Below are 57671 nucleotides of genomic sequence, written 5' to 3'. Positions count from 1 at the left end.
TGGGGTCCTTCACGCGCTGTTTTGCAGCGAGGAGAATGTCTTTTGAGGCCGACTCCGCCGATTTCCAGCCATCTTTCATATCTGCAAGTGCTTCGGCGATACCAACCTGATATCGATAAGTTCCGGTTGTCGTCCCGCGAACCAGTTGGGCAACCAGCGTGCCGTCGTCATCCTGAAGCACCTTCGCAAGCGCAATGCGAGCGTCGCGCCGGGTCTTGGTATCTTCCGATTGAAGATCGAGGACGATCTTGTGCACTTTGTCGGCGATGTCTGCCTGTATCGGAACAGGCGTAGCGGCAACAGAGAGCTGATTGGGATCGATCGAAATGACCTGATTATTGGTAGCACTCACGACCGTAACCTCATCGGCCCTTTCGTCCTTGATGGCAACCGTCGCCCTCAGCCTCCACAGCGCCGAATCTTCATTGGTCCGGAACCGCACGCTGCCTGATCGCTTGTCGGCAGAAAGGCCTGGTCCGTCGATGAGGTCTGGATATTGCTTGCACCCATCAACACAAGTGAGTTCAAGATCATCGAAGACAGCTCCCGCAGGTAATTCCTTGGGAACCGAAATGGAAATTACATACTCGTTGCCGTTGCTGCAATTTTCGTTGCAGACACCCTTTTTCGTGCTGACGAGCTGCTCTACCTGATAAAGCTGAGCTTTTTTTCCATTTCCATTGGCGCTTACAAAGATAGGGGAAAACGTCGTCGCCGCAGTTTCGGTCCTGGCTGGCACGGTCAGCGGCTTTGTCTTGGTGGGGAGCTTGAACAAAAACTTGCCGCTCTTGAAGTCCGGATCGTCCAGCGTGCCGGACGACGGTGTTTGAGTTTCCGATGCGTTGTTTCCGAGAAATACATTCAACTCGTCGGCGGTCACGTATCCATCGTGATTGGAATCAGCTTCATCGCTCTGGCCCAGAATTGCACTCATCAGAAGCCTCAGGAACCGGCTCTGACTGGGAACTTCCTGATTTTCGCTACCGGCTGTTAGAAAGGCCCGCACTGGCGACTGAGCGGAATCGGAATAGATGAAGTCGGGCGCAACATTGCTGTCATCGTTCGCACCCTTACTCTCGAAGATTGCACCGCCGAAGCAGGCGTCGAAGACGAATAGTGCGTGCTTGACCTCCAGCCATTTTGCCCATTCCAAGAATTGACTGCTAGGGAGCGCAGTGGACAGAAAGTCGGGATCTGTGGTCTTCAAGGGAGCATCGATCGGGAGGATGTAACCGATCTTCTTTGGGACGTTCCTCAAAGTGACGGTGCGTGTTGCGCCATGAGCGCTTACATAGACGAAAACCCGCGCCTTCCGGTCACCCGCGACTTTGCGAATGAAGCAGTCAATGACTTCCGAGAAGCTTCCGCTGTCGAGATCGAGGTAGAGCGAGACATCGAAGAACTGGCTTTCCAGCGCAGCTTTGAGCGAGTCGAGCTCACCCGGGACGTTGTCCAACCGGTTTTGCTTGTACTTCGATTCACCGATCAGCAAGGCGTAGCTGTGGTCGTAGATGGTGAATTTCAAGCCATCCTTGTCTGAAATAGAGAGATCCGCCGGGTTCGGCGTGGGCGTCGTGACCTTATCGGGAGCTCTGCAGGTCTCTGCTGCGGCTTGGCCTGCTGCAAGCAACAGACACCACGCCAGTGCGATACAGAAAGCATGAAAACGCCGCAAGCCGCCCTCCACATCGCTGAGTAGTTGGACTAAGCCGGCCGATTGCGAATACCGAGAAGGTCGGACCGCAACGCCAAGCGGATAAAAACCTAACATCTCTTAAAAATCAACAGGTTTTGTCCAAAAGTTGAAAGATAGATATGAGATAATCAATTTCCCTTTACTATCGAAAGAGTTGTATTATAGTCCGCCGAAAACCATAAAAACAATGGAAACTGACGTCCATTCTTTGGATTAGAACGCTGTTATCCAGCGAACCTATAGCTGTGCGCAAAACAACGATTTTGTTCTCGGAGGGAAGCATGGGAAGACGGTCGCGACTGAAACTTGCATTACTTGTTGTATCCGCCTTCACAGCAATTGTTCCCTTGCACTCTCTCTTAGCGGAGGAGAGTAGAACCGAAAGCAGCTGGACTGACCTTCCCGACGACCAATCGGAAGACGCCTCAAGAGCGACTTTGTTCGAAAAGTACGAGGTCCCCGCCTACAATCCGAACGCTCCGGAGACGAAGAACGAGACCCTGGCGATCCCGACAGATTTCGCGTTCCCGAGAGACGCGAGAGAGGACCGTCTAAAAGGCAGCAAACCTCGTGTCGACAGTATTTTCGGCATCGACATCAGCCACTACACCAGCCCTGACCTCGACATGACCCTTCTGAAGCAGAAGGAGGTCAAGTTCATCTATATCAAGGCTACCCAAGGCGTTTCGTCGAAGGACAAGCTTTTCAAGAAGTTCTGGGCTGATGCCGGTAATCTGCCGGCAAGCATAGCAATTCCGAGGGGAGCATATCATTTTCTTTCGTCTGCCTCCGACGCCTCCGGCAAGGCTCAGGCAAACGCGTTTGTGGACTACCTCAATCTCCATGGCGGTCTGAAGGCTGGAGATCTTCCGCCAGTCGTCGATCTGGAGTGGGACGTTGCAAAGGGGAATCCTGACCGCTGGGTGGGTCATTCGGCGGACGAAATCGTTGCGAAGACCCTGGAATGCCTCAAGCAGATTGAGGCGCGCACTGGCCGGCGCCCGATTATATATACGGCGAAAGCCTGGTTCTCTTCTAATACAGTTCCGTTGTCGCGGGTCGGTGAGTTTAAAGACTATCCGATTTGGATTGCGGACTATAACCCCAAGCGCAAATTCGACGAAACGCCTGCGGTCCTTCCCGGTTCAACAACTGCGATCTGGCAATTTACAGATCGCGCAAAGATCTCCGGAATCTCGACGGCCGGCTTTGACAGCTCGATTTTCTATGGAACGAACGCAAAGTTCCGCCAGACGTTCGGTCTAAACTGAAAATGGGGCGCGCTCCTATATCCCTGCTCAGAGTTCTTGCTGTCTTTGTAGTCGGGCTTTTTTTCGGTTGTTCGACGGCTGCGATGGCCGCAGATTGTCCGAAGTCGCTGGCGAATACCCCCTATTGCGACAAGTTTATCGTTTATAAGCATCCGGGGTCGCCGGTCGACAAGCGGATCAAGGCCTATATCCGCGACGATAGCAGCGATCTCGACGTCAGAAGCTTCGCCTTCTTGGTATCAGTCTCCCAATATCCGAACTTTACGGATCCAGACGAACGCGTCCTGAAGTCCGTCCAGGAAGACCTTCCGAACATCGTCGAGTTCTTGAAGAGCCAGGGCTTCGATGAGGTTATCGTCCTCAAGGACGAGGAAGCTACGAAGGATGCGATAAACTTCTTCCTGGAGCAGTATCTCTTAACCCAGATAACCGACTATCATCGTCGCGCGCGCTTCCTTTTCATGTACGATGGTCATGGCGCGGAAGGGCCATCTCAAAATGACGCTGGTGCGTTGGCTCTGGCGCTAACCACTGGCGATGCGGATGCGGATCCGTCACACAGCTACGCGCTGGATGATCTGCAAGGCCGACTTCGCAAGATATCGAACCAAGCCTATCATACACTTGCTCTTATCGGTTCGTGCTACTCCGGCGGTATATTCCCGATCTCCACGAACAAGGGCGAGAATTTCAGCTATCCGAGAGAGCCCGGGTCGCATGCGGTGACAGCGGCGAAGGCTCACGAACTCGCGCGGGGCGCACCGGATGGGAAGGGAACCGTATTTTTCGAAGAGCTTTTGAAGGCGATCGACAAGAGCGCTGTCGCCGCAAACGGAGCCCAGTTCATATCAGGTAAGGAGGGTGCACCTCAGAAAGTCTTGGGCACGACCATCGTTCGCCTCGGCCAGGTTGTGGAGGCAATGAATATAGAGTTGGAGGATCTTGAGATCCCCGACACGCAACCGCAGGAGTATGGTCCCCAGCTCCGCGTGGGCACCCTGGTATCTGATGAGACGTTCAACGGCGCCTTCTTTTTCCTTGCCCCGATAGAAGCAGAGAAGCAGGCCGGTACCAAGGGTAACGAGCTGCCGCCGCAAGCGCTGGATTTCCAGACGACCGGATCGGCCATTATCGGACAGCCCAGTGTCAAAGTTTTCTCGCCACCTGAAGACTATTCGATACGGGGAGCAAATTTCAGTTCAATCGACGGCGTGCCTGAGATCGGCAAAGTCGCGAAAAGTGGCGCGCTCAACTTTCTTTACGAGCGGGCAAGCGTTGGGTCGGATCAGAAGGACCATAGCTTCCCGCAGTATCGCGCTGATGCAGCCAAGGCCGAACTGCCCTTCGGTGCAATCCATGTCTTTGACTGCAGTCCGGCTGAAGGCCAAGTTAAGAACCTCCTTGAGGTCGCTCCGCCCGACAAAACTCTGCTGCCCGTGACCATCGATCTGGAGTGGTACAAGGAGACCGGATCACAGACGCTCGACGCGTGCGCATCTGACCGCGATGGCGTACGGGCCAATCTGAAGGATCTCCTGGATCGCGTGCAGGAAGCCTACGGAAAGCAACCGGTCATCTACGCCTCCCGGCAGGGGATCGGCGATATTCTTCAGTCCGACTTCAGCCAATATCCTCTCTGGTATGCGGAGCGGTCACATGAAGATGCACCGGGCTATCCCGGCGATAACCCCTGGACGATCTGGCAGATCAGCAAGGAAGGAAAGATTGACGGGTTCGAAAAGCCCGTCGACTACAATGTGTTCTTTGGAAGCAGAACGCAATTTGCGGCATTCGCCGCCACCGGCCGGAATACCGGTCTGGAAGCGGCTGTACTGCCGGAAAAGAAGTGAACCAGAGATGCTGAAGGTTTCCGCCATCGCCATCACGATCGGCCTTTGCGTGGTCGGCCAAGGACATGCAGCCAGTTGTGAGGCTGTGACAGCCAAGCAGGTAGCTGCGGCGATCTCTGGCGGAAACCCGCGAGACGGCTTGGAGAAGTATCTTACGAAAAAGCTCTCCAAACCCAGATATTTTGAGAATGGGAAGTGTACTGATCCTGCGAAAGACTTGAAGCTATATCCGGGGATTCCCTACCATGATTGCAGCTATGAAAATGGCGGCTTGCACGGTTGGGCGCGTGTTGCCATCATCCCCCCGTCTATGCTTGCCGCCTGGATCGATAGCGCTTGCCAATCCAAGGGGTCGAAATGCCTCAGCCGTGTCACGGCCTATAGCTGGTGCTCCAACCAGCTTTCGTTTCCCATCGCCGGAAATATCATTGAGCCGGGAAACTCAGGAGGAGGGAGCGACGATAGCTCTCACAACTTCATCTTCCTGCACGGGGTAACGGTGCCACGCCCGGCTTGGTTGGGTGCCACCCAGGATCTCGACGCTGCTGTGCAGGCGAAAAACCTCGCACCGTTGTCAGACATTGAACAGCCAAGCACGCTGACAGCGCAGGTGGCGCGGCCAGCCGGTATCCGACGCGAGATCTATACCGAGTTCGCACCGGAGCCGAAACTCAGCGACATAGGCAGCTCATGTCCGGCGTCAAAGAGAGGCCCAGCATGGTTCGACGCGTCGCGACGGGCGCTCCTGGCGGCTTGGGAAAAACCTCACAATATCATGTTTGATGCGTTGGCGGGTGCCCTCGAAGAGGGCCGGGCCGCTGGGGTCGTGCGGTGCTCCCCGTAGTCCGGCAGCGTCGTTTGAGATTGATCCGATGTCGACCTTAGCAGGCGGGTTCGACCGTCGAGCCAACGCGTTGGGAAACGAACCTTCTCATTCGCAAGACGCACGTCATCCTTGAACCTACGTTCATTATGTTATAACATCACATAAGATAGCTTATGGAACTAAACTATTGAAATTACAAATGAATGCCGTCAGAATCGAGAAACAACGCCACGGCGGCTGGAAAAGGATCCAGCGCTTGGGAAGCGCAAGCGTCAAGATGGTGCGGCAAGCTAGAACAGTGGATATAAGCAGACTTGGAATCGAAGTTCTCCAAAAGATGCCGATGGCTTGATTTCACACGGCATCTTGCAATATTAACCTTTAAGGTGTATCTATGCCGGTGAAACGCAGGCCTCATCACGACCTGGCGCGGGTCAAGGCGAAGTTCGCAACGACTGATACTTTGGAAGCGACGAGCACGGCAATCAGAAATGCGCGGGATTTGGGATATTCACTTTTAGATATCGTCGCTGCTGTTCAGGCGCTCCAGCACCGGGATTTTGTCAAATCGGAGACCGCGCACAGCCCGCCGAATTCCAAGGTGTGGCACGATACCTACAATTTGGCTTGGGATGAGCGCTTTCTTTATCTCAAGTTCGCAGGCGAAACACTGATCGACGTTGTGCTGACGTCGTTCAAGGAGGTCAATAATGACTGATACACGAGTGCATCCCGAGACAGGCAAGATCCTGCGGCGCGCCGTCCGCCCGCAGGTCGTTCGCTATGGCTCATTTGCACGCATCGTTAATGTTGCCGGCTGGTATCCCGATGATGACGGCGATGCCATCCATACCGGTGGCGACCTCGCGGAGTCCGACCAGGCGTTTCAGGAACTGCGCGCTGCCTATGGAGAGCATGTTCGACGCATCCGCAAGGACAAGCTAAATCTGACGCAGGAGGAGGCCGGACACCTCATTGGAGGAGGCCGGCGCGCGTTTCAGAAGTATGAAAGTGGCGCCACACCGCCAAGCGATGCGGCAATCGGTCTGATCGAACTCCTCGATCGCCATCCTGAAGATCTGGAATTCCTGCGGTCTTTGCGAGATGAGCCGCAGGTGGCCTGATCTGTCTATCTTCGAAACCACGGAACACCGGCGCGGCAGAAGCAATCCCGTCATTGTTTCTGCCGGGGCTTTTGCCGCTGCCTGGTGGTCTTGGCCTGGTTGTTGGCTTGCTTCTCGGCGAGGAGCTCGTCCTGCACCTGCCGCTGGCGCTCGATCTCGGGCGACTGGTTGACATCGGCCGGGATCGGCGCGGCAGGGTTCTGCTCGACTGATCGTTCCGCCCGTCTCGCTGCGGCGGATTCTGCCTTCGTCCGATAGGCGTGATCTTCCCCTCCTCCGTCGAACGGCCGCTCGCCCGTGCGTTCGGAACGTTCGGCCTGCCTGGTCTCGCGCACCGCCTCGGTCCTGGTGTTCTCCTTGACGGTGTCGAGCGCAATGGCGATCTCCGCGTCGGTGCGCTGTGCCGCAACCGCTTCGTTCGTGCCCGCCACAAAGCCGAGCTGCTTGCGCTCACGGGCTTCTTCCTTCGCCCGGCGGTCCTCGACCTTCGCTTGTGCAGCCTTCACCTGATCCTGAAGCTCGGGATTGCTGATTGGGATACCGTACTCAGCCGCCAACTCCACGGCGACGGCCTTCTCCCGATCGGTGCCATTGACGGTAATGGCACCCCACTTCTCTGAGGCCGCGCGCATGGCAACCAGCATGGAGTCCCGGTCCCGGTCGGCGGGCTTGACCTTGTCACCCGTATCGACGGGGAGTTTCGGGACCTCGACCGGAGCAGAAGCCGTCGCTTCTTTTTCCTTCACGGTCCTCGCACCATCGATGAACCCGAGCTTCTGCTGTTCCAGCACCTCCTCGTGGACGCGGCGCTGCTGGACCATCGCCTGGGCGGCCTTCAACTGGTCCTGAAGCTCGGGATTGGTGATCTTAAACCCGTGCTCTGCTGCAAGCTCGACAGCAAGCGCCTTGTCCCCGTCGCTGCCGGTCACAGCGATCGTATCCCATTTTTTCGCAGCCTCCTGCATCGCGGCCAGCATGGCGGCGCGATCGCGATCCGAAAGCCTGATCTTGTCGCCGGCGTCGACGAAGGCTGGCGCTTGCTGGGCTCGCACTCCCACATTCGATGCCGCGGCGGTTTCCGGCGCCGGGGCTTCGGCAACACCCGGCTTCGCCTTTGGAGCCTCGACCGCTGTTTCGGCGCGCGTCTGGGCGCCTGCTGTGATACTTGCCTCCTTCGGACGCTGGTTATCAAATCGGTCACGGGCAGCAGCCAGGGCGTCCTGCAGCTCCGGATTGGTCAACCTGAACCCATGCTCCGCCGCAAGCTCGACGGCGAGTGCCTTGTAACGATCCGTTCCGTTGACCGTGAGAGCGCCCCACTTCTCGGCGCCGAGCTCCATCGCGGCAAGAACCGTCTCCCGGTCCCGCCAATTTCCGATCTCGACCCGATCGCCGTGATCGGTGAAGGCGACGGCGCCGACGCGGCCATCTGCCTTGCGGTGGCTGTAGCGGACATCCCCGCCGCGCTTTTCCGCGACGAAGCCTGCAAATTGATGCGGGACCGGCGTTACATAGGTTTCACCCTCGATATTGCCACGCTTCTTCTCGATCTCTGTCTGCGTCTCCAGCATCTTGGTCTGGCTGACCTTGAGCTTCTTGCGCAACCCATCGAATTCCTGAAGCCGTTCCGGCGGCAGGTTCTGGCCGATCTGATCGAGACTGGTTTCCATCTCGGTAAAGGCGGTGTTCATCGTATTGAGGTCCGGCATGTCCTGCTCCCTGATCGTTGCGGATGTCGCGGTGGAGGTGGTCGTAGTGGAGGTGGTCGTAGTGGTGTTTTGCTCGGCCGACGTCTCGCGGCTTTTTGCGATCGCCGCGTCGGCCCGGTCGCGGAAATGCCAAACGAGCGAGGCATCGGCCACATCGATGATCTCGCTTCCAGCGGCAAGTGCGCGGGGCACGACGAAGACATTCTGCGGATCCTGCCGTGACGGGATGAGCGACTGCACCGCCTCTACTGGGACATCGATATAGCGAAGCACGCCGCCGTCGCGGACAACATGTTGCGCGGCGACACCGCGGTCGCGCGTGAACAGCGGCGCCGAGGAGCGCGCACCCGGCCTCTCGGCCCGATAGAGGCGAACAATGCCCGGACGCCGGGGCGGCTCCGTGCGGTACTGCGTCGCGGTAACCCGTTCGGCCTCACCGTTCCAACCGTTCGCGACCGCCTGTGCATGGCGCTTGCCCTCGTCGCGGGTGGGGATATGGATGACGCCGTTACGCACCGCCTCGACCCGGCGGCGAATGCTTTCGGAAGCTTCGCCGCGCTCGACGCGCCGGATGTCCTTCATTTTATAACCGGGCGGGTTCGTCCGTTCGAAACGGCTCACCGCATCCATTGGGATATCCCGCTCGCGGGCCTCCTCGGCGATCGTCCTTCGCCAGCGGCGCAGATCCTCGATCTTCGGATGCAGCCGCTCGCCGGTCTCCGACTGCATCTTCACCACCGCATGAACATGGATGTGACGGCGATCCTCATGGGTGGTGAACAGATAGCGATGCCCGGCAAACTCGCGGGCAAGCATCGCACGGGCGGCATCGACAAAAGCGTCCCTGGGCGTTCCCGGCCGGGCGCTGAGAACGATATGAGCCACATCCCGGCGCTCCTGGGATCTCAGATCGCGCTTCCAGTCCTTCGCCTCATCGAGAACCGAACGCTCCCCCTCGAGGATATGATCGGCGGCCGGCTGACCGGACCGGTCCATCCTGTTGACGATGACACGGTAGCTGCTGCCCTTTCGCAGCTGGCCGAGATAGCGGGCAACACCTTCGACGCCATGCGCAAAACCACGCACGTCGACCGCCGTGTCCGGGTCGAAGGCCGCTGTCAGCCTGTCGTCCAGGACGTGCAGGGATTTGCGGTTGTCGTAGATGCGCCCGGCTTTCTCCTCGCCGGGCTGCCGGCGGCGCGCGGCGCTCACCACCAGTTCGATTTCCCTCGCCTCCCCCAAGCTGGACTCGACGCTACGCCAGGCGATGCGATGGGCGGCAAGCGCCGTCTTGAGGGCTTCGCCAACGGCCCCGTCATCGGCAAAACGAGACGCACCGACCGTCATCGACAGGCGCAGGACATCTTTCGACGGCTCACGCCCATCGGCCTCTGACCACTCGTCGGCAAGCTGCCCGATCCAGTCGCGGCCTTCGGAGGTAGCACCGGCCTCGTTCTCGACGGACAGTTCGCCGCCGCGGCTCTGGTAGGTCAAAAGCTTGCCGACACGGGCACGGCCGGCGGCAAAGCTCACAAGCTTGACCACCGCAGGCTGGGAGCCAGAGGCGAGAGCAACACGCTCGCCAGCCGCACCACCGGGAGGCAAGCTCGATCCGGAGCGATCGAGGGCCGTCTCGTCGCCATTCCCCGTTCCAGAGCGCCGCCCGCCGGCCGATGGTTTCTTGCCGCCCCCACCCCCAGCGCGACGGCGCCTCTCGTCCTCCAGCAGGTCAGCTTGCGGCGCGGCCGGTCCCGTCCAGGGACGCCCGCCAACGGCAGGCAGGCCGCCGTCACCCGCATCAGCCTGCTTCCGCCTGCGCTTTGGCCGGGGGCCGGGCATCTGCCGGGGCGCCGCCGGCTTTGGGGTTGCCGCTGTAGCCGGTCGAACCCTGCGTTTCCGCTCGAGGTCGTCCACCAGCGCCATGAAAGCATCAAGACCAAGCATCGGCGTCAACCTGCAACTGTGCCCTGGCGCGGCCGGCCTCGCACATATCCCTCATGTCGGAGGCCTGCGCGCCGACCAGCCGGGCCAGCCGCACGACGCCGTCCAGCAGCACCTCGAACTGCGGCTCCCTCCTTCCGTTCAAGGCGCGGGCGATTTGGTTGAGATTGACGCCGACCCGGCGCAACTCCTCGGCGTGAGCGAGCATGATCTCCTTCAGGTCACCATCGAAGGCCGGCCCCAACCCCGCCGCCTGCCGGACGAGGCGGCGCAGGACCTCGCTGACGGTCAGGTTCGCATCCATGCAGAAGGCCTCGAACGCCAGAAACTCAGCCTCGCTCAACCGCACATGCACGACTTTCTGTCGGGAGGTTCGCTTTGCCATAGCCTCTTGCCGCTGCCTCTTTTCTCTCCCGGTTGCGGTCTCGCGACTGCCGGGAGAGCCTCATCGCCCGCTTCGGGCACATGTCAGTTTTCGTATCACGGAAACTGCTATCCTGCCAACCAAATAATTACAAATTATATTGTTGTTTCAATGGCTTATGTGGCTATATGGCCCTTGCTGGCTATGCTGGCAGATGTGGCTGAATTGGACAAAATGGCCCATACGGCCCCCTGTCCATAACTGGCCCTCTTGGTCCTTCCGACACGTGGGCCACATGTGGTCATCGAGGCTCCGTGGCGTATCGCGGCTGCTCGGCCATCACGACCATCGGGGGCGGAAATGACCCTCATGCGCCCAGTGGCAGGCATGGCCCCGGAGCCAGATGGCATCCTGCTGGCCGAGGGGCCAAGAGGATCATCAGGACCATGACAGCCAACACGCCATGCGGGCCTTTCATGGCTCACCGGCCATTACGGCCTTGGCAGAAGGAACCGATCTTGATAAGTTGATATATATGTAATTTTGGAAAAATGGATTGCATTAGGTGACGATTATCGCATTCGCACATACCAAAGGCGGCGTCGGCAAATCGACGCTATGCCTCCTCATCGCGTCGGAACTCGCCAGAGGCGGCACCAATGTCCTCATCGTCGACGCCGACCAGAAACAGCAATCATGCCTGCAATGGGTCAAGCGCTGCGGAGAAGCCGGCACCCTGCCGCAGACCCTGCAAGCCGTGGCGGTGACCAAGACGGAAGAGCTGAAGCTCGCCCTGAAGCGCACCGATGCCGACGTCATCCTGATCGACGTGCAGGGATCCATGAATGATCTGCTGATCGCCGCGATCGTCGCGAGCGACCTCACTCTCGTCCCGACGAAGGCCAACGTCATCGAGATGGTCGAGACGGTGAAGCTATTCGAATGGGCGGAGACCAATCTGAAGCGGGCGCCGCTTCGCCTCGTCCTCAACCGGGTCGACGGCATCGATACGAACACGGCGGCGTTTCAGGACGCCGTCCGGATGATCCGCGACAACAAGCTACCGACATTGCCGACCTTCGTGCGGTCAAGAAAGGTCTACGAGCAGTTCGCCCGAGACGCCGGCACGTTGAGCGGGATCGCGCGGGATCCGTCCAAGGTCGAGCAGGTCGCCAAGGCGCAGAACAATATCATCGGCCTCATCACCGACATGACCTCCACCATAGAGCAGACGGCCTGATCCGAGATCATCCATGACGCAATTGCCACCCATTCCACGCTCACGCCGCAATCTGAACGATCTGGATTCCCTCATCGACGCATCGATCGGCAAGAGCGACACATACGGCGCCGCTCCATCAGCCGCCGAAACGGCAAAGCCCTATCCTGAAGCCGGGACCTCGACGAAGGAGACAACGCCCTCCCCCGATGGATCCGAACAGGTGGACGCACCATCTCCGAGCCTGTTAAACAATGCCCCTGCATCGGAAGAGCCAAAATCCGAGCGATTCAGGATCAGTATCGACGCGTCCGTCATCATGGCGACCAAGATGGTCGCCGTTCAGCAAAAGACGTCCCCCTCGGAGATCGTCGAGCGCGCCCTTCGTCGCTATCTGAACCTTGCGGCCAATTGAGACACGTGCTTTCCAGCTCGGAACAAAACGAGGAAAACAAACATGCACCATTGGAAAAAGGCCTGGTACACGCTGATAGGGCCGTTGTGGATCTGGGTCGTCTTTATCATTTTCGTGCCATTCCTCCTTGCCGGAGCCATTGTCAGCCTGAGCGTGCTGCCGCCGGTCGGCGACACTCTCATAAAAACCGCAAGTCTTTTCTGCGTCATGATCCTTGCACCGCTGGCAGCGCTCGCCGAAATTGCACCACCCTTCGTGACTAAGGAAGAGGTGAACTGGCGCAACAGAAATACCGACGAGCTGTTCGAGGGGGACGTTGCGTGGGAAGATATCCCGTTCTTACCACCGGTCTTGAAACGCATTCGCGCGACGACCTCGAGGCGGAGGCGGCAGGAGAAAAGGGAAAACGAAACGTCGATCGATGCAAAGCCTTCGATCACGTGATGGCATGCCCGGTCGGGCGTTGCGGCCTATCGCAGACGGCGGGCTAGCTGTCTACACACCGCCGGCGCCACAGGCTGCGGAAGGATCGTTGCGGGCTCCGTGAGTGGACCTCCAGGGTCGCGAATAGAGCCGTCCGCCGCAGGTGGCCCACCAGGATTCAGGGCTCGCCCGAACATGCTGCCAGTGCGACAACGTATCAGCAGCATGAATCGGTCGACCCCGACCGATTCAGATAAGTCGTTGGACGAGAGATCCGCCGGAGGCGAGACTCCGGCCATGACGACACCAAACGAGACGCCCCTCCACCTACGCCGCATCGATCCATCGCAGAACATGCGGCGGTTCTACTCGCTGTCGATCCAGCCAACCCTGTTTGGCGGGGCCTCGCTGATCCGCCACTGGGGGCGCATCGGAACGAATGGGCAGGAGATGATGGAGACATTCGACGAAAGCTCGGCGGCCGTGGATGCAATGGCGCAGCTTGAGCGGACCAAGCGTCGGCGCGGCTATCGCGGGCCCGAGGTCGGCGATAACCATTGACGGGCGACAGTGCCTGGATCGCGAAGATGAAAAAGCCTCCTCAGAAAGGAGGCTCGGCTTCGACCATAGCATCCTGCTCGGCAATGATGACCGCCAGTTCGGCTTGCACAGCCTCCAGCTCGGCCGCGATCTGGCGACGCTCGGCCGGATCCACCGATACCTGAAGCTCCAGCCGCAGCTCATCGATTTGCTGTTCGAGGGAAATCGTCATCGTCGTCTCCTTGACGTTTGTGAAAGATGACGGTCGCCGTCATGGAGGCATGACGGGGTCAAGGAGCGCCGAAGGCGACCGGCGGAGCCGGCAAGTGGGGGAGCCGATTTTGTCGGAGCGCAGGGAACCGGAGCGGAGGCAAAATTGGGGGTACCGCGAAGTCCTTGAGGCTGGCATGGCTCCATGGCATCCTCGGACGGACTGAGCAGACATCCCCGTCCCGTATGGCACCCAAAAGCTGGAAACGGGCTCGATGCCCGGTTCCGGCTTCATCACGATGCGGGGAAGACCCCGCCTAACGGCGGGGTCCTCGGGCCCAGATCAGGCGACCCTGCGAGGGCGGTTCCAGACGAGGACGTATTCGCCTTCCTTCTGAGCCGGCCAAAGTGCTGCGTTGATCGGAGCGTTGAAGCTCGGGTCGTCGAGCTTGATGGAGACGTAGGGCTCACCATCGTCCGAGACCTCGTTCCAGCCCGCGCCGATCTCGGCTCCATTGGGAGCCTGCGCTCGATAGTCGGGAGCGCTCGGCGAGGTCCGCTCGATTGGGATGAGGCGGGCGCGGGTCTTGACCGTGAGAGTTAGGACATTGCCTTGGATCGTGCCGTTTGTGGTGGTGAATTCGCCAATGACTGCCATGATTTCGTTCCTTTCCACTTTGCCGGGTCGCGCCATTGCGACCTCGATGACGGTGAAAAGGACGGTGGCGAGCGGCGCTGCACCCGAAGGGCTGGAACGAAGTGGAAGGCGGTTGGACAGGGCTATTTTGCTTCGCGATGCAAAGCCCGGCTTGCCGGGTGGCGGAAAATAGTCAGGGCCGGCCGTTGCGGCCAGCCGATCGAGACGCAGTCGTCCTTCGGCCACACCCGGTCCATCGAGGTCTGCGGTGGTGCGTCCGCGTTCAAAGAGGCGAGGAACCATTCATGGCGCAACCACATCGGCGCTCCACCCCAACGGCAACGTCATCCAGAGCATGATCCGGCTTCCCGCCGCATCGATCCTGTGCGCACCGCCTCGCCCCATCGGCGCCTCTGTTCGACGCTGCGAATAACAGGGTCACCGCCCCGCGCCTCCGTCGCCAGCCGCTGGCCGCGGGTCTCCTCAAACACGGCAAGCCCCTCGTTCAGGAGGAGGCCTCTGCGTGCTCCGCATCCGCAAGCTTATTGTGGCCCGAACTGCCGACGACCACTTCGTCGGGTCTGTTTCCACGCTGCTCGATCTGGTCCTTGGCTTCGCCGAGAGGCGGGGGCATCTCCGCATCGCCTTCGGGTGTAATCCATATGGACGGGATTGACGGCAAGGGCTGGACGTCCTTGGCAATGCGCCAAGCGTGCAGACCACACAGCAGTTGCTACCGGCCGAACCTCCATTGTCGAGGCCGCGCCCATCGTGGCCAAGTCAAGGAGCTCCGAAGCCGGGGAAGTCAGGCGGCGAGCGCACCCGAAGGGCCGCAACGGATGTGGAGAACGGCGCAGCCGTTGCGCTTGTGGCCGGCCCCGGCAGGACCAGCGGCGTGTGACGTCCCACCCCTCTTTCTTCCTTTTTTGCTTTTTCTCTGCGACCGAGCGGCAGCGACACGAGAACAGGCCGGTCTCACTCGATACCGGCCTGTTCGGGGCGTGAACGGATATGAAAGTGGCAGGGCCAAAGCTCCGCCGACGACAGTCACCCGAAGGCGGCCATCTGCACTTCGGTCGCCTTGCGATCGAGGGTCCGGCCGGGGTTTTCCACCGGACGATCGAACGGCTTCCATGCTTCGCCGACGATCTCCTCATAGGCAGCCACCGCCCCTTCGGCTGCCATCCGGAGCGAATAGGCCTGCAGGCCCATATCGGCGGCGAATTCCCGCTTGCGCTGTGCATTGCCGGTGAACCCGACCGGACCGTCTATATCCTCGTCGCGCAGATTGTTGGCTGCTTTAGCCGTGGCGTCGCGCGCCTCAGTGACCGCTCTGCTGTAGAACTGCCCCGCACCGTGCGCCGAGCCGATGTAAGAGCCGACGATCCGCTGGAGGTGGATCTGCATGGCACGCTCACCAAGTCCTTCGGAGAGGACGGTCGCGCCGTCGACAAGCAGGTTTTCATGGGCCGTCCGGATGCCGGCGCCGTCGACGACAACCAGGCCGAAGCTTTCGGAGATCAGGGTGGCTTGGGCCGTATCCGGGCAAGTGAGCAGGACCATCTCCAGGGTGGGGCCGCGGCGGGTAGCCTGCGGGCGGGTAACGTGTCTTGCTGAGCGCGCGTTCGTCGTCATGTCGTAAAATCCTTGTTGAGTTTGCCGAAACCCCGGAAGCGGCCGGCCCTGCCGGCGTCCCCTCGGGTGCGGTCAAAATGAACCGGCGAAGTGGAGCGGATCAGGGTCCGGAGGCTGCCAGCCGAGAAAGGCAGGTCTGCGTGAAAAGCGGGGCCAAAGGCCCTGCGCAGACCGCGGGCCGCCTTGCGAGGTCGGCGGCCTCCGGCCGCTATGCGGCGCGGCACGCGGCCTTGAACCGATCCGCCGTCCGGTTCAGACCGCACGAACCCGAGGGGATGCCGGTAGGATTGGTCGCCACAGCAACGAGGCAGACCGGATTTCGACAGGAGGGTGAACACAAGCCCGCAACCGATAACCATGCCGCGGCACAGCCCACCTTTCCCGCCCGACGACCGCCCCCGCACGAAGCCGCCCTTGCCACCCTTCCAGACGAAGCTGTCATCGACCTCAGACGCATGACATGAAACCTGCCCGCGGAGGAAAACACAGCCGGACGTCGTCCTTGGCAGGAGCGCCATGCAGATCCATTTCCCGCCGATATGACGGGCGGACTGGCGCATGAAACCCGCCGAGGTCATAGCGTGCGATGCCACCGCCATCCGGCCATGGGCCAAATGCGACGGGTCGGGCCGGTCGAGCGCGCCGGCTATCTAGCAACGGGCCGATAACACGAATGTGCTCCAAGCCTACGCCCCCGCGCATCTGGCAACCGAAAGCCGGCCAGCCCGAGAATGGGGAATGCCGCACAGCGTACCGCTGCTCGCCCAGTGTCCACGGCCTCACATCGACCGCGCTGGAGACCCCAAAGGCTTCGACTTCGCCAAGGAGACCGCCAATGCCGACGGCGCCCCTCGTCCCGCGGCCATATCAGGGCTCACCGCGAACAGGCCGATCTCGTGAGAGACTGGCCCGTTCAACCGGCGCGACCGCGAGCTCGGACTATGGCGCGCTGACGTTCTCATTCTGCAGATCCCACCCGCTTCGCCAGCCAGGATCATCGAAGTCAGGCGCCGATTCCTGGCTCTGCTGTTCAATCACGCTTTCCTCATGCTCCGCTTCTACCTTCACAAGGATCTCCCGTTCGACACGATAGACCTGCGTTACCTTCACCACGAATCTCATATCGCCCTCCTTGCTGCACGGCACGGATCGGATCCCGGCCACCTCTCCCACTATGATTTTGCCTCGGCCTGCGGGCGCGGAATACCGCGGTCGCCGTTTCCTGCCGCGCAAAGCTTGCGCAACAGTGCATCGAGCTCGCCACGACGCTCGAACCGCAGCCGATCGACATTTTCGTGAAAGCGCCGTTCGTCCTCCGGCGTCCATGCCGATACCAACCGCCCGAAGGAGCGCTTCTTGATGCGATCGGTGAGCGCCATGCGCGTGGCCCGGCCCTCGATCTGACTCTCGATCAGGTCGAGATGCTCGCGGGTCCGCCGGTAGGTCGCCTCTATTCGAGATAGCGGCACATGCGTTTCCAGGATCGTCATGGTCGTCCACCTCCGCCCCGGTGCGGCCAGAGCGCGCGGACAGAGAAAAAGACAGCTTCCCCCCATGCACCTTGCCCGCAGAAATGCTGGCGCAGCTTCGGATGCCAGACGACATAGAGGGACTCTTCGTCATCACGAGCCAGACGCCAACCCACAGCGAGCGCAATGATTTTCCAATGCATCGCCATCTCCTATCTGTTCAAGTCGATAAAATCGGAGGGGCCTTCATAACGACGATGACGAGCTTCATCGAACACAAAGCCGAAGCGACCGATCCTGTATTCGTCGCTGGGCACGAGGAACCGCCGCTCTCCGACATGCGCCCCACGCCGGCCGCCGATCGTGGCGACCACCTCAACGAAGCCCTTCTCGTGATCGGACCTGATCGCCGAAATGACGATCCAATTGCCAGCGTGCTCCCGATCGAAGGCGCTGCGGTCCTTTTCACGGGACTCGCCGGGTCCCAATATCGTGCCGGAGATCGTCTCCCAGGCATCGGGCCAGCTATCCTTGACCGTCCGTTCCGCGCTGCGACGCTCGTAGCCAGTAAAAAGGTGCGGAAAAGTGAACGCGACGATCGCCCAGGCGGCATCTTCCTCGTACCATCCACCCTCGGCGCGCAGCAGCGGATGGACCTTGCTGTTGCAATCCGCAGACAGCTTGAAGCCGCCATGACCGGCGGTGCTGTGGCTTGCAATGCCTTCGGCATAGATCGTCGCACCCTGCGAAGGTCCCCATGGCGTGCTGCAATGGACGCGCATGGTTTGGCGGGTGAGCCCGCGCAGTTCGCGCTTGTGTTCCGCGGTCTCGAAGACGCGGATCCGGAACGCCGCCTCGTCGGCGAGCGTCGACTCGTAAATATGGAAGTCGGACCGCTTCAGTTCGGCAAGCGACCGCGCCACGCGCCATGCGCTGGCAAGGACGCCGCCGCCTTCCCGGCTCGGAAGCATCGCCAGGACGATATCTTCGACACGGGCGACCGGGAAGCCGTCGGCGCTTTGACCGAGCTCCACCCCTGAAAACTCAGGGGTGGAGTGTTCTTGGGGCTGGATGGCGAGCGCATTCATGCTGCAACCCTCCCCTCGCCGGCAGACGCCGCGATCTCGTCCGCCGTCACCTCTTCGAGAACGGCGAGAGGATGACGATGCTTCGTGAGCCAGGCTTCCGCATCCGCGCGGCTGACGGCAATGTGGACGAGTTCGGCGCCCGCGCCGGGACGGTCGAACACACGAACGGAGCCGAGAGCCGGACGTTCGAGAACCTTGAAGATCAGATTGGAATCGATACCGAAGGTCCGGTGAACGCGGATGACGATGGTGCCGTGGTTGCCGAGATCACCTTCATGAATGGTGAAATCCGGCTGGGCGACATAGGTGCCGGTGGTCCTCCCCGCCTGCTTGCGGATGAGCCGGCCCTGGCTGTTGCGGTTCTTCCATGCCGACAGCTTCTTCCTGTGCCGTTCGGGCGGTCGCGGCGTGCCGTCGGACCATGCAACGGTGGAGCCGATCGGAACGATATCAAAAATGAGGGACGCAGACATGCGAGCTCTCCTGTGATGTTAGGGATGATGGAAACGAAACCGCCGCCGGGGAAACCGGCGGCGGCGAAGATCTGGAGGGTTGCTGGTGGTAGTTATTCAGCTGCGACGAGATGGGCCTCATCCTCATCGATGATGACGGTGTCAGCGTCGTGATCACCCGGCTCCCCCAAAACAGCATCGCTGCCATTGTCTTCGACGGCATCAACCTCGGCAGTCACCCCCGCGCTCCCGGCGTCGCCGCCCTCTATCTGCCCGGACGCAACATCGTCGTCGTCCGGCCCGGCAGCAACATGCCTCCTCACCCAGTCGGTGAGCTCTACCATATCAGGGGCGAACAACGCCGACGGATGCACGAAACCGCCATCTTTGAAATGGGCGGCAAGCGCTGCGCGGGTTTCCCGAACCTTCTGGCGCGGAAGAACCGAGCTGTCCTTGCACGAAGCTTCGAGCGCCTGGCGGGACAGGCATGAAAGAAATTCCTCCGTCCCCATGTTGGGCAGGAAGCTGTCGGCACCGATGGCCTCACCGGCTATACGGGAAACGATGCCGCTGTTCGAGGCGTTGCGTCGGCACGAAAGCACCTCGATCAGCATCGAGCGCGCGGCAATACGCAGTGTATCCATCTCGAAGCTGAGCTTGCCCTCTGCGTCGAGCAGGCTAGCGGCATGGCGGGCGAACCGCTTGGTGCCGTAGACGGCACCGGTCGCGCCGGAATCGACGCGAACATTCAGTCCGACGAACGCGAGGATGAGGAGCGCCATCAGGGTATTGTCCTCGATCGGGGCGCGGCCAAGTGCCTGATGCAATGCGTCGGTTCTGTAGTCGCCGATCATGTCGTGACCGGTCTGGGTCACATCCGGGCGCGGCTTGGAGACAACGATGTCCTGAGCATCCGCCTCGCTGGCGTCATTTCCCGCCGCAGCGCCTTTCTGCTTCAGCTTTCTCGGTTCCGGCATCCGGAAATGGATCGTCTGAACCTTCCCGGAGCGATCGAGATAAACAGCAGCCCGGTCGGACTTCTGGGGATTACCGTGGACACGCTCGGCCTTCGGCGGCAACTGCGGCTGACCCCAGCTATTGACCTCGGCGAGGACACCATTCTTCGGGAGGTTGGCCGTCATCCATTCCTGCTGAGCGCCGAGATAAGCTTCGACGTTCGTGGTGTAACGGCCGTCCTCGTTGGCCGGGCCGAACAGATCCTCGACCCATTCGATCCCGTAGGCCATGGCAAGATCGTCACCGAAGGATGCGTCCTTGGCATACATCCGGGTCTTGGACAGCGCGTTTGCGACGCTGCCCCAGGATACCCTCGGATCGGCCTTGGACGGCTTGTGCTTCTTCCAGACCTCCTTCTGCTCGGCGACGCTCGCCGCGGCGATCGTGCGCAGGAAACGCTCCTCCGGCATGTCGCCCTTTGCCATCTGGTCGAGCATCGCCGGCAAGACGTTCGCGAGCAGCCGCAGCTTGCGGATCTGGCGGATCGGCAACGCCAGCGCCACGGAAATCGCCTCCTCCGTCCAGTCGAAAGCGATCAGCCGTTCGATCCCGCGCCACAGATCGACCGAGTTCAAGGGCTCACGCGCGATATTCTCGATCATCGAGCGCATCGCGTTATTGTCGTTGGCCGCCTCGACGACGATGACGTCGATTTCCTCGATGCCGGCCGCGATGGCCAGCCGTACACGGCGGTGACCGGAATCGATGATGTAGCCGTTACCACCGCCGGTTTCGGGGAAGATGATCGGCGGCTGCATGATGCCCACCGCCTGGATCGTGGCCAGCAGCAACGCATCTCCCTGCGGCGTGGACTTCGTCTGGCGCGCACGATCGGGATTGTCCTTCAGCGCACGGGGATCAACCTTCATAACCTGCATCTCAAGCTCCTGTGGGGTTGCGGACGCGACCCTTTGCCGGTCCTTTTCCGTCTTCTTCTCGAAGACATCCCCCGGACCGCGGAACGGACGGGCCGGCACAACTGCGGCCGAGCATCCCTGCCCGGCCGGACAAGCGGGGCATAAGCCCTGCGAAGGACGACGTGCCGGGATCGCGTCAGGCCGCGGTTGAGCGAGAGCGCTGACTGCACGGCTGGTCTGCGAGCGGTTTTTCCTTCTCCTTTCTTCTTTCATTTCCGACCGCCGCCAGTTTCGGGCCAGCCGCAGTCTTCAATGTCAGGATGGCATCGGTTGCGCCGGACGCCGAAAACTGCATCATCGCGATACTGCGTTTACTGCACGGCGCTATTCAGACGGAGACCGTGTCCGCCTGGGCCACAGACCAGCCGAGCCTGCTACCGTTCACAAAAATTAGGGGATCCCGTAAAAGCATGAAACAGCCGAAGCGACCATTCATCGTCGAGATCAAACCGTCGCGCTCCAAGGCGCGGCAGAAGGACCGTCCATCCATCTGGGGAGCGCTCGACCTCGCTGGCACTGCCCGCGAGGTTGCAGAGCAGGATGCCAATAACAGCCCCTCCGGAGAGACGATCCCCGACGAGAAAATCGCATGGCTCGACCGCAAAAAGTCCTGAGAAGAGAGGCGGCTGACGGCGATCAGGCACTTTTCTGCTGCCTTACTTTCCTCACTCCTTCCCGGCCGTGCGCATTCGCGCCTTTCGCCTGGCCAAGGCAATCTTGATCGAGTGTCACCCAGTTGCTATCTTTGTGCTCAGTGAGATCATGGAGACCGACATGGCCGGCAACCTGCACGTTCGCAATCTGGACGACGACCTGATCGCCAAGCTCAAGACGCGGGCGGCACGGCACGGCCGTTCCGCCGAAGCAGAGCATCGCGAGATCCTGAGACAGGCCCTGGAAACGGAGGTCGAGCCTTCCTTCGACGAGCTGGCCGCGCAGCTACGCCAGCTGACCGCCAAGCGAACGCAGACGCCTTCCGAGGTCCTGCTGCGCGAAGGACGTGATGAGCGGTGACGGAAACGCTCGTCATCGATGCCAGCATTGCGGTCAAATGGGTCGTTGAGGAAGAAGGCACACCGTTGGCACTGGCACTGCGGCGCAATCATCTCTTCGCCGCTCCGGATTTGCTGGCGGCAGAGTGCGCCAACATTCTGTGGAAGAAGACCCGGCGCAACGAACTGACGTCCGATGAAGCGTTGATGGCGTCGAGGCTGCTGGAGCGCAGCAATATCGAGTTGCTTCCCATGCGCGGGCTGCTCGCCCAGGCAAGCAAACTGGCCATAGAGCTTGGTCATCCGGCCTACGACTGCATGTATATCTGCCTGGCTGCGAGCCGGGGCTGGCGCTTCGTAACGGCGGACGAACGGTTGATCCGGGTGGTGAGCCAGAAGGCTCCTCCCCAACTCGCCAGCCTGTGCGTGACTATGGAGCAGATAGCAACGGGTTCGCATTGAGCGACGGGACCGGTTTGACCACCAGCGGAATGAGGGCCGGCCTTCGCTGATGGCGGAGACCGGCCCTCAAGATCGGGGAATCATGCGGCCATCGATATAGCGCCGTCGGCTCCTTCGACGTCCTTGGCGAGCGCCTTTTCGACATCGGCAAGCTGTCGGCGTTTTTCCGCAAGCTCGCTTGCGAAGGAAAACTCACCGCCGTCCCGCGAGCGATAGGACGCAAGCCTGCGACGAGCCTCCTCCAGGCGCTGGCGTTGGCGCCCCTGCTCCTCTTCGAAGCCATCGAGCGCGTGCTCGAGACGGGAAACCGCACCAAGCGGCGTGACCGTCATGGAAAGCTCGATCTCATAGTCGGCTCCAGTGCGCATCAGCATGGTCGTGTAGCGATATCCATCCTTGCCGAAGCGCTCACCGGAATATTCCAGGTCGAAGCCGCCGATGGTCGCAATGACCATCACGCCCTCTTGCTGGAGCTGGACCAGCGTCAGGATTTCCTTCATGACGGCGCGACCCGCATCCTTGCGTTCGTCGAAGGCCTTATCCCTAACGGTCATTGTGAAAGCGTCACCGGCGGTTGGCACCAGCCGTTCGATGTCCTGACCGATTTCGCCGATCCGCCGTGTCGAAACCTCGATATCGCGCTCGGCATCACGGATGTGCCGGCGGACCGCATATTGATCATCTTCATGGGCGGCGCGCAGGCGCTCTAGACGGGCGATATCGGCCTCCAGACCGGCCTTGAGCATCAGCCGTTCGTCGCCGCTGGCGATCGCCTTGGCCATGGCGAATTGGCTGGCGGCGCCCTCGCTCATATCCTCCAGCCGGCGGATCGACGTGTCGCCGGAAAGCGCGGCCGCGATGAAGCGGGCTTTTCGCTCATTGTTCTGCCACATCTGAGCGTCGAGCGACCCTTCGGTCGCGTAGGCGTAGATGTCGATCTCGTCGTGCTGATTGCCCTGCCTGACGATCCTGCCCTCGCGCTGTTCAATCTGCGACGGCAGCCACGGCACATCGAGATGATGGAGCGCCTTCAGGCGAAGCTGGGCGTTGACGCCGGTCCCCATGGTTTCCGAGGACCCGATGAGGAAACGCACCTTGCCGGACCGGACATCGCCAAACAGCCGCTGCTTGGCCTCCGTCTTCTTATAGTCCTGCATGAAGGCGATCTCGCTGGCAGGGACGCCCATACGGACCAACTCGTCGCGGATCCAGCGATAGGCCGAGAAGCCGCGAGTCTTTTCGACGGATATCGTGCCCAGATCGGAAAAGATCATCTGCGCGGCGCCGGGGAGTTCGAACAGCTTGCCATCCGGGCGGAGATAGGTGTGTTGCGAGGTCTCCTTCCAGATACGGTAGGCATTGTGGATCAGGAGATTGAGCTTGTTGTCTTCTTCGTTGTCATTGGCCGGAATGACCAATCTCAGATCGATCGCCGCATGACGACCATCGGTGATAACCGACAGCAGGATGTCGTCGCCGGGCTGCGCCGGCCCCTCACGCATCTCGATGTCCTTGATGCGCTGTTCGAGAATCCTTTGATAGAATTTGAAGGCGGGGGTCGGCTTGGCGGTCAGGATCTGCCGCCGGCCGGTGGAGAGATCAGGCACCTTGACGTAGTCGCGCAAATCCGCCGGCATGACGACGTCGGCGAAGCTGCGGAACATGGCGATCAGTTCCGGAACGTTGACAAAGGACGCAAACCGGCTGACCGGTTTGTATTTGCCCGACGGCTGCAGCTCAAGCTCGGTCGTTGTATCGCCAAAGGTCGACGCCCAGGCGTCGAATTCGTGCAGCCCGCGTTCGGCAAGTGCGGTATATCCGAGCAGCCGCTGGATCGAGAACATCTCGCCGAGCGTATTGGTGATCGGGGTGCCCGAGGCCAGAACCAGTGCCCTGCCCGGGTTCTTCGTTTCGATGAACCGGGCTTTGACATACAAATCCCAGGCGCGCTGCGAGCCGTTCGGATCGATGCCCTTCAGGGTGCTCATGTTCGTGGCGAAGCTGAGTTTTCTAAACTCCTGCGCTTCGTCGACGATGATCTGGTCGACACCGATTTCGGAGATGGTCAGCAGGTCGTCCTTGCGGGTGACAAGCGCCTGTAGCCGTTCCTCCAATCCCTCCTTCAGGCGTTCCAGCCGCTTGCGCGAAACCCTGTCCTCACTGTCGACCTTTGTCAGCAGCTCCTCATAGAGCTCCAGCTCGTCCTGGATCATCTGCTGTTCGAAGGCCGATGGGACCGCGATAAACTTGAAGGCGGAATGTGTGATGATGATCGCGTCCCATGTGGCGGTCGCCGCTCGGCTCAGGAACCGCGAGCGCTTATCCCTAGTGAAGTTGGTCTCGTCGGCGACGAGGATGTTGGCGGAGGGATAGAGTGCCAGAAACTCTCGCGCGGCCTGCGCCAGGCAATGGCCGGGAACGACCAGCATCGCCTTGGCGATCAAGCCGAGCCGGCGCTGTTCCATGATAGCGGCCGCCATAGTCATCGTCTTGCCGGCGCCGACGGCGTGCGCGAGATAGGTGGAGCCATCGGCAATAATGCGCCAGATGCCCCGCTTCTGATGCCCATAAAGAACAAAGGCGCCAGAGGCGCCGGGAAGTTTGAGATGGGAGCCGTCGAACCGCCTTGGCGCGAGGTTGTTGAACCGGTCATTATAGACGCGGGCCAATTGGTCGGTCCGATCCGGATCGGTCCAGATCCAGCTCTGGAAGGCTTGCCTGATCCGCTGCAACTTGTCGCGCGCGGCTTCCGTATCGACGACATTCAGGACGCGACGCTCGCCGTCCGCGTCCTTTAAGACGTCGAAGATCTGCGGAATCCGGCTATTGAGCGCGTCGGTCAGTAACTCACCGGCATGGCGGCGGCTTGTTCCCCATTCCGACGTCCCGACTGCTGTGTAACCAAGCTGGCGTGCTTCGACGGTCCAGGAGCCGAGTTCCGGCATATGGTGGATCTTGATGTCGACGTTCATCGTCTCCTTGACGAAGGCGACGACATCAACAGCAGGGATCCAGGGCGCACCGAGCCGGGCGGCAATATCGGATGGGCGAAGATCGACCGGCTGGACAGCCTCAAGGGCGCGGACATTGCGCTGAAAGGTTGGATTGAGATCGGCAGCCGCTTTCGCCACTGCCAGCTTGCTACGGACGGCGCCGGAAAGATACGCGTCGGCGGTCTGCCAGGAGCCGGCGACGGGATCGCGAAAGACTGTGTCACCGAGGTCATCGATCACCGTAGCCACATCGCGATGCAGTAGTTCGGCGATGTGCTCGAGATCGACTCGACCGCGCTCGTTCATGACCACGGCCAGCGCATCAGCAGCCGATGTGATGACCGGTGACGCTGGCGGCGAGATGACGCGCTGGCTGAAGATCGGGCCGGGCTTCGCCGTATCCGTTTCGAGATCGTAGTCCTCGATAGAGGCCACCAGCCAGCAGTCGGGGTCGTCCCGAAAGGGCTGCAGGTTCGGCTGGCGATGGGCTTCCCGCACCTCGCCGGGTTCCTCGTCCTCGCTGATCGAAACCGTGGTGTGGTTGATCGGCCCGAAGTCGCGCGTGAAACTCGACCAAGCGATGCGCAGCCGGATCTGCAGGTCTTTCCACGGCCGATCCAGCTCCTGGGCCTTCAGCACCTCCCTCACCGCGTCGCGGATCGGGACCAGCTTCATAATGATCCGGACGTGCTTTTCGGGGAGACCGTCCGTGCTGCGGCCTTTGCGCACCTTGATCGCAACCGGAGCGCCGTCGACCATCTGCATCAGGCCCTGCCTCGTGTCGACGAAGTAGCTGCCCTCGCGGACCCTGGAGTTGTCGGGACGCAGGTCGACGATATCGGCAAGCTCATCCTCGACATCGAGATTGATTGGGGTCGGCTCGCCGTCATAAATTCCTTCCGGCAGCAGCTGAGTGGCCGCCGCCAGCGCCGCCTCCAGATCGTCGCCGCCCCGCGGGCGGCACGTATAAGCTTCACCGAAGGGGCCGGATGTGAGCGCATGGGTGCCAAGCACGAAATCCGGATAGCGCACAAACCAGCGATTGACGCGGATGCCCCCTTCCTCCACGGTTGCCGGCTGGATCTCCTCCAGATCGAGCCATGAGAGATCACTTGTCCGCTCCCCTGCCTTCCGCTTCCTGAAGAAAAGAAGGTCGACGACGACATCCGTGCCGGCGTCGGAACGAAAACTGCCTTCGGGCAGACGGATCGCGGCAACCAGATCGGCCGACTTTGCGATATGCTCGCGGGCGGTACTGTCGGCCTTGTCCATCGTGCCGGCGCTGGTGACGAAGGCGGCCAGGGCGCCGGGCTTCAGCAGATCAATGGATCGGGCGATGACGTAGTCGTGGAGACGCAGGCCCAGCCCGCGATATGCCCGGTCGGAGCGCACTGTACGGTCGGAGAACGGCGGGTTGCCGATTGCAAGGTCATAGATGGCGCTGAGATCGGTGCGAGCGAAATCGCCATTGACGATGCGCGCTTTCGGCTGCAGCAGCCGCACGATCCGTGCGGTCACCGGATCGAGTTCGATACCAGTGACATAGGAGATGTGACGCAGTTCCTCCGGCATCAGCGCCGGAAACAGGCCCGTGCCGATACCCGGCTCCAGCACGCGACCGCCGCGCCAGCCGAGGCGCCGAAGACCAGACCATATGGCCCGGACGATGAATTCCGGTGTAAAATGCGCATATTGCGTGCAGCGCATCAGCGAGCCGTAATCCGTTTCGGACACGGCGCTCTCCAGGGACTCGCCGAGCGTGTCCCAACCTTTGCGAAACTCGGTCTCGCCGGGTCGTCGAAACATGCCATTCGCCAGCTCCGAGGCGCCGAAGCCGGTGAAGCGGATCAGCTTTGCCTGCTCCTCATGCGTTGCGGGCCTGTCCTGCCGCTCGATCTCGTTGGCGGTAAGAATCATTGCGACGTTCCAGCGGGCACGCTCCTTCCAGGTGTTCGCGAGACCACGATCGCCATCGAGGTAGAAGTTCGCGCGATCGCCGTGCCTCCTGACGGAGGCAGGTTTGGGGACCGGCGCCATCGGCGACGCCGGTGCGGGCGGCCTCGGATCAGGGTCGTTATCATTGTCGGGATAATCGTCGAAGCTCGGCGAGAAGGTCGTGATGCCGAGGTCGAGACCGGAGGAAAGGACGCTGCTGCCGAACAGGTCGAGCGTGAACGGATCGTTGGACATGCGAAGGTCTCCTTGAAACGGGCGCACGTCGCCGTCCCGCGGACGCGGGATCCAGAGGCGATGGCGTGGAAGATGGGTTAAGTGGAGGTCAGGTCCGGAACGGGACCTTGATGGTAGCGGCAGATGCCACGGGTTGGGGTTGGGAATAAAGATGGAGAGGCCGCCAGGTTCAGGGGCGAGCAGGCGCTATCCGCGCGAAACGACGTAGATTTGCATCGTCTCCCCGGAGAAAGCGATGCGCAGGTGCGTACCGGTCGGACTGGCCGATATCAGGGCTTCGAGGCTTTCTGCGTCAATGAAGTCCACGCCGTCGTCGCCGCCATAGATCCTGCGTTTGATATGAAACCAGTCGCCGCCTATGCGCGGATCGCATTCCTCCGCATAGACCACGAGTGGTCTGGCGTCTGATCGCAGCCTTCCATTCGACATGACGTAGATCCCTTGGTCTCCAACCAGCCAGAGACCGGGCTTCTCGTCCTTGCCCGGTGCAAGGCCATAGTGAGGATTGCGGAAGCCGCCATTGGCCTCAGCGTCGCTTTCGCCGCGCGAGATCACCTCGCGGATCGCGGACAGAGGAAAGGTCAGCGTCATGTCCGGCCCCCTCACGCGGCAACTGTTTCGGGAAGATGGCGGAACTGCACCGGCAGCTTGGCGGCGATTTCCACATCGGACAGATCCTCCAGCAGCTTGAGGACCGCATCTCCGCTACCGCCGTAGAGCAGCACCGTGCGCTTGCCGCGCATTTGCTCGGGCCAGCGGTCGCCGGCATAACCACGATAGTCGTCATGGGTCGTGCTCCAGATATGCTCGAGGCGCTCCTCGCGCGTCATGGCCCGCACCGGACGGCTTTCGCGCTCGATGATGGCACCGCGCATGCGCTCGACCGAACCCTTGTCGGAAAGATCACAATTCCCGTGGAAATACCGTGTCCGGCCATCGATCCGGAGCGTGAAGAAGACGCTGGTGACGGAACCGAATATGAACTCGCGCATGGCGAACATCTCGCCGCGGATCCACAGAGGCGGAAGGATATCCAACATATAGTCGCACTGTTCCTGAGCGATCTCGAACCATTCGCCGGCATAGAGCGCGCTATCGTCACCCTCGAAGCGGTTCGGGCGCTGCTTGTGACGGTCGAACATGCGGAACATTTCCGAGCGGGTGGCGATACCCTGGAAAACCTTACGGATGGCGGATGCGGGGTTCATGGCGGGCTCCTTTCAGCCTCGTCGAGCCGAAATGCGGTCCATCCTCATGGATGCCCATCTTTTCTTCAGCCCTTCCTGACCCCTCCCCCTCAGCCGCCTTCCCGACCGGCCGGGTCAAGGGCCGGCTCAAGCCGGGCGAAGCTTTATCCTTGACGCGGCCGGCGGGCATGCGGCAGGCCTCTCGTTCATCCCCCTTTTTTCTTCATTGCCTTCAGGTCTTCATTCCAGTCATCGGCTGGACGCAGCCGTTCGTAGCCGCAGCCCACCTCGTCGGCGATCGACTTGATACGGCGAGCGTAGGCATCCCCTTGCGGGTTGCTGTCCGTGGCCGCCACCAGTAAGGTCCCGCGGCGTTCCGCCAGCGCCCGGATCGCGGCTTCAGTCGCTGTCGCCCACCCGCCCCCGGTACTGAGATAAAGGCAGGCATCCGATCCACCCTCGAACTCGGCGAGACTCATCGCGTCAATAGCAGCTTCGGCAACACAGACGCGCTGCGCATCGAGCCGGCCAAGGCGGAACAACACCTTGGCTCCGCCGGAAGCAAAACCACGCCATTGCGGGCCGCGCTCTTCCCAACCTGTGACTGCTCCATCGTCGTCCACATGGGCTGCCCACATGCTGCCATGGGGTCCCTCGCGGAGGCGGTCCTGACGGATCGCGTCACGCACGGCCGCAGCCGACAGGAGCCGCTCACCCGTGAGATATTGCCAGGTCCGTGAACTCGGCCACGGCCGACGCCGCGCAAGCCATCGGCCTGAGACCGTCTGGCTCCGCGATCGTTCGCGCGCCGCCCGCTCCCATGCCGGCTTGGCCGGCTGGTAGCCGACCAGGTCGGCGACATGAAGGAGGCCCTCCGCGAAGCCGACGCCTGCAAGATGTTCGACAAGGGAAAACACATCGCCTTTTGCATCGGTCTCGCCCAAGGGATCGAACCATCCCCTACCCTCGTGGATGACGATGATGATATCACCGTCGCGGCGATATTTGACGGCGCGACGGGTACTTTCCCTCAGATCAACCACAAATCCTGCCTTATCCAGCACCGCCGCACAGGGCACCTTCTCCCTCAACTCTTCAACTTCGTTCCTTCTCATCCTTCCCTTTTGGGCCATCTTCGTACCCGGCCTTTCCTTTGTTTCAACCGGCCCCACACCATGCGGGACATGGTTGTGAAAGGCCGCGAAGAGCCAAGGGGGCAAGGGCGCGGCTGGCGCCACAAATTCAGACGATGCCACCGGCACGACTCGCCAGACGCGGCGAAGCGTCCCTTGCGGCCGTCGGCTCGCAAGCGGCAACTATCGAAAGGGACATGCCGGCTCAACGAGCCACCGTGATCGAATGGGGGATCGGACTCGTGGATGACGTCCGTGTGGCGATCGCCGAGCTCGTCGCCGCCGTCAAGCTGAACTGACCGTCGAGGGGATGTCGTTGTGGCTAGCGTACAAGACGCAGGTGTGAAGAGGTCTCGCTTTGCATCTAATCGCAAGGCTTTGACTCCAATATTTTCAATAACATAGCGCGGAACATTATTTGAAATTGAGCAGCTAATCTGAGATTCTGGCTTGTGAGTTGGCACCTAATTTGAGATTTTCCGCAACGGCAGCAACCTCATTTCCTCGGAGAGGAAGCCTGCTAAACATGCGTGTTTACAGATACTTAAACCCCTAAATGTCCAATGCAGCGTGGGCACACGATCTCAATTTAACTGCCAAACGACAGCTGGTGATTTCGCTCAAAAATATCGAAACTCAAAAACCCAGCGACTACAATGGTTTAGCACAGTTGGTCGCGACCAACTCTTCTACGGAGCCTTTGATCGGAAAACGTCCCCGCGGTTCTCCTCGAAATGGCTCGGTCGCCCTACCCGGCTTTCGTTTGCGCCAGACCATTCGCCTTCAATAAGGCCATGATCATCGGTCCAAGCGAAAATCCGCCGCGCTCAGACCTTCGTGTGAGATCCCGCAAATATCCGCCCGGAGAATTGATCAAATTTGCTCGCTCCAGGATGCCTGCTACCGCGACCGCCGCATTTTCCGGCCCCATAACCTCACACGCCTCCTGGTAGGCGGAGGGGCTGATTCCCAGCATCGACCGCACGACGACGGCTGCCGACATCAGCTCACGCCAAGTCCCGATCCCGCCGCTGGCTCCATAATCGACAATCTGCGGACAGGCCTTCAACACTAGGCCGAGCGGGAATCCCTTTAGTGGCTCTCGCTGCATTGCATTCGCTTCGCTCGATTTTGCCCCCTGCTCTTTTCGAGAGCTAGGTTCAAGTTCATTGATGGATTCGGGTTTTGAATTCTGTATGTGGCGCTCGATATGGGCATCATTGCCGCCGGCTTTTTCTGTTTTTTCCTGATTTTCCAGCCTGTTGAGCACTTCCTCTTTCAGTATCTGCATGTCTTCGAGGATTGCGCTCACATCAGCGGGCGATGGTGTGCGTGGTAGTCGCGCAATCAGCTCAACATAAATGCCTTCGATCGCCTGCCAATCACCTTCTGCTCCTTCTTCCATGGCAGCCGTAATCAGCTTGCGCACGTCGCGCCGGCAGATCGTCAGATTCTCCTTCATCCTTTTGAAGGCGGTGCGCTCCGCAACGATCTGCTGCGCCAGCATGGCCAGCTCTTCAGCGCGAGACAGCAATGGCGAAAGATCGAAACCGAAGGCGTTCTCGATATCGCCCGACTGGTCTCTGCGAACGTAACGCTTGCCGTTGGCGCTATCTTTTCGAACGATGAGGCCGGCCTCAACAAGCGCCGCAAGATGACGTCGGAGCGTGGAACCCGCCATGCCATGCGCACGCAACGATAGCTGTGCGTTCGACGGAAAAACGATGAGCGGCGCGTCCTGGCGCAAATCATTCTCCGGATAGAAGCTCAACAGAGCATCAAGCACCGCCAGGCTGTTCGACTGAATGCCAAGCACAGCCATTGACGCAGAAACGTCGCGAAAGACTTTCCATTTCTCTGCCGACTTCCCCGCCTCGATCTCGGCAGCGGCTTGCTGCCGTCTGACCGAGGCAAGCGAAACCGGCCGCCGCCCAAAGGGCGTCGTCACATTTCCCGTTTGCATCGTCTCTTACCTTTCAGCAGGCAAAAGAAATTTGCTCACCAAATCGGTGCCAAAGACTCTTGACGAGGATTCGAGGAAATGCGATTCTGTTCGTGCTAAAGAGACAGAAGGGCTTCCACGACGGCAACGTTGAGGGGGCTCTTTTCTTTTTGCGTGTTACGCTTCCTTCTTCTGTTTCTGTTTCGCCCGATGCTCTTCATAAAGCGCAGGCAAATGCTCGAGCACGAAGGCCGCAAAATCCGGCGTCGCTTTCCGATCGATCAAGATTTCCACCTTCGTCTTGCTCTGCTTCACCTGCGCGAGGCGCTCGCCAGCGGGGCTCGCCATGACATCAGGGAGACCGCGTTGCAACCGGCGCGGCTTCAGGTGCGCAATCAGCGCCTTGAACCGGTCGGCGGACTGAAGCGCCTGCAATTCAATGGACCGCACATGTTCGAGGACATTGTCGGCCGAGGGCGCCTTTTCGATCAGCTCGGCCATTTCCTGCCAGCTTCTGAGGCCGATACCGGGGGCCGGGCCGATAGCATCGATCAAGTCGGTGGGAAGAGCCTCGATGATGGACAACATCTTGGAGAGATCGCCCTTGTCGACCGACATCGACGAGATGATCACATCTCGGGGAAAACGTTCCTTAAGACGGGAGGCAAAGCGCGCCTTCTCGATAAAGGAAAGATCCTGACGCTCGTTATTTTCTTGGCCTTGGGCAACGACCAGCTGCTCGTCCGTCAAATCCCGGACGACAGCCTTAACCACCAAGCCGAGTTCTGTCACCGCGCGCAAGCGGCGATGACCGAAGGCAACTTCATAGCGGCCGAACTTTTGTGGGTGAGGGCGCACGAGGATCGGCACCTGCTGGCCTTGCTCTTTGATAGACAAAAGCAGCCCATCAATGTCGCCCGGCATCCGGTCCTGCATGAACGAAGGATCGATGACCTTCGGATCAAGATCGATCACGGCCTGGCCTTCGGCAAGACGCCGTTCGATTTCCTCGGCTCGTTCCAGGCGATCGTTCTGCTCGCGCAAAGCGTTGCCGATATTGGCGGTCAGCTTGGTCGCTGGATCACGGTCTTTGCGAGCCACGCCCAGAAGCGGCATGGTTCGGCTTTTCGGCGCTTGCGGATCGTGCGGCGAGGGCGCGGTCGGTACGGTTGCGGAAACGCCCAAAATGTCCTTTCGGCTCATGTGGATCTACCCCACGCTTTCTTGATCAAAGACTCGATCTCGTCATTGACGGCATTCATCGCCTCCAAGGCGCGATCGTAGGTCGAACGCGTGAATTGGCCACGCTCGATTTCGAAAAGAGTCTGGTTTGTAAGGCCGGCATCGGAGACAGCCGTCGTCTTCAGCATAGGAAAATTGAGCACGTTCTCGCCGAAAATCGACCGGAGATACCCTACCATCTGGTTTTGTGGCCCATCGCTCGGCTCGAAGCGTGTGATGAGATACCGCATCCAATTGAAGTTGAACCTGGCGCCAGCGTTTTCGATTTCCCGCAGCAGGTTTGACGTCATTGCTAGAAACTGGTTCATCGACAGGACATCGAGCATCTGCGGATGCACAGTCACCAAGATCGACGTTGCGGCGGTCAGAGCCGAAAGTGTGAGGTAGCCGAGCTGGGGAGGGCAGTCGATGACGACGACGTCGTAATTATCCGCGACGTCCTCGATGACCTGGCTGATCCGCCCATAGAAAAGCGTATCGCCTTCCTTGCGACTCATCAGGGCACGCGGCGTGTCGTGCTCGAACTCCATAAGCTCAAGATTGCCGGGAATGAGATGGAGATCGGGTATGTACGTTCCCCGGACGACCTCTTCGATCGGGCGCTGCTCTTCATCGTAGCGAATGGCGCCGTAAAGCGTTTCGTTCGGACCGACATGAATTTCCGGCTGGTTTCCGAACAAGGCCGATAGGCTGGCCTGAGGGTCGAGATCGATCGCAAGCACGCGATATCCGCGCATCGCGAGATATTGGGCCAGATGAGCCGACGTCGTGGTCTTGCCGGATCCACCCTTAAAGTTCATCACCGAGATGACTTGCAGCTGCTCGCCGTCGCGCCGGTGGGGCAGATAACGTCGATTGCCACGGCCGACCTGGTCCATATGCTTGCGGATATGATGGATGTCCTCGATCGAAAATATACGCCGGCCGCCGGCACCCGTGCTGACGTTCAGTTCCGGCATGTCGGAGGCGATCTGGCGAAGGTAGGACTCTTTGACGCCGAGAAGCTTGGCGGCCTCCGATGGCGCAAAACCTCGGATTCCCTTTTCTGCGGATGGTGGAAAGACCTTGACGTGATGCGCTTGCAATTGTCCCGACAGGGCATCAGCATGACGCTCCATCAAAGCGGTCAGTCCCTCGATCTCCGGCGCTGCTTTTACGGCGTTCTTCGCCATCTCGTAACCCGTTTCTTGCCAGTGGCGGTTTGAAGCGAAAAATTAAAAGATTTCCGCCGATGGCAATAGGCCCCGATTCTGCGCATCGGGCAAGAGTTTTTTGGTTAACAAGCTGTTACTACACTGGCTGGCTCACCCCGTGAGATCAATGACCTCTAGCGCAGAACCCATGGAAAACAAGGAAATATCTGTCTGACCTGGAGAAATCTGCGATCTGCTGCGGCGCGAAAAAAAGCAAGGCAAACTCGATACTCAATCCAGCCGCTGCACTTTTGGACGCAACACTTTTGGCCTCGGACCGAATCGACCGCCGTGTTGCCGGCAGGCCCTGAGCTATTGAGGTGCGCGGGGCGAGAGGGGAGGGTGCCACCCAGCACGCGCTAAATCTTACCGCGCAATCCTGAGCCTACTGATCGAATTCCCTGGCGAGCGCTCGAACCCTGGCCGCTAACTCCGTCTCCAAGTTTTCCTCCTCGAGGCCCTGCGCTTTGTCGAAACTATCGACTTGGAGTTCGTGCAGAGCGAAAAAATTATGCGTATAGGTCGCCTTCTCACTTCCAGGCGTTTTGACGAAGATAACGATGTTCTTGGCGTCAGCCTGTGCTTGAAGGCGGATCAAGTGTTTGCCATAGGCGTCGAAATTCGGGTGAACGAAGCGATAGTTTTCACTGTCCTGGAACTTCGTTGAATCATCTGGATCGACTACAAAGGCGTCACCGCTGCGCTTCAATTGCATGTTGCAGCGCTTGCACGCCGCCGCCAGGTTCCAAATGGAATAGCTGAATGGCTTATAAACTGGCTTTCCCTTGGGAAGGATGTGCTCACGGTCGGTCATGTACGGACCCGCGCCATTGAGGTTGAGACGGCAATAGCAACAATTTCCGCCATGCCTCGAGAGATGGTAGGCGAGTATCTTGTCCTTGGCACTTTTGAGTGCCTGCAACTCCTTCTGATCCTCCGGCTTCCAATCCCAGGGTTTGTCGTCTTCCAGTGCTTTCGCAACCGCTGCGGTTTCGTCCGCGTTCAGCTCGAAATCCTCGAGCGCTGGCAGGTAAGGGTCAGCCATCGCGTTTTTCGGCCTCACGTCGCTGAGCATCGACCTGTCCAATCAGATCGCGGACAGCGCTGAAAAATTGCCGTTGTTTCTCATCAAAGCTATTGCGTGCCATGTCGTTGACAAGCGCTATCGCGCTATCGCGGGTGATCTCACCACGTTCTACGCCTGTCACGACGCCGACCATCTCTTCACTTACAAAGTGGCTTGCCGGTGTGATCACATCAAAAGCTCGCCAGAGAACTCCTTCGACATTGGCGGCGGAGGCCTTGGCCTCCTTCAGATCAAGCGCCGATGGTTCGCCGTCTCGAATTTGGAATACTGTAACGATATTGGGCAAAGTGCCGAGGGCACCGGTAACGATCAGAGGGGCATGGGTCGCGACGATGATCGTTGCGTTGCGGTAGGAAACTGCGGCAAGGATCTTTTCGAGGTATTCGCGCTGCCAGCGCGGATGAAGGCTGTTTTCGGGTTCATCAATGAGGATCACAGGTTCCTGGCCAATGGAGCTGATCAGGAATACCAGGGAAGAGATGAGCGACAGCTCGCCGGAACTTGCATTCAGAAGCTCGATGATTTCCCCGTCACGCCTTTCCAGGAACACCTGGATTCCGCGAATGCGCCCTTGCCTACGAAGGCTTTCCTCACTGCGGAGGATAGCGCCAAATTCGCGTCCCAAAGAAAACGAAAAAGCCGACTCACCTTGATCGACCCAAAGAACTTCCTTTGGATTATGCCGCTGCAAGAATGCAACAACTGCATCGTAGTCGTTTGGATCAAATAGGAAATTTCTCGGGTCAAGATGAGCTGAGAACGGGTCGGTATCGACGATGAACCCGAACCGCGGCCGATAACCGCAATAATCAAGGATCGCTCCAATCTGGTAGAAGCGGGAATCGGGTTGGTCAATCGTCCTTCCAATTGCACGCTTGACGATGCTCTTCGGGGATCTGTTGCCTCTTCCCGCAGAAATACGCTTCAATCCGCGCAAGCCTAAAAAACGATCATGAGCGGTATTAGAAATGATGGCTAAATCACGATCACCACGGATCTGAATTGCGAGTTCGCGCAGAAAGCGACTTTTTCCTGATCCGTTGGGTCCAACAAGGATCGCCACCTTCTCGGCGGGAGGCCAATCGTCTGCCAGTCCAAGCCGCTGCAAGTTCGTGGGAGCCATTTGATGTCCTGGATGGCACGTTAGGGGTGTATAGGAAACACTACGCTACTTCATATCACGATCTGATTCCAAGCCCTTCTCCATCACGGGTCTCCAATCGCGACGTTCGATATATCTTAAATGTTTAGCGCCTAGGTTGCTGAGAAATACATGACAATCGAGATCTACAATGACTTTAATCGCGGTCTTTAATCCCCAGAGCCCAATTGGAATCGCCGATGTCATGCTCTCGGCGAAGGTTCCACCGACAGATGGCACAATGCCTAACGGCACCCAGTTCAAATCACAGGAATTCAAGGCAAACGCATGGGTACCTTATCGATATTCTCAAAAGATGAGCATCCTAAATGACGGGAAAGTGCTGGCATTGGGTGCGGGTGACTTCTCCAAAATCAAAATGGTGATTTCCGACCTCGTTGCTGCCCTTGGTCGAGGCCTCAAAATTGAAGAACTGTCGAGCTGGCTCAACAGAAAAGCGGCGCTCTGCGGCAAAGACACTTCGGTGATTGTGAGCTGGGTCGACGGTACCCGCTACGAGACGATTGCGGTCGGAAACGACATACATGCGCTTGATCTGCCGGCGACAAAAGCCTGGCATTCGGGATCTGGAGGTGCCTGGTTTCGTCAGCTGCCAGTAACTATAGGCAAAAAGCATTTCCAAATCGGCGAGTTTCATGAAAATGAATACGTCCGAATGCAAGCAATAGCACAGACCGGTTTCCATCTCTTCAATGAGCGGACGATTGGGACTCGGGAAGCATTTGGTGGGGGGTTTCAAACTGCCTATCATGACGGAAACTGCTTCCGAATGTGCGAAGACGTAACGTTCCTGCTGTGGAAGATGGTACACAGCGACGATGGCATACCAGTTATGCTCGATCTCTATCCCCAGATCGTTGTGCAACGTTATAGAGCGCCCTTTCTCTATTTTGATGTCGCGTCACTCGCCCCTAGTGACCCACTAATCGGCGGGTCAAGCTACATCTTCAGAGGCAGCACTTCTATCGTCAGAGCCGGTGTACCGCCCCTTCTCAGAGATTCGAGACCGGCGGTTGCCACTCCGGAACCTTTAGCGACCACTCCATTCATCGACAACCATATCCTCCACCTCTGGAACAAGAAGATAATTGATATATCCGGTCATCAACTCATGGGCGATGTGAATTTATCCGATATCAAGCTCGCCCAAGGCGAAGATGACAGATATGAGGTAGAGCTGGGATTGCGGGTTTACGATGCGTTTCGATCAAGGAAATTGAGCACCAACTGGAAAGAACGAGCAGTGGATCTATAAGGGCAGCCAAACTTATCTGGTGCCTACTGCTGACTTCTCTACAACAAACGAGTGGCACGGCCGCTTCGACGGGTCGCTTGGTTGTAGTAATCCGATGCTTGTTGCACAGATCTATGCCGAGACTGCTCCATCACCTCGGGAAGGGGGATTCCGCGGTTAGCAGCTTCCGTCAAATATCCTGACCGCAACCCGTGCGCCGAAAATTCCCCGCGGTCCAACCCCGCCATCTTCACGCGCTGCTTGATCATCGCATTGACCGACTGTGGATCGAGGGCGCGTTTCGAAACGGTCCCCCAGCGCCCGATCCCCCGAAACACGCTGCCCTTGTCGATCTTCGCGGCAGTCATCCAGGCATTGAGCGCCTCCACCGGTCGGCCGGTGAGATAAACGGTCGCGTCCTGCTCGCCATTGGACGTTTTGGTGCGGCCGAGATGGATGGCCAAAGAGGGGAGGGGAGGGCCGCCCTCGACCGGGATCGGCGGTTCGACCGTCAGCTGTTCGCGTCGCAGTCCGGCAATTTCGCTCCGCCTTCGGCCGCCGGAGGCGAACGCGACCATCAGGATGGCGCGATCCCGCAGATCGCGCAGGCTGTCGGTGGCGCAGGTCGCCAGCAATTTGGCCAAAATATCGCCGGTGACCGCCTTGGCGCTCTTGCGACGCCGCTGTCTTGGGACGGCTCGGATCGCCAGCCGAATGGCTGATTTGAGGGCAGGGGAGGCGAAGGCGCCGTCGAGGCCGCGCCATTTGGTCAGCGTCGACCAGTTCGCCAACCGCCGGCGCACGGTGGCCGGCGCGTGCGGGCCGATGGATTTCATGAGGCCTTGGCGCCGGAGGTTGTCATCGACCTCGGCCGGCATGCCGTGATCGGGATCAGCCGCACGCTTCTCTGGGTCCCAGAGGTGATGGGCGACAAATTTCAGCAGCACCGCCTCGGGCGCCGGCCAAGGCAGGGAATGTCCGGTCGTCGCCAATCCCCAGGCTTCGAGATAGGCGAGATCGGAGGTCAGCGCCCTGAGCGTGTTGGCGCCCATGCCCTGGTTGACGAGGTGGCGAAGGGTTTCGACATCCTGGTCGGTCAACAGTTCGGCGAGTTCGTCACGGCGGTCGATCGGCAGTACCGATGCGATCGTATCAAGCTCGACGGCACGCCGTTCCACGCCGGACAGGCTGGCTGAGCTCCGTGGGGCCGCCATCACTCGATCTCGACATGCGGCCGCCAGCGGCGGATGATCTGAACAATCTCCGGCTTGTAGGCATCGGGATAGGACAGCGTCTCCTCGCGGGCGATAAAGGTGAACACGGTGATCATGTCCTCGCAGATCTCAGGATCGAGATCGGCAAGGTCGGTCAGATCGAAACCGCCATGCACCTCGGCGTTCCACCAGCTGAGGATAAAGTTAGCGACGCGGCGGCCCTGACCGGTGTCCTCGTGGGCGACGTTGAGCAGCTTTTCGAGGGCGAAACGGACGCGATCTTCCATGCTGGACAGCCTTTGCTGGACGGGATTTAGCCCAGAATCGGGGGATTCGAGGTCTCTGTCAATCTACCATCGATAAGCGATACTTATCGATGGTAGACAAGTCAACCCTCGATCATACCCTGTGAGGAACCCAAACTTTCAGATAGAGTTCGTTTAGCAAATCATTTACCATGTTTTCAATGCCTTACGATCTCGGGAACTTGCCTCAGAAGAGCCTGATGGGGTCGGCTTTTGAAGCCGGCATCGCGCTGGCGCGCCTGGACGAACGGATCAGCCGTTCGCCGGTTGGCGCCGGCTTTGTTGAACGCATGCATTTCGCCGACGCCTGCGCCTCGCTGTGGCTCGACGGAGAACTCGTCCACCTCGAAGACCTCGTCCTGCACGACGCCACGAAAGATATTCGCACGCCAACCCATGAGCTGACAATCGCGCGCGACGTGCTGGGAACCCGCCGGCGCATCGCGGCGCAGCCGGCCCTGTGGGCATTATCGGCTGACGGCCTGCGCAGCTTACGCGGGCAGGCGTGGCCGGCGGCGTCATCTGGTGGCGATGGGGGCGTCGAAAAGAATGCCGGCATGGCGCAGGCCGACGTCATCGGAGCGGTTGAGGGGGACGATATCGACGTTGGCGAAAACCTCCCCGGTGTCGACTATGCCGCCATCGATGCGGTGCTGGCTCGTTCGGACGCTGCGATCGCGCAAGCCGGGAAGGCCGGCCGGGCTCCGGCCGATCCGATGATCTACGATCTCGACTGGGACGAGGACGCGCGGCTCGACGAATGGCGCGACGTGCTGGGACAGACACAAGATTTGCCGGCGGTGCTGCAGGCGATCGTCGCCCTCGATGCCTGGAACGAGATTTCGGTGCTGCAGCATGCCCCCTGGCTTGGCAGACTGCTGGCCGCCTCCATCCTGCGCTACGCCGGCGTCACGTCAGGCGCGCATCTCGCCGCCGTCAATCTCGGCCTCAAAACCATCCCCGTCGATCGGCGCCGGCAGCGCGATCGTGAGGTCCGGATGCTGGCGATCGCCCGCGGCTTGAAGGCGGCAGCGGAGATCGGGATGAAGGAGCACGACCGGCTGGCCCTGGCGAAAACGATGATGGATCGGAAACTGGAAGGGCGCCGGGCGTCTTCAAAATTGCCGGAGCTGGTCGAGCTGGTGATGGCGAAACCGCTGGTGTCGGCCAGCATGGTCGTGGAGACGCTCGGGGTCACGCCGCAGGCGGCGCGGCGGATCGTCGGCGAACTGGGATTGCGGGAGATGACCGGGAGGGGAAGGTTTCGGGCGTGGGGCGTGATTTGATTGCTGGCGAGTTTTAACTAAGTGATCAATTTGACGTTGTGTCTCCCAGGTTTTTTATTATGATTCGACAGTAACGGGCATGGGGATGCTCGGTAGTTTGTTTGAGGGGAGCAAGAAAATTCACGCGATAGTATGCAAGAGTGTCTTCTCTCAGGGTAACGATCATGCCCCCTGATGAAAAATCGCCCTATTCAGCTGCTCCTCAAGGTGTCGGGTATATCTACCAGCCACGTTTCGCTCTCCTAAAGATTCTCGATCTTGCGGAAAGCACTTCTGTTCTCATCGAAAAAGAAGACGACCTGGATTTCATTGATGCAGGAGGGAAGAAGTCTCTCGCTTCGCTTAAACACAAGGCGCGTGGAGACAGGGTCAACGATCTGTCGACTGACTTTTGGAAGTCGGTGCGGATATGGCTTGCTAGTTATGAGCGAGCCGACAGAACGGCATCGAATCTCAGGTTCTTTCTCTTCACTACCGCCGTGGTTTCCGAAACGTCCTTTCTAGTCAATTTTCTCGATGGTGCGGAGCGCTCCGACGCGCTGGTGGCTCTTACTCGGGAGGTCATGGCGTCGAGCGAGTCGAAATTAGTTGCCGAGGTTACGGTCGCTTTTGGCGACTTATCCAATGATGAGGCTGAAGACTTCCTGTCGCGCATAACTATCATCGACAACAGCCCGCGTATCACTGACCTTCCGCACATCATCCAGGAGCGGCACCTCCGCACCATCCGCAGAGAAAATCGTCCGCATGTATTTGAACGTCTTGAAGGGTGGTGGAACGACATCATGGTCAAGTTGCTTACCGGGGAAAGGACCGACCCCGTTTTCGGATACGAGGTGTCGGATAAGCTCTCGGCAATTGCCGATGAATATCGGTCCGACAATTTGCCGATAACCTTCAGGAGCGCCGCTCCGGATTCGATCGATGCCGAAAATGACCCCCGGCTTTTCGTTGAGCAGCTGCGTTCAATTGGCATTTCGACGAGTCGAATACAGAGCGCCATCATCGACTATTATCGAGCTTTTGAGCAGCGGTCAGCCTGGGCCCGAGAAAGCCTACTCGTGAGTGGCGAGATGGAAGACTACGAGGACAGACTTTCAGACGAATGGAGCCGCTATAAGGATGTCGTATTTGAGAGCCTCACCGACACCTCCGGAGAAGAAGCGCTCACCGCTGCCGGGCGGAATTTGTATAAATGGGCCGAGTTTGAAACCGAGCGATTTCGCATTCGCGAGAGGGTGACCGAGCCTTATGTCGTTCGGGGCGTTTTTCACATGCTCGCGAACATCAGACCTTCCCCGCGCGTTTTCTGGCATCCTCGTTTTCTTGACCGGCTTGCGGCGGTGCTAGAGGTAAACGCATGAGGCCTTGGCATCAACGCCCCATCGAAATCCGTAATCTTTTCAATCCGGCCTTCTGCGGTTTGATCTTGTCTCGTGCCATGACAGGCTACGAAGAGGACGACGATCGCGGGATTCCCTTTTCACTGGCACTGTTAATTTTACCCCTTTGTCTACACAAAGACACCAGGTCCATTTTGGCGAAAAGTTCGCGAAGTTACTTCCTGAAAGCCGTCGAGACACATCCGGAAATGCTTATCGGATTTCCGCGGCGAACAACTGACATGATCTCGTACACTTTCGAAGCACTTGGTCTCCTGATGCAGCTTGGCTGCTTCGAGGTAACTGAGGCCGGTAGACTGAAAAGCGTCGACAAGCGTGTCCGGAAGTCGGTGACAGGCACGCCGGAGTCTGTGGAAAGTCAGCGTGTCGCGCGATTTGTAGGGAAGGAATTTGCCCGAATTTCCGATCGCGTGACCATCTATACCTCTCTCGGAATTAAACCATGAAGATAAGATCCATCCATATTTACAGCCGAGACGGTCGGCGAAGAGATGTCGTTTTCAGCATTGATGGCCTGAACATCATCACCGGCAGATCATCCACTGGAAAGTCGGCGCTGTCGGATATCATCGAATACTGCATGGGTCGATCGACCTTCAACGTTGCCGAGGGTGTCATTCAGGATAAGGTTGCCTGGTTTGCGGTGATCTACCAGTTCGAGAACGAGCAAGTCTTGGTGGCGAAGCCTGCTCCCAAAGCCGGGTTTGCAAGCTGTAGCACGGTCATGTTGCGAAGAGGTAAGGAGATCGTTCCACCTGATTTCGATGATCTGCGCGTTACGGATGATGATGACGCGGTGGAATCGCTTCTTTCCCGGCTTCTTGGAATTCCCGAGAATGTGACAGAGGTTCCGATCGACAACAGTCGGGACAGCTACAACGCCAACATCAAACACAGCCACTACTATCTTTTTCAGAAACAGACGATCGTCGCGAACAAAGAGCAGCTCTTTTATCGGCAGAACGAGCCGTTCCAGCCACAGGCCATAAAAGACACTCTTCCGATTTTGCTCGGAGTCTCAGGCCGTGATCGTTATATATTGGAGCAAGAGCTGCGTACCGCCCAGCGAGATTTGCGGCTGAACGCTAAATTGCTGGAGCAGGCGAATAACGCGGTCGACACAGCTCAAGAAAAGGCTATCGGCTTGATGTCGGAAGCTCGCGCTGTTGGCATTTCGCTAACCCTTAGTGAGAGCGGTGAGGTCGTGGAGACACTTCGGTCCGCATTGCACTGGAAGCCCGCGCCCGTGCCAGACGACGATGTCGAGCGTGTGTCCGCCATCGAACGGGACTTGTTAGAGCAACGCGAAGAACGACGGGAACTCCAGCGAAAGATCGACGCGGCAACGCAGTACGCGAAGCGCGCTGAAGGTTTTGAAAGCGAGGCGGCAGAACAGAAAGACCGTCTGACTTCGATTAAAGCGCTTCCAAAGGACACTGATGGAGAATGGCAATGGCCCTTTGCAGAGAAAAATCTCGCAATGGACAGCCCGATAGCGTCGGCCTTGATTGCCGAACTTAATTCACTTCAAGAAGAAATGGAGATCGTAGAAGGCGAGCGACCGCACCTGGACGCTTACCTTACGGAGCAGCGCGAGAAGGTCGAGCAGCTTTTGGAGAAGATTCGTTCAAGCGAGATTGAGTTGGCAGCAGCTATCGCGGCGAACGAGGCGATAGCTGCTGTTGGGGACAGAAATAATGCGGCGGCGAAAGTCGTCGGACGTATCAGCCTGTTCCTCGAAAACCTAGTTTCGGATGATACTCGGCGCCACTACCAAGCTGAGGATCGCCGACTTCGACGAAAGGTTGAAGACCTGCAGAGACGTATTGGGCTGGATGATACCGGTGAGCGTTTGGCGTCAGTCATCAATAACATCAGTGCGCATATGTCCGGCTACATTGAAAAGCTTGGCGGCGAGTTCAGTGAGTTTCCAGCACGTTTAGATCTTCAACACCTAACCGTGGTGATTGACCGGCCTGGACGTCCAATTCAGATGCATCGCACTGGCGGCGGTTCCAACCACCTTGCCTATCATCTAGCAGCACTGTTGGCGCTTCATCGGTATGCGAGCGCGAACAATCAGCCAATCCCTCGCTTTTTGATGATCGACCAGCCGACTCAGGTTTATTTTCCTTCATTAGAAAAGTATGAGGCCACAGGCGGCTCAATTGAGCGGACTGAAGCCGATGCAGATCTGAAGGCTGTCGAGAATCTTTTTAAGCTCCTCTACGATTTTGGAACTCGTGACGCACCGGGTTTCCAAATCATTGTGACGGAGCACGCAAATCTTCGCGACGAGTGGTTCCAAGATTCGCTCGTAGAGGAACCGTGGGCCAAACCGCCTGCGCTTGTGCCTGACGACTGGCCGGAATCCTAAGGCCGAATAAGCGACGCGGCGTAAGATGCTCGAACTGCTAAGTCTCCTCAACACTAGCTATCGCACTGTCGCGTCCGAACTGGAGCGCTGGTTCGAGCCTTTTCCATCAAACATCGCCTGGAACGTGTTCTCGGATTACTGCATCGGCGATGAGAAGAAGGCGAACGACGCCTTTGCGTTTGCCATCGTGCTAAATCACGACACGCAGGCGAATATCTCGGAATACATCGCGGCCGTCGCACCCAGCGACCTCAAGGGATCGCGTTCTGCATCCGAGGGGCTGATCAGGTACCTGAAAAGTCCAGTCGTCTTCAGTGTCAGCTATATCGTCGAGCGTCAGTCGAGGATTCTTCGAGATTATATCACGGACGACAATATTATCGCGGCGCTTCCTGATCTACGACAGGTAATAGCCCTTATCATGAGAGATGCGCCGGGAACGACCCCTTACTACGCAGCGGTAGACAAACGCCTCGCCGCGTTTGAGCAGGAGATGAAGCGCAAGAAGCGCAATTCCAATCTTGCTCGGCAGATGTTTCTCTGCGCGGCGTTTGCGGCCACGCTCTTCTTGCATTTGGATGCCAAGAAGGATCCTCGCGCTATTCGATGGATAAGCGACCGGGATGCGATGTTCGACAAGTTCGACAGGGTGACCTTCGACCTTGCTTTCATCTATTTCCAGCTTCTGCGTAGCCAGACCGGCAAGGTTTCTTATTACCCGGAGATCCAATTCGGTATGCCGGGTTGGGATGGGAAGAATGACTATAATGAGTTTATCAGGATTCCAGACTACCTCGCGGGAACCGCGGCTGACATCTCACTGCCGTCGATGACGTTCACTCATGACAAGTTCCATCCCATCTTCGACAACGTGTTTGTAAACGCCCCGAACGCCGCTCTCATAGAGGTTCTCGGCAGCAAAGAGAGGGTCACAGCGCGCCGCATTGGATTTTCTGCACCTGGGGTGGTCTAGGGGGCAGCGAAGCTGATGTTCGTCGCTGATGTGTTTGAGCAAATGGAACTCGCTCTCGAGCATATCAGGGTGAAGAGCAGGTTCGCACGATCACGATCATGCACACGTTTCGCAATGATCTACACCACCCCGACCTTGTATGAACCCATCCCGCCTTCCCGCTATCGTTTTTACTTGTCGACAGGATGCGGATTTATCGGTGGCTTCAAAATCCGTTAGCTTAGCTACCGAAAGAGGTCGTTACGCGCGGATCAGCCGCATCTTTCCTGTGGGCGAGTTGGGAGGTAGGCAGTGAAACCCTAGCGTTCGATCGCGTGCATCCTATAGTCGCATACAGACCCATACTGTCGCCCGCGATGATTTTTACTCCACTAGGACCCGATTTTCCCGAAGACCTGATCAACGACCTCCTTGAGGGGGACGTGGTTTTCTTGTGCGGGGCGGGTGTCAGCGCGCCGCAGCTTCCGAATTTCCAGAATCTCGTTGAACAGGTTTATGCGCGCCTCGGGGAAGAACGAACCCCTGCGGAGGAGTATGCCTTCTCGGTCTTCCGTTTCGAAGAGGCACTTGGCGCCCTGGCGCGGCGGCTCGTCCGCGCTGACGATGTCATCGATGCGACCGCCCAGATTCTGCAGATCCCTGCCGAGCCCGATATCGCACATCATGCGGTGATCCTTCGTCTTTCGCGCGACCAAATCGGCAGGCCAGCACTCGTCACCACCAACTTCGACACGCTCTTCGAGCGATCGTTGATGCAATCGCGTTCGCCCGAGTTCGCCGTGGACGAGAGTGCTGCTGGACAAGACATTCCTGCGCCCGGAAGCTCTAGGTTCCACGGAATTGTCCATCTTCATGGACGTCTCGCGGATCCGCAGTTGGGTCTTCCACAAACCGAGTTGGTGCTGACTAGCGCCCAATACGGCGAAGCCTATCTCCGCGCGGGTTGGGCCGCCCGCTTTCTCTTCGATCTCACGCGATGTCGCACGCTCATTCTGGTGGGTTATACCGCAAGCGACGCGCCGGTACGGTATATCCTCAACGTTCTAGAAGGCGACCGCGAGCGCTTTTCGGATTTGCGCAAGGTCTATGCGCTTAGCTCAACGAACGGGAATGCTGAAACGGCAGCTGCGCCATGGCGAGCATTGGCCGTGGAGCCCCTTCTATTCCAGCCGGGCGAAGGCGATCCCTACGGTCCGCTCTGGACAAGTCTTGGGCAACTGGCGGATCTCGTTGAAAATCCGGATGCATGGCGGCGCAATACGATTGCGAGGGTCGCAGCTGTAGCCGTAGCCGAAGCGATCGAACACGATAGGCGAGCGCTGAAATGGGCTTTGAGCGGACGCTCTGACCTTTTCGAGCATTTTGTCGACCATTGCGCCGATCCCGACTGGTTCGAAACCGTCGCTGTAGAAATGAAAGCCTTTGGCAATCGGGCGATGGCTTGGATGCTCGCGCGTTGGTTTGCTCGCGCATGGTCGGATGGCCGACGGTTTGCGACCGCGATGAAATATGTCGATCAACGACTCGGAAGCCTGTCGGAGGCGCTGTGGGGCGAACTCGACCGCAACGGCCCGCTGAATGAGGTTTGGAATAAGGCTTGGCACCTGTTGGCAGACAGTGCCGCGGACCGTTTGCACAGCAGCGTGGACGATTTTCAATTGCGGCATCGGCTCAATCGTCCTTTCATAACAGAAAGTGATCTCGGGCGCCTGGTCGAAGCGATCGGCCCGCGACTTCAAATTGAGCGCTCACTTCGCGACGAAGAGCCTCCTGAGGAACCCGACAAACTTGCGGACATCGCTCGCTTCTCTATGGAAGCCGAGCGGCAGAACATTCTGGGGGACGTGTTGACGTCACCGGCAGGGGAAGCCGCTAACGTCGTGCGGTTGCTCCAACGAGCAAGCGAGAGATTGGTCAGCGTGCTCCGGACGGCACGGGATGCGGATCTGATCGGCGAAAGCCGTGACACTACAGACTGGGGTGTTCCGTCCGTGACACGCCATCAGCAAAATGCTCATCGCGGCGGCTTTGTGCCGCTGACCGAGCTGATCACTAGCGCCCTTCCGATGGCTGCGCAGGTCGCGCCCGCGATGGTCCGGAGGCTGGTCTCAGGTTGGGCCGCCGAGGGCTTCAATCTGCTGACCCGTCTTTGGATGCACGGCCTGACGCTGCCAACGCTCTATTCTCCCGATGACGCACTCGACAGTCTGGTGACGAGCGATGACACCGCTTTTTGGTCCTTCGCTCAAGAGTTTGTGGCGATCACCAGAACCCAGCTTGCCGGTGCGAGCGCTGAAGCCGTCGCGCGGCTGGCCGAGCGCGTTATGACTGAAGGACCGCTCCGATATGCAGCAGAACAGGATGAACAGGGTGATGTCGATTGGCAAGCGCGGGCTCGCGATCGCGAGATCTGGCTGCGGCTGACCGCTATCGGCGAGCAGGTTCCCCTGCCTGATGCGGCTGCAGCCCTTCTTGAGGAGATCCGGACGAGGCGAGACTATCTTGCTCGTCAGATCGATGATCGAGATCAATTCCGTGGATGGACCTCGGGCGTCAGAGCAGTTCGAGGCAGGACGGCGCAACTTGTCTCCGCACAGCCGAGCGAACGGCTGTCGATCGCCGATGAGCTCGACGTCAGCCGCGATATCGAAGACCGTGAAGGATGGCCGGAATATTGCCGTGAAGATCCCGTGGGAGCGCTCGCAGCACTTCGTGCCCGGCCGCTCGAGCTTGCGCTCGCGCCACGCTGGCGAACCTGGCTTCAGATCGTTCCCTTCCGCCGCGAAGAAGCGAATGAGAAAACGCTCACGGCCATACAGCATGCGATCGATTTGCTGGATGGCGGCGCGAGTCCTGAGTTTTTTGCAACGCTGAGCGATCCGTTGGCCAGCATTGTCGAGCGCGCAAATACGCTGGGATTGAACGTGCCAAATACATGGTGGGATCGCCTTTGGCCGGCCGCCGAAGCTGAGCCGGCACCAGAATGGGGCGACGAGTGGGAGCTCTATGAGCGGGTCGTCAACTCGACGGGAGGTGCTCTCGCCGAGGCCCTGCTTCAGGCTTTGAACGATCAGAGGGAAGGCGGACAGGACTCCCATGTCGAAGACCTCGCTCGTCTCGATCGGATGATCACTTCTGAAAGTTATGCTGGAACCATGGCTCGAGGCGCCTGCGTCCGCTATCTCGGTTTCGTATTCAGCGTTTCCCCACAGATCGTCCAGGACCATCTGCGGCCCTATATGTCAGCCGAGGATGAAAATGGCGTGAGGCTGCGTGCGGTTCTTGTCGAATACAACAGCTTCACAGCCGAAGCAGAGACGGCGTTCTCAGACCTCATCCTTCAAGGCATCCGAGAAAGCAGGCAGAAGAATGTTTCGGCCGCAAATGCGGCCTCCCATCTGGTTCGCGCCATCGTTGCTTCGTTCGAGAATCCAGATGTGCCGCGGGGTATCACGCGGCAGCAGGCGCGCCAGGCGCTTCGTAGCGCATCGAGCGATATCCGGACAGGCGCCCTAACCATCATGGCCAGCTGGCTGGAGGAGTTTGACGAACCTGCACGCGAAGCAGCGTGGTTAGATCTTTATGGCCCGGCTTTTGCGGCGATATGGCCGCGGGATCGCGCGTATCTTTCGAATGAGGTGAGTAAGGAGATTGTCGCACTCGCTGCGGCAACGGGTGGCGCATTTGCGGCTGCCGTTGCAACATTGCTTCCATACGTCAGCGTCTTTACTGACGATTGGATCAATTTGCATGATCTAACAAGAGATAATTACCTGCTTGCAGCAGGGCATCCCAACTCTGCACTCGACCTTCTTTGGGCCGCATGCAGGCCGCCATGTAACGGTCGGTCGTCAGATATAAACCCGCTCCTGAACGCTATCATGGCCTCGAGCCCCGGCCTCGCTGTAGACAGGCGAGTCCACAAGCTGCGGCTGAGAGCGGTGAACTATTAGTTTAAGATGATTTCCTTTGGGTAGCGCTAAGAGTCAATCTTGCGACTCATTCCGGGGCGCATTTTGATGCTTTGCGGTCGAAATTCGGACCGAGCGGTATGTCGCCGCGGATCGGAGTTTGAGTTGTGACGGTTTGCGAAGACATTAAAGAAATCGGACAAGGTGTCGGCGGGTACACGAGTGAGTTGAGATTTTGCATAAACGATACTATCTCGAACCAGACGATTATGGCGGGGGCGGCGGCAATCCTCGACTGAGATCTCGCAAGGTTTCGACCGAGGACATTAATGACCGGATTATCTTTCGCAGCCTTTGATTTCACAAGAACCATTGCGATGCTGGGTCTTTTGCTCAGCATTGCAAGCCTAACCCTCGGCTTATTCAACGCATATATCGCATGGCAAAATAGAAAACTTGCTCTCAAACAGGACGCCCGGAAAGTCCCCGCTCTGACGTGCTACCTGAGCCATGGTTTCCAAAAGACCGATGAATCGGGCCGCGCGTTCAGCCTTCTTGTCCAGGTACGGAATCCGAGCGACAGCAATAATGCCATCGCGAGTGCCGAACTGATTGTTCGTTATCTCACGAAGGAGCGTGTCCTCATGACGCTGAAGCTTCCGGCCCATCGAGACGGCGCGGGGAGCTTTGTCCGAGGACAGGGGGACGTGCTGTCGCTTCCGGTCAAAGTACCAGCCCACGAGGTAGTTTCGGGATGGCTGCACTTCAAAGCGCCGGTAGACCTTCTCTCAGGGATGGCGATCGACGGTTACGAGCTGGAAATCACTGATACGCACGAAGCAAAAACCACAATCGCACCAAATCTGATGCAGGAGTACCGGGATGAGGTTGGGTCGGCGTAAATACGCAAGGATAGATGTTAAGACCTCCGATCAAGGAAAAATCGTAAAGGTCGTTGCGGATCCTGTGATCGCCACGCGTGGCAGGGTCAATGGCAAGCTGATACCATTGCTAATCCTGGACACAACTGAACGACCGGATCTTATTGAGCTTGTTCGCGTGCATCAAAACTTTGTCGAGGGCGACGTCAAGGTCCAGTGGGGTGCCTTGGAGGGGCGGTTGGATCACATCGCCTTGTTCTTGCGTTTTCTGAGGCCAACTGAGCGCGTCGCTATCATTGAGTTCGAGATGCCAAAGCAGGGAGCATTGGTTGATCAGATCCTGACTGCTGGGGCCGTTTATCTTCAACCAGGCAAACCTGGCGACAAGTTGCTCCATGATCTTGAGGTGCCGAAAGTTATCGTCGAGATTCCGGACACTGGCTTTCGCGCCCACTGGGAAAAACTCTACCTGAAGAGCGTTTTCGGGCAATTGCGTAAATCCGGTTTGACGAGAGGCGAGGCGCGAAAGGCGGCATCTGATGTTGTCGCACGGATGCGGGAAATCGGCCATTTTCAGATGACGTAGTACACGGACAGCCATTTTCGAAGTTTGATCGCGGAGCGCGCAAGAGTGGACATAGTGCGAATTTTCGTTGACGCTAACATTTTTATCGAGATGAAAGACTTGAGCTCGGTGAATTGGCGTGATTTGTTTCCCCAGGCCGAAGAAGTCCGCATCCTCGTTTCGATGCACGTGGTGAAGGAGCTCGACAAGCTCAAGAACGACCGCATAGAGCGCCGCCGGAAGCGGGCGCGGTTGGCGCTACAGTTGATCGACGAGGCCTCCCAACTGAACGAGAAGATCCTTCGGGAGGATCCTTATCGTTTAACGCTTGAGACGGTTTTTCCGCGAGCTCACCACTGGGATGACTACCATATCCTGGATCAGAATGATCCTGACGATCGCTTGGTAGCGCACGTGATCGAAGAGGGGGGCTCGATTCTCTTTTCAGACGATAGTGGACCTCGCATCAAGGCGTCCAAATACGGGGTAACCGCGGTCCAGCCGCCCTCCTCTTTCCGCCTCCCGCCCGAGGAGTCGCCCGAGCAAAAGAAGGTTCGCGAACTGAGCGAGAGGATTAGGACGCTTGAGGACAACCGCCCGAGGATGATGTTGAAACTCGGATGCCCGTCCGATCCGATCGTCTTGGAAAGGCCTCTTCTTGGCCCAATGCCCGATGACCTACAGGCGGATCTCGTCAAACGAATTCTTGATTTACATCCAAAGCTGAAAAAGCCGGCAGAAAATAGCGCTGCTGCTGTTCTTGGCGTCAGGAAGGCAAATGTGGTTGACTGGGCCAGGTACGAGGTCGGCTATGACAATTTCGTTGAAAAGGTGAAGCGGCACGCGGCGGAAATCCACATAAAGCTAAATGCGATACCACTTTCCCTCGAAGTCCCATTTGAGGTCGTCAACATTGGACGGGTCACACTGACCAACGCTGATGTTGCGATCCGCCTGCAAGGTGAGGCACGTTTACACGTGCATGAGGAGGACACCGATCAGAATGAGGACCAGGACGACCTCGACAGGTTTGATTTGGAATTTCCCGATCCACCCCAACTCGGCGAGTCCAACCAAAGTCCGCGCGTTCGGTTTGGTCGCCGCCCATGGATGGCACTACAGCACATCAGGTATCCCGGCGCGGTCACCTTCCAATGGGACATTGTCCCCGACGAAGAAAATCCCCGCAGGGCGAACTTGTCGAACAATGAGTTCCGGGTTGGGAAAAGCCATGCCGACAAAATTGCTATTGTTCCTGAAGGGACCCTTCCGCTTGATCTGAGCCTGACATTCGATCTTGAGGCCAGGGACCTCGATGAGCCCGTCACGAAGGAATTTCGAGTCAGGATCGAGATGGTGGATAGGGAGTGGACTTTTGACGATTTCGAGCGCGTGGAGTCGGTCCTCCCGGCAGCGAGCGCCGCCTTTCTCTGATGCTCGCGCGTATGGGTGCGAGTGCGACTGCAATTTCATTGTTTTGCACAGGCGCGGAAACATCCTGTGCGTTCGCTGCTGCTAGCGGTACGGTACGCGAGCAGCCACGGGACTTCCATCGAATGGCAATCAGAGTTTCGGCGGCTCGCCGAGACAATGCTGCTGGTCGTCACCACCCCCCTCATGCAGCCAGTGAGTCAGCTGATTGATTAGCTGTGCCGCATCCCCAAACCCTCCATACCAGATCGCGACGCGATGGGCGGTGGAGACCTCGCACCGACCCTGCTGCGCGAGTACGGCAGGCATTTCCGTCGCGCTTGTACCTGCGCCAACAAAAGGGCTCGAGGCACAGAGCGCTTGCGTCAGTTCACGAGCCCAAGCGTCCTGCCGGAAAACCATTGGGTCAGTTCGGGGGCCGGCCCGGTCGAGCACGAGTACGGGCGGACGCGCGCGGGAATGGGCAAGCGCGCCGCGCAATGCCCGGTTGACATGCGTGTCACCGAAACCATAACCGCCAATCACAATGGCATCGGCGAGGGCGACATCGCAGGTTAGCGCCGCCCGATAGGTTTGGAAGGGCTCGGTCAGGAGCTGATCGAGCTTGAACCCACCCGCAATTAAAGTTGCGGGGAGGAAGTCCTTGCCGTCACTGCCGTAGTCGGCAACGCGATCATCGCTATCGAGAAATGCGTCGTTCAGATCATTGCGCCAGACGATGTGATCGCTCAATCGGTCGGCGAGCGAAAAGTGGACGCTGCCGTGAAGGTGGAAAATCCCTTCCCAGTCTCGGCGATGGACCGCTGCTGGGTCGAACCGTCCATCGCTACCAAAGCCCGTAAATGCGTTGGGCCAGCCTGACAAAGCTACGGTGTCGTAGTTGAGGTTATAAATAACGACATCGAAGCGATCACGCAGCGCCTGGAGCATCTCATGCCAGCGTTTCAGTGCAGGCAAGTCCGCCGGCATTGTAAGGCATCGCGCGCGCATCTCGGAGGCAAGGCATCTGATGAGATGCGCAATCGTTACCTTGACCTCGATATAGGGGCCATAGCGATCTACGCTGCCGAATGATAGGCTGTCCGGAAGTCGATGTTGCTTCAGCAATGTGCGGAGCGAGCCGCCTTCGGGTGATGGTCGGACCCAGTGCATGAGCGCGATTAGGTCGCCAAGCGCTCGCTCGAAATTGGGAAATTGCCGGGCGGATTGGAAGCCAGCCACGAGGTGGCGCTCGAGCGCGCGCCAAATTTGATCGTAAAAATTGGCAGATTGGTGCATCCTGGTAAATTCGCGCGCCCAACTGGCCATCAGCGTGTCGATCTCAGCGACACTCGGCATTCCGCTGGCAACCGAACTCCCTGCCCCCAGGATCATCAACAGCCGCTTCCTACCTGCCACGCGCAACTCTCCGAACGGCTCCCAGACAGAATCATCTAGCTTTCACGATTCTTGCTCGCACAGCTGTCTCAAAGCAACGTGACATGAAGCGAAATTGAATTGCAGAGTCTTGCAGACGTTAGTGGACGAGACCTGAGCGATGATGACGCGCCGATTTGCTGACGCCTCGGGTCACATTGCATCAGGTCACGGGCTGATTTGTCCGACGATCGGCCTGTGGCCTGATTTCAGTGGGGGCAAATCACGCTGGATCGCAAATTATTTGTTCTCTGTATGTTCTTGTGTTATGTGTCGGCATTCGCGGTTGCTAGCGAGGCAAGCCCATGTCGCGGCTTTTTGCAGTGGTTCGAACGGCTGACGAGATTGCTGAGCACTTTGACACCGAAGTGCCGATCGAGATCAACGTCCCACCTGAGACGGTCGAGGGCACGCAAGGCCTCGTTGTCATCGAAAAAGATGGCCGCCGCGTGCTCAGGTCATTGTCCTGGGGCTTTCCCCGCCAAACCAAGGAGATGCGCCTGAATGGCGAGCCGCCGGGCCGCATCGGTTTGGTTGCCGATATCACGAACCCGATGTGGGAACATGTCGTGGTTGAGCCACGCTACCGCTGCCTGATCCCCTTGACGCATTTTGCGAACCCGGAAGGAGAACCGCGGAAGAAGACGAGGGCATGGTTCTCGGTCGTGGATGAAGCCCTGATCGCCTGGGCGGGGTTCTGCCGCAACACGGAACAGTTCGGCCCGGTCTTCGCCGGCATGACGATGGCCACCAACGAGCTGATCATGCCTTACAATGAGCGTATGCCAGTGCTGCTGCACAAGGGCGAGTGGGACCGTTGGCTGCATGGCTCGATCCAGGACGTCATCGCATTTCAGTTCCGCGATCCGATGCCGTCGGATGCGTTCACCATTCTGCATAGCGGCGACCGGTGGCAGAGCGGCATCCCGCCGCATCCTCCATATTCCAAGAACCGAAACACTATGCTTATGCTGTAGCGCCAAGCTCAGACCAATGTCGGAAGGCTGATCGCATGTGCAATCTCTATACCGTCCGCAAGTCGGCCGCCGAGGTCGCGGCACATTTCGGTGTCGCAAATCCCATCCAGTCGAACGCCCCGGATGAAGTCTATCCGGGAACGCCAGGAATGGCGGTGGTCGAGCAGGACGGAGCGCGTGTGATGCGGTCGATGACCTGGGGCTTTCCATTGCGGCTGAAGGATATGAAGCCTGACGCGAAGCCCAAGCCGGTCAACAATATTGCCGACCTTGCCAAGCCGATGTGGATCGGCCTTGCCCGCAAACCGCAATTTCGCTGCCTGATACCGGTCACGCATTTCGCCGAGGCGGAAGGCCCGAAGGGCACGAAGACGCGTACTTGGTTCAGCATCAAGGACGAGCCCATCTTTGCCTGGGCAGGCCTTTGGCGCGTGAGCGATGAATGGGGGCCGGTCTATTCCGGTGCAATGACGGATGCCAACGAGGCTGTCATGCCGGTCCACGACCGTATGCCCGTTCTGCTGCATCGCGATGAATATGACCGGTGGCTCAGAGGAAGTTTTGATGAGGCCTATGCGTTCCAGAAGCGCGTTTTCCCGCCGGAATTGATGGCGATGGAAAAGACGAGTGAGCTCTGGGTCAAGAAAAAATCAGCGGATACCCAGGAGCCCACGTTCCTGTGAGATGACGTTTAGTCATCTGCCTTGACGGGACTTGAGTTTCTGGCGCCGAAATCGCTTCGGCGTCGCTCTTATTTCAATGCAGCGGTAATCAGGTTTGCGAGCCGTGCTGCAGCAACGGCGGCCTGTTCGCGTGCGACATTGCGGGCATTCGTTTCGTAGGTTCGATCAAGCACGTAAGGTCCCTTGTCGAAGCCAACCGGCGCAACATAGACGAAATCGATTGCTTTCTGCCGGCTTTCCTTCAGCCACTCGGCCGGATCGCTGATGGCCGCACGCGCTGCGTCCGGTTCGGGGAGCTTGATGTTCTTGTCGAGCAGCCCATCCTCGATGGCACCGTAGGGCGTCGAATAGCCGCCGAAAATCCCATCCCAATAGGCATGGAGCTTGACCGTCTGACCGTTCGCCGGCGTAACCACGATGGAGTTGCCGCCCTGGTCGCCCTTCTTGAACGCCTTGGAGACAAGCGCTGTGGCATGGAGCGGTTGATGCGCGTCGCCGACCAGATGCAGGAGCCAGACGAGATCATAGGAGCGGACGCTGTCGGGCAGGCCGGACGTCGCCGACAGTCCATCCCTGAGCGAGACGATCTGCGTTTCGAGGTTCACCGGATCGGTGTCCGCCTCGGTCATCCCTTCCACGAAATAGGGAATGTCCTTGAAGTGCCAATAGGTGTGCTTGAAGGAGTCGACATAACCGATATTGCGGCCGGCCGTTGGACTGGCCGCCGTGTCGCCCTCGTCGGTATATCCCGCAACCAGGCTTTTGATATCGTCGGCCCAGACGGCGGCGCGCACAAAGGCATATTGCGGTTTGAGGCGGTCGGGAACCCCTGCGACCCAGTTCTGATATTCCGGGTTGAGACGGATCAGGACGTCGGCTTTCTCGCGAATTTGCGGGCTCAATCGCTCATAGGCGACGGCCGCGATCTGCATATGGCCTTCGTCCCACCACGCCATGGCTTTGAAGGGAAAACTCAGTGCGAGAACTGCGGCAATCATCCCTGATCGAATTCGCATGGCCATGTTCCTCTCCCCGGATGGTAATCGCCATAGGAGCATAGTCGTAAGAAAAATCAATGAAGGGTTGGTAAGGTTTTGCCGCGTCGCGGTTCGCTGTGGCACCGGCGTCCAAGGCTGGTATGAAGGTCGTCGTCCATCCTGTCACCGGTAGCGGTATCCACGCACGTCTTGAGCGTTCGCATCGCCAAGCGAGGCTCTCCGACAAGCAATGGCGAAAGGTCTTCGAAATTCTTGGGGCGAAGTCGGATGCGAATGCACCATCGGCTTCTCCCAATCGGAGACCGCGGCCGGTTCGAACCGCGACGTTAATGCCTCGGTTTCGTCCCAGGCGCCAATATTTTTTCTGGCGTATCGAGCGGCTCGTCTTTGGCTTTGCCATCGTCGCCGTTGTGGCGGCCTTCCAAATGTTTGAAGGCACAGGGACTTCGCAGAAACAACGCGGGCCAGCGCCGGCGGCTATCGGTTCGACGATGACGCCGCAATTCACGGCCACGGACGGCGACACGGTCCATGTTTCAGGCGAAACACACCCGGGTCCAAGGACTGAAATGACCCTTCAGTTGCCTACTACTTGACTTTGGGGATGCGGCCATTTCTCTCGTTTGGCATAATTTGAGGGTGGAGCTATCAGAACCCCCAAGCAAGCTGCCACTGCCTCCAGCTATCATTAGTATCTATTTTGTTTTTCTATGGCCTTCATAAAATTGCATACGCTGCAAGATCTCGATTTTGCCGGCGTTCTGCCTGATGCCTCACTGATTCAGATCGTTTCAACTGCAAACCAGATTTCGACCGTGGCGATCAAGCGTGACGACGACTGGTCACTCTGAGATAATAACCATCAGGATCGATCAACCGAAAGTCACGAAGTCCCCAAGGCTGCGTCGCGAGATCGGATAGAGGCCAGCCGCTCTTTTCAGCCATGCGATAGGCAATTTCTACATCGGCGACACTAAGTACGATCTCGATGCCTAGGCCTGTCCTTTCGCCAGTTTCGATCCGCAATGGATGATTGTTTGAAAGTGCCCTGCGACTATTAATCGCGATCACCGCATCACCGTTCGTCAACACGGTATACTCGGAGCTGATCGAGCCAGAAACTTCGAACCCCAATGTGCGACAGTAGAAACTTATCGATTCCTCAGGGACATCAACGAAGAGTTCCAGCTTTAACTGCAATGAATTGCCCTCTTAAGGTTGTTCTAATAAGGCCCATTTCAGGAGCTTCATGCGTCTTCACGAGACGTATCATATGCCGCTTTTAACACTTTAGGTGCAAGTGCTTCTGTTTGATGGAGGCTCAGTTGTGTGAGACGGCCAATTCCTCGAAGTTGGCCGCCGTCGTCGACAACGGGGAATTTGCCCACGCATAGTGTGTCTATCCTATCCGCCTCTGCGCCAGGATCGGGCAGCGGCATGGCTCAAAAATTTGGCGGCGACCTCAGATAAAGATATCTCCCCGTCAACCGGCTGTATTTCCTCAGCGAATCCGCAAATGCGCCGCCTTTGTTCAAGTGCAGCGACAGTCTCATCCAAAAGAGTCAGTTGGCGGTTGATTGACTCCTTTTCAATTTAAGAACAAAAAGGGAACATATCAGCCGTTTTGACCG

Annotated in this window: 51 protein-coding genes (1 of these 51 running past the window's edge); 24 read left to right on the top strand and 27 right to left on the bottom strand. The window is 58.7% G+C overall.

The window, feature by feature from the left end:
- Positions 1 to 1675: the 5' portion of a caspase family protein gene (locus RHSP_RS31795; protein ID WP_004129388.1), read on the bottom strand. 320 nt of this gene lie to the left of the window's left edge; the window shows 1675 of its 1995 coding nt (coding positions 1-1675); its start codon is at positions 1673 to 1675; its stop codon lies beyond the left edge, outside the window.
- A 302-nt stretch (positions 1676 to 1977) separates the two neighbouring features.
- Here RHSP_RS31795 and RHSP_RS31790 point away from each other — a divergent pair, with 302 nt between their 5' ends.
- The 5 genes from RHSP_RS31790 (at position 1978) to RHSP_RS31770 (ending at position 6767) form a co-directional block, all read left to right on the top strand.
- Positions 1978 to 2967: a GH25 family lysozyme gene (locus RHSP_RS31790; protein WP_004129383.1), complete on the top strand. Its 990-nt coding sequence runs from the start codon at positions 1978 to 1980 to the stop codon at positions 2965 to 2967.
- Positions 2968 to 3293: 326 nt separating this feature from the next.
- Positions 3294 to 4817: a GH25 family lysozyme gene (locus tag RHSP_RS31785; protein ID WP_157385476.1), complete on the top strand. Its 1524-nt coding sequence runs from the start codon at positions 3294 to 3296 to the stop codon at positions 4815 to 4817.
- Between the two features lie 7 nt (positions 4818 to 4824).
- Positions 4825 to 5661 (top strand): hypothetical protein, encoded by an 837-nt coding sequence (locus tag RHSP_RS31780; protein WP_004129377.1) that lies wholly within the window; start codon positions 4825 to 4827, stop codon positions 5659 to 5661.
- Positions 5662 to 6037: 376 nt separating this feature from the next.
- Positions 6038 to 6361 (top strand): type II toxin-antitoxin system MqsR family toxin, encoded by a 324-nt coding sequence (locus RHSP_RS31775; RefSeq protein ID WP_004129374.1) that lies wholly within the window; start codon positions 6038 to 6040, stop codon positions 6359 to 6361.
- A complete protein-coding gene (locus RHSP_RS31770; RefSeq protein ID WP_004129371.1) occupies positions 6354 to 6767 on the top strand; it encodes a type II TA system antitoxin MqsA family protein in 414 nt (137 codons plus the stop codon). Before RHSP_RS31775 ends, RHSP_RS31770 begins: the two co-directional genes overlap by 8 nt.
- 50 nt (positions 6768 to 6817) lie before the next feature.
- Here the strand turns inward: RHSP_RS31770 and RHSP_RS31765 are convergent, their stop codons facing one another.
- Both RHSP_RS31765 and mobC read right to left on the bottom strand, forming a co-directional pair.
- On the bottom strand, positions 6818 to 10420 hold the full coding sequence (locus RHSP_RS31765; protein WP_004129369.1) for an LPD7 domain-containing protein: 3603 nt from the start codon (positions 10418 to 10420) through the stop codon (positions 6818 to 6820).
- A complete protein-coding gene (mobC, locus tag RHSP_RS33235) occupies positions 10407 to 10802 on the bottom strand; it encodes a plasmid mobilization relaxosome protein MobC (protein ID WP_051074180.1) in 396 nt (131 codons plus the stop codon). The genes RHSP_RS31765 and mobC overlap by 14 nt, the downstream gene beginning before the upstream one ends.
- 544 nt (positions 10803 to 11346) lie before the next feature.
- On the opposite strand from mobC, the gene RHSP_RS31755 reads away from it, so the two are divergent.
- The 4 genes from RHSP_RS31755 to RHSP_RS31740 all read left to right on the top strand — a co-directional run bounded on the left by RHSP_RS31755 (position 11347) and on the right by RHSP_RS31740 (position 13399).
- Positions 11347 to 12021: a ParA family protein gene (locus RHSP_RS31755; protein WP_004129362.1), complete on the top strand. Its 675-nt coding sequence runs from the start codon at positions 11347 to 11349 to the stop codon at positions 12019 to 12021.
- A 13-nt stretch (positions 12022 to 12034) separates the two neighbouring features.
- Positions 12035 to 12415, top strand: coding sequence for a hypothetical protein (locus RHSP_RS31750; protein WP_004129358.1), 381 nt, complete (start codon positions 12035 to 12037; stop codon positions 12413 to 12415).
- A gap of 42 nt (positions 12416 to 12457) precedes the next feature.
- Positions 12458 to 12859 (top strand): hypothetical protein, encoded by a 402-nt coding sequence (locus tag RHSP_RS31745; protein WP_004129344.1) that lies wholly within the window; start codon positions 12458 to 12460, stop codon positions 12857 to 12859.
- Positions 12860 to 13135: 276 nt separating this feature from the next.
- The gene (locus tag RHSP_RS31740; protein WP_037155785.1) at positions 13136 to 13399 is read left to right on the top strand and encodes a WGR domain-containing protein; all 264 of its coding nucleotides are present in this window, start codon (positions 13136 to 13138) and stop codon (positions 13397 to 13399) included.
- Between the two features lie 40 nt (positions 13400 to 13439).
- Here the strand turns inward: RHSP_RS31740 and RHSP_RS35265 are convergent, their stop codons facing one another.
- The 10 genes from RHSP_RS35265 to RHSP_RS31695 all read right to left on the bottom strand — a co-directional run bounded on the left by RHSP_RS35265 (position 13440) and on the right by RHSP_RS31695 (position 20764).
- Positions 13440 to 13610 carry a hypothetical protein gene (locus RHSP_RS35265; RefSeq protein WP_167332684.1) on the bottom strand — a complete coding sequence of 57 codons (171 nt, stop codon included), beginning with the start codon at positions 13608 to 13610 and terminating at the stop codon, positions 13440 to 13442.
- 321 nt (positions 13611 to 13931) lie between these two features.
- Entirely contained in the window at positions 13932 to 14246 is a 315-nt protein-coding gene (locus RHSP_RS34995; protein ID WP_037155885.1) for a DUF736 domain-containing protein, read from the bottom strand.
- A gap of 484 nt (positions 14247 to 14730) precedes the next feature.
- Positions 14731 to 14859 carry a hypothetical protein gene (locus RHSP_RS35940; RefSeq protein WP_276307864.1) on the bottom strand — a complete coding sequence of 43 codons (129 nt, stop codon included), beginning with the start codon at positions 14857 to 14859 and terminating at the stop codon, positions 14731 to 14733.
- Between the two features lie 413 nt (positions 14860 to 15272).
- On the bottom strand, positions 15273 to 15860 hold the full coding sequence (locus tag RHSP_RS31730) for a hypothetical protein (RefSeq protein ID WP_004129337.1): 588 nt from the start codon (positions 15858 to 15860) through the stop codon (positions 15273 to 15275).
- Positions 15857 to 16420, bottom strand: coding sequence for a hypothetical protein (locus RHSP_RS31725; protein WP_157385474.1), 564 nt, complete (start codon positions 16418 to 16420; stop codon positions 15857 to 15859). The genes RHSP_RS31730 and RHSP_RS31725 overlap by 4 nt, the downstream gene beginning before the upstream one ends.
- A 379-nt stretch (positions 16421 to 16799) precedes the next feature.
- Positions 16800 to 16982 carry a hypothetical protein gene (locus RHSP_RS35260; RefSeq protein WP_037155779.1) on the bottom strand — a complete coding sequence of 61 codons (183 nt, stop codon included), beginning with the start codon at positions 16980 to 16982 and terminating at the stop codon, positions 16800 to 16802.
- A 50-nt stretch (positions 16983 to 17032) separates the two neighbouring features.
- Positions 17033 to 17350 (bottom strand): hypothetical protein, encoded by a 318-nt coding sequence (locus RHSP_RS31715; protein WP_004129334.1) that lies wholly within the window; start codon positions 17348 to 17350, stop codon positions 17033 to 17035.
- A gap of 191 nt (positions 17351 to 17541) precedes the next feature.
- The gene (locus RHSP_RS31705) at positions 17542 to 18417 is read right to left on the bottom strand and encodes a DUF7007 domain-containing protein (RefSeq protein ID WP_037155772.1); all 876 of its coding nucleotides are present in this window, start codon (positions 18415 to 18417) and stop codon (positions 17542 to 17544) included.
- Positions 18414 to 18890 (bottom strand): hypothetical protein, encoded by a 477-nt coding sequence (locus RHSP_RS31700; RefSeq protein ID WP_004129329.1) that lies wholly within the window; start codon positions 18888 to 18890, stop codon positions 18414 to 18416. The genes RHSP_RS31705 and RHSP_RS31700 overlap by 4 nt, the downstream gene beginning before the upstream one ends.
- A gap of 92 nt (positions 18891 to 18982) precedes the next feature.
- The gene (locus RHSP_RS31695) at positions 18983 to 20764 is read right to left on the bottom strand and encodes a ParB N-terminal domain-containing protein (protein WP_037155769.1); all 1782 of its coding nucleotides are present in this window, start codon (positions 20762 to 20764) and stop codon (positions 18983 to 18985) included.
- Between the two features lie 449 nt (positions 20765 to 21213).
- On the opposite strand from RHSP_RS31695, the gene RHSP_RS34990 reads away from it, so the two are divergent.
- From RHSP_RS34990 to RHSP_RS31680, 3 genes are all read left to right on the top strand, one after another.
- Positions 21214 to 21417, top strand: coding sequence for a hypothetical protein (locus RHSP_RS34990; RefSeq protein WP_037155766.1), 204 nt, complete (start codon positions 21214 to 21216; stop codon positions 21415 to 21417).
- Between the two features lie 160 nt (positions 21418 to 21577).
- Positions 21578 to 21817 carry a FitA-like ribbon-helix-helix domain-containing protein gene (locus RHSP_RS31685; protein WP_004129311.1) on the top strand — a complete coding sequence of 80 codons (240 nt, stop codon included), beginning with the start codon at positions 21578 to 21580 and terminating at the stop codon, positions 21815 to 21817.
- Entirely contained in the window at positions 21814 to 22257 is a 444-nt protein-coding gene (locus RHSP_RS31680; RefSeq protein ID WP_004129308.1) for a type II toxin-antitoxin system VapC family toxin, read from the top strand. Before RHSP_RS31685 ends, RHSP_RS31680 begins: the two co-directional genes overlap by 4 nt.
- 80 nt (positions 22258 to 22337) lie before the next feature.
- Here RHSP_RS31680 and RHSP_RS31675 read toward each other — a convergent pair whose 3' ends face one another.
- The 9 genes from RHSP_RS31675 to RHSP_RS31630 all read right to left on the bottom strand — a co-directional run bounded on the left by RHSP_RS31675 (position 22338) and on the right by RHSP_RS31630 (position 36347).
- Entirely contained in the window at positions 22338 to 27440 is a 5103-nt protein-coding gene (locus RHSP_RS31675; protein ID WP_037155763.1) for a DEAD/DEAH box helicase family protein, read from the bottom strand.
- 186 nt (positions 27441 to 27626) lie between these two features.
- Positions 27627 to 28031, bottom strand: coding sequence for a DUF3085 domain-containing protein (locus RHSP_RS31670; protein ID WP_004129303.1), 405 nt, complete (start codon positions 28029 to 28031; stop codon positions 27627 to 27629).
- Positions 28032 to 28042: 11 nt separating this feature from the next.
- Positions 28043 to 28648, bottom strand: a complete 606-nt coding sequence (locus RHSP_RS31665) for a DUF1419 domain-containing protein (RefSeq protein WP_004129300.1) — start codon at positions 28646 to 28648, stop codon at positions 28043 to 28045.
- Between the two features lie 185 nt (positions 28649 to 28833).
- A complete protein-coding gene (locus RHSP_RS31660) occupies positions 28834 to 29760 on the bottom strand; it encodes a DUF3991 and toprim domain-containing protein (protein ID WP_338059956.1) in 927 nt (308 codons plus the stop codon).
- A 748-nt stretch (positions 29761 to 30508) separates the two neighbouring features.
- A complete protein-coding gene (gene repC / locus RHSP_RS31650) occupies positions 30509 to 31723 on the bottom strand; it encodes a plasmid replication protein RepC (protein WP_004129295.1) in 1215 nt (404 codons plus the stop codon).
- Positions 31724 to 31879: 156 nt separating this feature from the next.
- The gene (gene repB, locus RHSP_RS31645; protein ID WP_004129293.1) at positions 31880 to 32905 is read right to left on the bottom strand and encodes a plasmid partitioning protein RepB; all 1026 of its coding nucleotides are present in this window, start codon (positions 32903 to 32905) and stop codon (positions 31880 to 31882) included.
- Positions 32902 to 34116, bottom strand: a complete 1215-nt coding sequence (gene repA, locus RHSP_RS31640) for a plasmid partitioning protein RepA (protein WP_004129291.1) — start codon at positions 34114 to 34116, stop codon at positions 32902 to 32904. The genes repB and repA overlap by 4 nt, the downstream gene beginning before the upstream one ends.
- Positions 34117 to 34522: 406 nt before the next feature.
- Positions 34523 to 35212 (bottom strand): HNH endonuclease, encoded by a 690-nt coding sequence (locus RHSP_RS31635; RefSeq protein ID WP_240535555.1) that lies wholly within the window; start codon positions 35210 to 35212, stop codon positions 34523 to 34525.
- Positions 35175 to 36347 carry an AAA family ATPase gene (locus tag RHSP_RS31630; RefSeq protein ID WP_004129287.1) on the bottom strand — a complete coding sequence of 391 codons (1173 nt, stop codon included), beginning with the start codon at positions 36345 to 36347 and terminating at the stop codon, positions 35175 to 35177. Before RHSP_RS31630 ends, RHSP_RS31635 begins: the two co-directional genes overlap by 38 nt.
- A gap of 169 nt (positions 36348 to 36516) precedes the next feature.
- Between RHSP_RS31630 and RHSP_RS31625 the strand changes: the two genes are divergently transcribed.
- Complete coding sequence (locus RHSP_RS31625; protein ID WP_004129284.1) at positions 36517 to 37641, top strand: hypothetical protein; 1125 nt, start codon at positions 36517 to 36519, stop codon at positions 37639 to 37641.
- Between the two features lie 38 nt (positions 37642 to 37679).
- Here the strand turns inward: RHSP_RS31625 and RHSP_RS31620 are convergent, their stop codons facing one another.
- Together RHSP_RS31620 and RHSP_RS31615 are read right to left on the bottom strand one after the other, a co-directional pair.
- Positions 37680 to 38834 (bottom strand): site-specific integrase, encoded by a 1155-nt coding sequence (locus RHSP_RS31620; protein WP_004129282.1) that lies wholly within the window; start codon positions 38832 to 38834, stop codon positions 37680 to 37682.
- Positions 38834 to 39121: a DUF7673 family protein gene (locus RHSP_RS31615; RefSeq protein WP_004129280.1), complete on the bottom strand. Its 288-nt coding sequence runs from the start codon at positions 39119 to 39121 to the stop codon at positions 38834 to 38836. The genes RHSP_RS31620 and RHSP_RS31615 overlap by 1 nt, the downstream gene beginning before the upstream one ends.
- A 170-nt stretch (positions 39122 to 39291) precedes the next feature.
- Between RHSP_RS31615 and RHSP_RS31610 the strand changes: the two genes are divergently transcribed.
- The 9 genes from RHSP_RS31610 to RHSP_RS31570 all read left to right on the top strand — a co-directional run bounded on the left by RHSP_RS31610 (position 39292) and on the right by RHSP_RS31570 (position 51969).
- Positions 39292 to 40425 carry an RHE_PE00001 family protein gene (locus tag RHSP_RS31610; RefSeq protein WP_004129279.1) on the top strand — a complete coding sequence of 378 codons (1134 nt, stop codon included), beginning with the start codon at positions 39292 to 39294 and terminating at the stop codon, positions 40423 to 40425.
- Between the two features lie 164 nt (positions 40426 to 40589).
- On the top strand, positions 40590 to 41789 hold the full coding sequence (locus tag RHSP_RS31605) for an ABC-three component system protein (protein WP_037155755.1): 1200 nt from the start codon (positions 40590 to 40592) through the stop codon (positions 41787 to 41789).
- Positions 41786 to 42274: a three component ABC system middle component gene (locus tag RHSP_RS31600; RefSeq protein WP_004129274.1), complete on the top strand. Its 489-nt coding sequence runs from the start codon at positions 41786 to 41788 to the stop codon at positions 42272 to 42274. Before RHSP_RS31605 ends, RHSP_RS31600 begins: the two co-directional genes overlap by 4 nt.
- Entirely contained in the window at positions 42271 to 44205 is a 1935-nt protein-coding gene (locus tag RHSP_RS31595) for a DUF3732 domain-containing protein (RefSeq protein WP_004129272.1), read from the top strand. The genes RHSP_RS31600 and RHSP_RS31595 overlap by 4 nt, the downstream gene beginning before the upstream one ends.
- Positions 44206 to 44230: 25 nt before the next feature.
- Positions 44231 to 45178 (top strand): hypothetical protein, encoded by a 948-nt coding sequence (locus tag RHSP_RS31590; RefSeq protein ID WP_004129270.1) that lies wholly within the window; start codon positions 44231 to 44233, stop codon positions 45176 to 45178.
- A 422-nt stretch (positions 45179 to 45600) separates the two neighbouring features.
- Entirely contained in the window at positions 45601 to 49131 is a 3531-nt protein-coding gene (locus tag RHSP_RS31585; protein ID WP_240535554.1) for an SIR2 family protein, read from the top strand.
- 287 nt (positions 49132 to 49418) lie between these two features.
- Entirely contained in the window at positions 49419 to 49991 is a 573-nt protein-coding gene (locus RHSP_RS31580; protein WP_037155747.1) for a hypothetical protein, read from the top strand.
- Positions 49972 to 50556 (top strand): hypothetical protein, encoded by a 585-nt coding sequence (locus tag RHSP_RS31575; RefSeq protein WP_004129263.1) that lies wholly within the window; start codon positions 49972 to 49974, stop codon positions 50554 to 50556. Before RHSP_RS31580 ends, RHSP_RS31575 begins: the two co-directional genes overlap by 20 nt.
- Positions 50557 to 50601: 45 nt before the next feature.
- Positions 50602 to 51969: a PIN domain-containing protein gene (locus RHSP_RS31570; protein ID WP_004129261.1), complete on the top strand. Its 1368-nt coding sequence runs from the start codon at positions 50602 to 50604 to the stop codon at positions 51967 to 51969.
- Positions 51970 to 52098: 129 nt separating this feature from the next.
- On the opposite strand, the gene RHSP_RS31565 is transcribed toward RHSP_RS31570, so the two are convergent.
- Positions 52099 to 53364: an SIR2 family protein gene (locus RHSP_RS31565; protein WP_037155743.1), complete on the bottom strand. Its 1266-nt coding sequence runs from the start codon at positions 53362 to 53364 to the stop codon at positions 52099 to 52101.
- A gap of 323 nt (positions 53365 to 53687) precedes the next feature.
- On the opposite strand from RHSP_RS31565, the gene RHSP_RS31560 reads away from it, so the two are divergent.
- Together RHSP_RS31560 and RHSP_RS31555 are read left to right on the top strand one after the other, a co-directional pair.
- On the top strand, positions 53688 to 54359 hold the full coding sequence (locus RHSP_RS31560) for an SOS response-associated peptidase family protein (protein ID WP_004129255.1): 672 nt from the start codon (positions 53688 to 53690) through the stop codon (positions 54357 to 54359).
- Between the two features lie 35 nt (positions 54360 to 54394).
- Positions 54395 to 55042, top strand: a complete 648-nt coding sequence (locus tag RHSP_RS31555) for an SOS response-associated peptidase (RefSeq protein ID WP_004129252.1) — start codon at positions 54395 to 54397, stop codon at positions 55040 to 55042.
- 68 nt (positions 55043 to 55110) lie between these two features.
- Here RHSP_RS31555 and RHSP_RS31550 read toward each other — a convergent pair whose 3' ends face one another.
- Complete coding sequence (locus tag RHSP_RS31550; RefSeq protein ID WP_240535553.1) at positions 55111 to 56064, bottom strand: S1/P1 nuclease; 954 nt, start codon at positions 56062 to 56064, stop codon at positions 55111 to 55113.
- A 798-nt stretch (positions 56065 to 56862) separates the two neighbouring features.
- Positions 56863 to 57240: a VOC family protein gene (locus tag RHSP_RS34200; protein ID WP_004129244.1), complete on the bottom strand. Its 378-nt coding sequence runs from the start codon at positions 57238 to 57240 to the stop codon at positions 56863 to 56865.
- Between the last annotated feature and the right edge of the window lie 431 nt (positions 57241 to 57671).

Origin of the sequence: Rhizobium freirei PRF 81, from assembly GCF_000359745.1 — a bacterium.
In the GTDB taxonomy this organism is placed as follows: domain Bacteria; phylum Pseudomonadota; class Alphaproteobacteria; order Rhizobiales; family Rhizobiaceae; genus Rhizobium; species Rhizobium freirei.
Note: the sequence above shows the minus strand (reverse complement) of the source record. Positions and strands in the feature narration are given on the sequence as shown.

Excerpts from the sequence above, each read along its gene's own strand:
- RHSP_RS31560 (WP_004129255.1), top strand. The coding sequence starts at position 53,688 with ATGTCGCGGCTTTTTGCAGTGGTTCGAACGGCTGACGAGATTGCTGAG.
- RHSP_RS31605 (WP_037155755.1), top strand. The coding sequence starts at position 40,590 with ATGCCCCCTGATGAAAAATCGCCCTATTCAGCTGCTCCTCAAGGTGTC.
- RHSP_RS34990 (WP_037155766.1), top strand. The coding sequence starts at position 21,214 with ATGAAACAGCCGAAGCGACCATTCATCGTCGAGATCAAACCGTCGCGC.
- RHSP_RS35265 (WP_167332684.1), bottom strand. The coding sequence starts at position 13,610 with ATGACGATTTCCCTCGAACAGCAAATCGATGAGCTGCGGCTGGAGCTT.
- RHSP_RS31590 (WP_004129270.1), top strand. The coding sequence starts at position 44,231 with ATGCTCGAACTGCTAAGTCTCCTCAACACTAGCTATCGCACTGTCGCG.
- RHSP_RS31665 (WP_004129300.1), bottom strand. The coding sequence starts at position 28,648 with ATGAACCCCGCATCCGCCATCCGTAAGGTTTTCCAGGGTATCGCCACC.
- RHSP_RS31630 (WP_004129287.1), bottom strand. The coding sequence starts at position 36,347 with ATGGCTCCCACGAACTTGCAGCGGCTTGGACTGGCAGACGATTGGCCT.
- RHSP_RS31715 (WP_004129334.1), bottom strand. The coding sequence starts at position 17,350 with ATGACGATCCTGGAAACGCATGTGCCGCTATCTCGAATAGAGGCGACC.
- RHSP_RS34995 (WP_037155885.1), bottom strand. The coding sequence starts at position 14,246 with ATGGCAGTCATTGGCGAATTCACCACCACAAACGGCACGATCCAAGGC.
- RHSP_RS31615 (WP_004129280.1), bottom strand. The coding sequence starts at position 39,121 with ATGGAAGATCGCGTCCGTTTCGCCCTCGAAAAGCTGCTCAACGTCGCC.
- RHSP_RS31610 (WP_004129279.1), top strand. The coding sequence starts at position 39,292 with ATGTTTTCAATGCCTTACGATCTCGGGAACTTGCCTCAGAAGAGCCTG.
- RHSP_RS31635 (WP_240535555.1), bottom strand. The coding sequence starts at position 35,212 with ATGCTCAGCGACGTGAGGCCGAAAAACGCGATGGCTGACCCTTACCTG.
- RHSP_RS31730 (WP_004129337.1), bottom strand. The coding sequence starts at position 15,860 with ATGACGACGAACGCGCGCTCAGCAAGACACGTTACCCGCCCGCAGGCT.
- RHSP_RS31555 (WP_004129252.1), top strand. The coding sequence starts at position 54,395 with ATGTGCAATCTCTATACCGTCCGCAAGTCGGCCGCCGAGGTCGCGGCA.
- RHSP_RS31595 (WP_004129272.1), top strand. The coding sequence starts at position 42,271 with ATGAAGATAAGATCCATCCATATTTACAGCCGAGACGGTCGGCGAAGA.
- repA (WP_004129291.1), bottom strand. The coding sequence starts at position 34,116 with ATGGCGAAGAACGCCGTAAAAGCAGCGCCGGAGATCGAGGGACTGACC.
- repC (WP_004129295.1), bottom strand. The coding sequence starts at position 31,723 with ATGCAAACGGGAAATGTGACGACGCCCTTTGGGCGGCGGCCGGTTTCG.
- RHSP_RS31695 (WP_037155769.1), bottom strand. The coding sequence starts at position 20,764 with ATGCAGGTTATGAAGGTTGATCCCCGTGCGCTGAAGGACAATCCCGAT.
- RHSP_RS31725 (WP_157385474.1), bottom strand. The coding sequence starts at position 16,420 with ATGCGCCAGTCCGCCCGTCATATCGGCGGGAAATGGATCTGCATGGCG.
- RHSP_RS31790 (WP_004129383.1), top strand. The coding sequence starts at position 1,978 with ATGGGAAGACGGTCGCGACTGAAACTTGCATTACTTGTTGTATCCGCC.
- RHSP_RS31625 (WP_004129284.1), top strand. The coding sequence starts at position 36,517 with ATGACTTTAATCGCGGTCTTTAATCCCCAGAGCCCAATTGGAATCGCC.
- RHSP_RS31765 (WP_004129369.1), bottom strand. The coding sequence starts at position 10,420 with ATGCTTGGTCTTGATGCTTTCATGGCGCTGGTGGACGACCTCGAGCGG.
- RHSP_RS31550 (WP_240535553.1), bottom strand. The coding sequence starts at position 56,064 with ATGGCCATGCGAATTCGATCAGGGATGATTGCCGCAGTTCTCGCACTG.
- RHSP_RS31705 (WP_037155772.1), bottom strand. The coding sequence starts at position 18,417 with ATGAATGCGCTCGCCATCCAGCCCCAAGAACACTCCACCCCTGAGTTT.
- RHSP_RS31770 (WP_004129371.1), top strand. The coding sequence starts at position 6,354 with ATGACTGATACACGAGTGCATCCCGAGACAGGCAAGATCCTGCGGCGC.
- RHSP_RS31580 (WP_037155747.1), top strand. The coding sequence starts at position 49,419 with ATGACCGGATTATCTTTCGCAGCCTTTGATTTCACAAGAACCATTGCG.
- RHSP_RS31740 (WP_037155785.1), top strand. The coding sequence starts at position 13,136 with ATGACGACACCAAACGAGACGCCCCTCCACCTACGCCGCATCGATCCA.
- RHSP_RS31700 (WP_004129329.1), bottom strand. The coding sequence starts at position 18,890 with ATGTCTGCGTCCCTCATTTTTGATATCGTTCCGATCGGCTCCACCGTT.
- RHSP_RS31745 (WP_004129344.1), top strand. The coding sequence starts at position 12,458 with ATGCACCATTGGAAAAAGGCCTGGTACACGCTGATAGGGCCGTTGTGG.
- RHSP_RS31600 (WP_004129274.1), top strand. The coding sequence starts at position 41,786 with ATGAGGCCTTGGCATCAACGCCCCATCGAAATCCGTAATCTTTTCAAT.
- RHSP_RS35940 (WP_276307864.1), bottom strand. The coding sequence starts at position 14,859 with ATGCCCCCGCCTCTCGGCGAAGCCAAGGACCAGATCGAGCAGCGTGGA.
- RHSP_RS31575 (WP_004129263.1), top strand. The coding sequence starts at position 49,972 with ATGAGGTTGGGTCGGCGTAAATACGCAAGGATAGATGTTAAGACCTCC.
- RHSP_RS31675 (WP_037155763.1), bottom strand. The coding sequence starts at position 27,440 with ATGTCCAACGATCCGTTCACGCTCGACCTGTTCGGCAGCAGCGTCCTT.
- RHSP_RS31775 (WP_004129374.1), top strand. The coding sequence starts at position 6,038 with ATGCCGGTGAAACGCAGGCCTCATCACGACCTGGCGCGGGTCAAGGCG.
- RHSP_RS31670 (WP_004129303.1), bottom strand. The coding sequence starts at position 28,031 with ATGACGCTGACCTTTCCTCTGTCCGCGATCCGCGAGGTGATCTCGCGC.
- repB (WP_004129293.1), bottom strand. The coding sequence starts at position 32,905 with ATGAGCCGAAAGGACATTTTGGGCGTTTCCGCAACCGTACCGACCGCG.
- mobC (WP_051074180.1), bottom strand. The coding sequence starts at position 10,802 with ATGGCAAAGCGAACCTCCCGACAGAAAGTCGTGCATGTGCGGTTGAGC.
- RHSP_RS31780 (WP_004129377.1), top strand. The coding sequence starts at position 4,825 with ATGCTGAAGGTTTCCGCCATCGCCATCACGATCGGCCTTTGCGTGGTC.
- RHSP_RS31660 (WP_338059956.1), bottom strand. The coding sequence starts at position 29,760 with ATGGCCCAAAAGGGAAGGATGAGAAGGAACGAAGTTGAAGAGTTGAGG.
- RHSP_RS31685 (WP_004129311.1), top strand. The coding sequence starts at position 21,578 with ATGGCCGGCAACCTGCACGTTCGCAATCTGGACGACGACCTGATCGCC.
- RHSP_RS31750 (WP_004129358.1), top strand. The coding sequence starts at position 12,035 with ATGACGCAATTGCCACCCATTCCACGCTCACGCCGCAATCTGAACGAT.
- RHSP_RS31620 (WP_004129282.1), bottom strand. The coding sequence starts at position 38,834 with ATGGCGGCCCCACGGAGCTCAGCCAGCCTGTCCGGCGTGGAACGGCGT.
- RHSP_RS35260 (WP_037155779.1), bottom strand. The coding sequence starts at position 16,982 with ATGAGATTCGTGGTGAAGGTAACGCAGGTCTATCGTGTCGAACGGGAG.